The organism is Pseudomonas maioricensis (genome assembly GCF_022790535.1).
GTDB lineage: Bacteria > Pseudomonadota > Gammaproteobacteria > Pseudomonadales > Pseudomonadaceae > Aquipseudomonas > Aquipseudomonas maioricensis.
Genome location: NZ_LOHG01000007.1, coordinates 243792 through 301462 on the forward strand (window position 1 = coordinate 243792; position 57671 = coordinate 301462).

At 56.4% G+C, this 57671-nt stretch carries 52 protein-coding genes (1 of these 52 only partly in view); 51 read left to right on the forward strand and 1 reads right to left on the reverse strand.

The annotated features are described in order from the left end of the window. From AUC61_RS13540 to AUC61_RS13565, 6 genes are all read left to right on the forward strand, one after another. The coding region (locus tag AUC61_RS13540) for a hypothetical protein (RefSeq protein WP_243246766.1) at positions 1 to 237 on the forward strand (237 nt) is incomplete at its 5' end. Next, positions 234 to 641 carry a flagellar basal body rod protein FlgB gene (gene flgB / locus AUC61_RS13545; RefSeq protein ID WP_087273141.1) on the forward strand — a complete coding sequence of 136 codons (408 nt, stop codon included), beginning with the start codon at positions 234 to 236 and terminating at the stop codon, positions 639 to 641. The genes AUC61_RS13540 and flgB, both read left to right, overlap by 4 nt. Positions 642 to 644: 3 nt before the next feature. Further along, a complete protein-coding gene (gene flgC / locus AUC61_RS13550; protein ID WP_087273143.1) occupies positions 645 to 1085 on the forward strand; it encodes a flagellar basal body rod protein FlgC in 441 nt (146 codons plus the stop codon). Between the two features lie 15 nt (positions 1086 to 1100). Next, a complete protein-coding gene (locus AUC61_RS13555; RefSeq protein WP_243246768.1) occupies positions 1101 to 1781 on the forward strand; it encodes a flagellar hook assembly protein FlgD in 681 nt (226 codons plus the stop codon). A gap of 28 nt (positions 1782 to 1809) precedes the next feature. Further along, on the forward strand, positions 1810 to 3165 hold the full coding sequence (gene flgE, locus AUC61_RS13560; protein ID WP_243246769.1) for a flagellar hook protein FlgE: 1356 nt from the start codon (positions 1810 to 1812) through the stop codon (positions 3163 to 3165). A gap of 202 nt (positions 3166 to 3367) precedes the next feature. Next, entirely contained in the window at positions 3368 to 5116 is a 1749-nt protein-coding gene (locus AUC61_RS13565; RefSeq protein WP_243246770.1) for a flagellar hook-basal body complex protein, read from the forward strand. Here AUC61_RS13565 and AUC61_RS13570 read toward each other — a convergent pair whose 3' ends face one another. Beyond that, positions 5117 to 5308 carry a hypothetical protein gene (locus tag AUC61_RS13570; protein WP_243246832.1) on the reverse strand — a complete coding sequence of 64 codons (192 nt, stop codon included), beginning with the start codon at positions 5306 to 5308 and terminating at the stop codon, positions 5117 to 5119. A gap of 308 nt (positions 5309 to 5616) precedes the next feature. Between AUC61_RS13570 and AUC61_RS13575 the strand changes: the two genes are divergently transcribed. The 45 genes from AUC61_RS13575 to AUC61_RS13795 all read left to right on the forward strand — a co-directional run. Beyond that, positions 5617 to 6354 carry a flagellar basal body rod protein FlgF gene (locus tag AUC61_RS13575; protein WP_122665686.1) on the forward strand — a complete coding sequence of 246 codons (738 nt, stop codon included), beginning with the start codon at positions 5617 to 5619 and terminating at the stop codon, positions 6352 to 6354. A 47-nt stretch (positions 6355 to 6401) separates the two neighbouring features. After that, on the forward strand, positions 6402 to 7190 hold the full coding sequence (flgG, locus tag AUC61_RS13580; protein ID WP_243246771.1) for a flagellar basal-body rod protein FlgG: 789 nt from the start codon (positions 6402 to 6404) through the stop codon (positions 7188 to 7190). Positions 7191 to 7313: 123 nt separating this feature from the next. Next, positions 7314 to 7997 carry a flagellar basal body L-ring protein FlgH gene (gene flgH, locus AUC61_RS13585; RefSeq protein ID WP_238599626.1) on the forward strand — a complete coding sequence of 228 codons (684 nt, stop codon included), beginning with the start codon at positions 7314 to 7316 and terminating at the stop codon, positions 7995 to 7997. Between the two features lie 13 nt (positions 7998 to 8010). Beyond that, positions 8011 to 9120, forward strand: coding sequence for a flagellar basal body P-ring protein FlgI (locus AUC61_RS13590; RefSeq protein WP_122665683.1), 1110 nt, complete (start codon positions 8011 to 8013; stop codon positions 9118 to 9120). Positions 9121 to 9131: 11 nt separating this feature from the next. Next, positions 9132 to 10346, forward strand: a complete 1215-nt coding sequence (gene flgJ / locus AUC61_RS13595; RefSeq protein ID WP_243246772.1) for a flagellar assembly peptidoglycan hydrolase FlgJ — start codon at positions 9132 to 9134, stop codon at positions 10344 to 10346. Positions 10347 to 10356: 10 nt separating this feature from the next. Then, a complete protein-coding gene (gene flgK, locus AUC61_RS13600; RefSeq protein ID WP_243246773.1) occupies positions 10357 to 12426 on the forward strand; it encodes a flagellar hook-associated protein FlgK in 2070 nt (689 codons plus the stop codon). A 13-nt stretch (positions 12427 to 12439) separates the two neighbouring features. Beyond that, entirely contained in the window at positions 12440 to 14221 is a 1782-nt protein-coding gene (locus AUC61_RS13605; protein WP_243246774.1) for a flagellar hook-associated protein 3, read from the forward strand. Between the two features lie 91 nt (positions 14222 to 14312). Then, positions 14313 to 17891, forward strand: coding sequence for a glycosyltransferase (locus tag AUC61_RS13610; protein ID WP_243246776.1), 3579 nt, complete (start codon positions 14313 to 14315; stop codon positions 17889 to 17891). Positions 17892 to 17960: 69 nt separating this feature from the next. Continuing rightward, a complete protein-coding gene (locus AUC61_RS13615; RefSeq protein WP_243246779.1) occupies positions 17961 to 20852 on the forward strand; it encodes a glycosyltransferase family 2 protein in 2892 nt (963 codons plus the stop codon). 311 nt (positions 20853 to 21163) lie between these two features. Continuing rightward, complete coding sequence (locus AUC61_RS13620) at positions 21164 to 22090, forward strand: ketoacyl-ACP synthase III (protein WP_243246781.1); 927 nt, start codon at positions 21164 to 21166, stop codon at positions 22088 to 22090. Positions 22091 to 22485: 395 nt separating this feature from the next. Next, complete coding sequence (locus AUC61_RS13625; protein ID WP_243246782.1) at positions 22486 to 23334, forward strand: flagellin domain-containing protein; 849 nt, start codon at positions 22486 to 22488, stop codon at positions 23332 to 23334. A gap of 71 nt (positions 23335 to 23405) precedes the next feature. Further along, complete coding sequence (locus AUC61_RS13630; RefSeq protein WP_243246790.1) at positions 23406 to 23792, forward strand: flagellar protein FlaG; 387 nt, start codon at positions 23406 to 23408, stop codon at positions 23790 to 23792. An 81-nt stretch (positions 23793 to 23873) separates the two neighbouring features. Further along, complete coding sequence (gene fliD / locus AUC61_RS13635; RefSeq protein WP_243246792.1) at positions 23874 to 25316, forward strand: flagellar filament capping protein FliD; 1443 nt, start codon at positions 23874 to 23876, stop codon at positions 25314 to 25316. A gap of 117 nt (positions 25317 to 25433) precedes the next feature. Then, positions 25434 to 25829: a flagellar export chaperone FliS gene (gene fliS, locus AUC61_RS13640; RefSeq protein WP_243246793.1), complete on the forward strand. Its 396-nt coding sequence runs from the start codon at positions 25434 to 25436 to the stop codon at positions 25827 to 25829. 26 nt (positions 25830 to 25855) lie between these two features. Then, positions 25856 to 26155 (forward strand): flagellar protein FliT, encoded by a 300-nt coding sequence (gene fliT / locus AUC61_RS13645; protein ID WP_087273193.1) that lies wholly within the window; start codon positions 25856 to 25858, stop codon positions 26153 to 26155. Between the two features lie 162 nt (positions 26156 to 26317). Continuing rightward, the gene (gene fleQ / locus AUC61_RS13650; protein WP_122665672.1) at positions 26318 to 27796 is read left to right on the forward strand and encodes a transcriptional regulator FleQ; all 1479 of its coding nucleotides are present in this window, start codon (positions 26318 to 26320) and stop codon (positions 27794 to 27796) included. A gap of 125 nt (positions 27797 to 27921) precedes the next feature. Further along, entirely contained in the window at positions 27922 to 29139 is a 1218-nt protein-coding gene (locus AUC61_RS13655) for a sensor histidine kinase (protein WP_422765307.1), read from the forward strand. Then, entirely contained in the window at positions 29139 to 30566 is a 1428-nt protein-coding gene (locus AUC61_RS13660) for a sigma-54-dependent transcriptional regulator (RefSeq protein ID WP_243246796.1), read from the forward strand. Before AUC61_RS13655 ends, AUC61_RS13660 begins: the two co-directional genes overlap by 1 nt. 253 nt (positions 30567 to 30819) lie before the next feature. Then, positions 30820 to 31146, forward strand: coding sequence for a flagellar hook-basal body complex protein FliE (gene fliE, locus AUC61_RS13665; protein ID WP_027901002.1), 327 nt, complete (start codon positions 30820 to 30822; stop codon positions 31144 to 31146). A gap of 14 nt (positions 31147 to 31160) precedes the next feature. Further along, the gene (gene fliF / locus AUC61_RS13670) at positions 31161 to 32948 is read left to right on the forward strand and encodes a flagellar basal-body MS-ring/collar protein FliF (RefSeq protein ID WP_243246798.1); all 1788 of its coding nucleotides are present in this window, start codon (positions 31161 to 31163) and stop codon (positions 32946 to 32948) included. Next, the gene (fliG, locus tag AUC61_RS13675) at positions 32941 to 33957 is read left to right on the forward strand and encodes a flagellar motor switch protein FliG (RefSeq protein WP_087273204.1); all 1017 of its coding nucleotides are present in this window, start codon (positions 32941 to 32943) and stop codon (positions 33955 to 33957) included. Before fliF ends, fliG begins: the two co-directional genes overlap by 8 nt. A gap of 122 nt (positions 33958 to 34079) precedes the next feature. Continuing rightward, on the forward strand, positions 34080 to 34895 hold the full coding sequence (gene fliH / locus AUC61_RS13680) for a flagellar assembly protein FliH (protein ID WP_243246800.1): 816 nt from the start codon (positions 34080 to 34082) through the stop codon (positions 34893 to 34895). Beyond that, entirely contained in the window at positions 34885 to 36243 is a 1359-nt protein-coding gene (fliI, locus tag AUC61_RS13685; protein WP_243246801.1) for a flagellar protein export ATPase FliI, read from the forward strand. The genes fliH and fliI overlap by 11 nt, the downstream gene beginning before the upstream one ends. 6 nt (positions 36244 to 36249) lie before the next feature. Next, positions 36250 to 36699: a flagellar export protein FliJ gene (fliJ, locus tag AUC61_RS13690; RefSeq protein WP_122665666.1), complete on the forward strand. Its 450-nt coding sequence runs from the start codon at positions 36250 to 36252 to the stop codon at positions 36697 to 36699. A 129-nt stretch (positions 36700 to 36828) separates the two neighbouring features. After that, positions 36829 to 37131 (forward strand): STAS domain-containing protein, encoded by a 303-nt coding sequence (locus tag AUC61_RS13695; RefSeq protein ID WP_243246802.1) that lies wholly within the window; start codon positions 36829 to 36831, stop codon positions 37129 to 37131. A gap of 8 nt (positions 37132 to 37139) precedes the next feature. Then, a complete protein-coding gene (locus AUC61_RS13700; RefSeq protein WP_243246803.1) occupies positions 37140 to 38846 on the forward strand; it encodes an ATP-binding SpoIIE family protein phosphatase in 1707 nt (568 codons plus the stop codon). Positions 38847 to 38928: 82 nt separating this feature from the next. Further along, positions 38929 to 39243 (forward strand): Hpt domain-containing protein, encoded by a 315-nt coding sequence (locus AUC61_RS13705; protein WP_279291034.1) that lies wholly within the window; start codon positions 38929 to 38931, stop codon positions 39241 to 39243. Positions 39244 to 39326: 83 nt separating this feature from the next. After that, complete coding sequence (locus tag AUC61_RS13710; protein WP_243246805.1) at positions 39327 to 40724, forward strand: flagellar hook-length control protein FliK; 1398 nt, start codon at positions 39327 to 39329, stop codon at positions 40722 to 40724. 379 nt (positions 40725 to 41103) lie between these two features. Further along, positions 41104 to 41607, forward strand: a complete 504-nt coding sequence (gene fliL, locus AUC61_RS13715) for a flagellar basal body-associated protein FliL (RefSeq protein ID WP_243246806.1) — start codon at positions 41104 to 41106, stop codon at positions 41605 to 41607. 9 nt (positions 41608 to 41616) lie between these two features. Next, positions 41617 to 42585: a flagellar motor switch protein FliM gene (fliM, locus tag AUC61_RS13720; RefSeq protein ID WP_243246807.1), complete on the forward strand. Its 969-nt coding sequence runs from the start codon at positions 41617 to 41619 to the stop codon at positions 42583 to 42585. Between the two features lie 58 nt (positions 42586 to 42643). Beyond that, positions 42644 to 43111 carry a flagellar motor switch protein FliN gene (fliN, locus tag AUC61_RS13725; RefSeq protein ID WP_243246808.1) on the forward strand — a complete coding sequence of 156 codons (468 nt, stop codon included), beginning with the start codon at positions 42644 to 42646 and terminating at the stop codon, positions 43109 to 43111. Positions 43112 to 43146: 35 nt separating this feature from the next. After that, positions 43147 to 43563 carry a flagellar biosynthetic protein FliO gene (gene fliO, locus AUC61_RS13730; protein ID WP_279291035.1) on the forward strand — a complete coding sequence of 139 codons (417 nt, stop codon included), beginning with the start codon at positions 43147 to 43149 and terminating at the stop codon, positions 43561 to 43563. Further along, the gene (gene fliP, locus AUC61_RS13735; protein WP_122665659.1) at positions 43563 to 44309 is read left to right on the forward strand and encodes a flagellar type III secretion system pore protein FliP; all 747 of its coding nucleotides are present in this window, start codon (positions 43563 to 43565) and stop codon (positions 44307 to 44309) included. Before fliO ends, fliP begins: the two co-directional genes overlap by 1 nt. 25 nt (positions 44310 to 44334) lie before the next feature. Continuing rightward, positions 44335 to 44604, forward strand: coding sequence for a flagellar biosynthesis protein FliQ (fliQ, locus tag AUC61_RS13740; protein WP_243246809.1), 270 nt, complete (start codon positions 44335 to 44337; stop codon positions 44602 to 44604). Between the two features lie 4 nt (positions 44605 to 44608). After that, a complete protein-coding gene (fliR, locus tag AUC61_RS13745; RefSeq protein ID WP_243246810.1) occupies positions 44609 to 45394 on the forward strand; it encodes a flagellar biosynthetic protein FliR in 786 nt (261 codons plus the stop codon). Continuing rightward, positions 45395 to 46531, forward strand: coding sequence for a flagellar biosynthesis protein FlhB (gene flhB / locus AUC61_RS13750; protein ID WP_243246811.1), 1137 nt, complete (start codon positions 45395 to 45397; stop codon positions 46529 to 46531). It abuts the gene before it with no gap. Positions 46532 to 46944: 413 nt separating this feature from the next. After that, positions 46945 to 49074: a flagellar biosynthesis protein FlhA gene (gene flhA, locus AUC61_RS13755; protein WP_243246812.1), complete on the forward strand. Its 2130-nt coding sequence runs from the start codon at positions 46945 to 46947 to the stop codon at positions 49072 to 49074. Positions 49075 to 49085: 11 nt separating this feature from the next. Beyond that, positions 49086 to 50414, forward strand: coding sequence for a flagellar biosynthesis GTPase FlhF (flhF, locus tag AUC61_RS13760; protein ID WP_243246813.1), 1329 nt, complete (start codon positions 49086 to 49088; stop codon positions 50412 to 50414). 115 nt (positions 50415 to 50529) lie between these two features. Beyond that, complete coding sequence (fleN, locus tag AUC61_RS13765) at positions 50530 to 51363, forward strand: flagellar synthesis regulator FleN (RefSeq protein WP_087266807.1); 834 nt, start codon at positions 50530 to 50532, stop codon at positions 51361 to 51363. Then, positions 51360 to 52100, forward strand: a complete 741-nt coding sequence (gene fliA, locus AUC61_RS13770) for an RNA polymerase sigma factor FliA (protein WP_027898771.1) — start codon at positions 51360 to 51362, stop codon at positions 52098 to 52100. Before fleN ends, fliA begins: the two co-directional genes overlap by 4 nt. A gap of 291 nt (positions 52101 to 52391) precedes the next feature. Next, positions 52392 to 52766 (forward strand): chemotaxis response regulator CheY, encoded by a 375-nt coding sequence (locus AUC61_RS13775; protein WP_176469940.1) that lies wholly within the window; start codon positions 52392 to 52394, stop codon positions 52764 to 52766. A gap of 19 nt (positions 52767 to 52785) precedes the next feature. Beyond that, complete coding sequence (locus tag AUC61_RS13780; protein WP_243246814.1) at positions 52786 to 53574, forward strand: protein phosphatase CheZ; 789 nt, start codon at positions 52786 to 52788, stop codon at positions 53572 to 53574. A gap of 38 nt (positions 53575 to 53612) precedes the next feature. After that, the gene (locus tag AUC61_RS13785; protein ID WP_243246815.1) at positions 53613 to 55883 is read left to right on the forward strand and encodes a chemotaxis protein CheA; all 2271 of its coding nucleotides are present in this window, start codon (positions 53613 to 53615) and stop codon (positions 55881 to 55883) included. A 238-nt stretch (positions 55884 to 56121) separates the two neighbouring features. Continuing rightward, complete coding sequence (locus AUC61_RS13790) at positions 56122 to 57300, forward strand: protein-glutamate methylesterase/protein-glutamine glutaminase (RefSeq protein WP_243246816.1); 1179 nt, start codon at positions 56122 to 56124, stop codon at positions 57298 to 57300. Then, positions 57300 to 57671: the 5' portion of a flagellar motor protein gene (locus tag AUC61_RS13795; protein WP_243246817.1), read on the forward strand. It continues 369 nt past the right edge of the window; only the first 372 of its 741 coding nucleotides appear in the window; its start codon is at positions 57300 to 57302; its stop codon lies beyond the right edge, outside the window. The genes AUC61_RS13790 and AUC61_RS13795 overlap by 1 nt, the downstream gene beginning before the upstream one ends.

Sequence of the window (57671 nt, forward strand, 5' to 3'; positions counted from 1 at the left end):
CCGAGCTTGCTCGCGAAAAACGATGATGTGGTCTGTCTGAACGGAAACTGGCAACTTTACGGCGCTCACCTTGCCGCTTATGCCACTCCCAGCGGAAATGCCTTGCCGCTTTTCTGGCATTGCCACTGCCTCCTGACCCGGCAACCCCTTGAAACAGGGCGTTTCTCAGATTGGCACGCTGATTGCTATGTCTCTATCAAGAAAATCTGGTCAACCGGTAAAGGTTTCCCGAAATGAGCATCAGCTTCGATAAAGCGCTAGGTATTCACGAAAAGGCACTGAGCTTTCGCGCTCAGCGTGCCGAAGTGCTTGCCAATAACATCACCAACGCCGACACGCCTAACTACAAGGCTCGCGATCTGGACTTCTCGTCCGTGCTGGCCGCTGAGAGCGACAAGGCAAAAAACGGCAAGTTTGGCCTGAACATGACCAATAGCCGTCATATCGAAGCTGAAGGCCTGGGCAACACAGACGGTACCTTGATGTACCGCACACCGTCTGCGCCGTCGCTGGATCAGAACACCGTCGATGCTCAGGTTGAAGGCGCCAATTATGCGGAGAACTCCGTCGGTTTCCAGGCCAGCTTCACCCTGCTCAACAGTAAATTCAAAGGGCTGGTTGCAGCCCTTCGCGGAGAGTAATTCATGTCTCTAGCCAACGTCTTCAACATTGCCGGTAGCGGCATGAGTGCTCAGACCACTCGTTTGAATACCACCGCCAGTAACATCGCCAACGCCGAAACAGTGTCTTCGAGCATGGATCAGACCTATCGCGCCCGTCATCCGGTGTTCGCGACGGTTTTCCAGCAAAGCCAGCAGGGCGGCGGTTCGCTGTTTCAAGAGCAGGGCGAAGCCGGGCAGGGCGTACAGGTCAACGGCATCATCGAAGATGCTTCTAACCTTGAAGCACGCTACGAGCCCAATCACCCGTCTGCCGATGGCAATGGCTACGTGTACTACCCGAACGTGAACGTCGTTGAAGAAATGGCCGATATGATTTCTGCCAGTCGCTCGTTCCAGACCAACGCGGAAATCATGAATACCGCCAAATCAATGATGCAGAAGGTCCTGACCCTCGGTCAGTGATAAGGGGCGAATAACATGGCCGTTGAAAACGATGTATCAACGAATTTTATAAATGCGCTGCAAAACCCTGCCGCGTCTTCTTCGTCGAAGAATGACGCGCTGGGCAAAGATGCTTTCCTGCAGTTGCTGGTTACCCAGATGAAAAACCAGAACCCGCTGGAGCCGCAGGACAACGGTGAGTTCGTTGCTCAGCTGGCGCAATTCAGCAGCCTGGAAAGCATGCAGAACCTGACGTCGACAGTAGACAGCATTGCTGGCCTCTATCAATCGTCGCAAGCGCTGCAGGCCTCTTCGCTGGTCGGGCGCTCGGTCATCGTCAATGCCGGTTCGACCACCGTCGATACCACTAAAGGCATGACCGGTTCGGTTGTTGTGCCGTCGGCAAGTTCGGTGACAACTGTGAAGATTTATGACCCACAGTTGAACCTGGTCAAGACCATTGATATGGGCACCCAGTCTGCCGGTAACGCAAGTTTCACCTGGGACGGCACCAATGATGCCGGTGAAAAAGTGGCTGCAGGCAACTACAGCTTCGTGGCTAACGGTTCTCTGGAAGGCAAGTCGACTTCGTTGGCGACTTATCTACCTGCAACGGTCAATAGCGTAACGACCGGGGTTAACGGTGCAGAAATGGTACTTAATCTGGCCGGCGGCCAAAGTATCGGTCTGTCCCAAGTAAAAACTATCGGAATTTAGAGCCGACTCGACGGCGAAGGAGTGTTACATGTCATTCAATACCGGTCTTAGTGGGCTCTATGCGGCGAACAAAAGTCTCGACGTGGCGGGCAACAACATTGCCAACGTTGCGACCACGGGTTTCAAAGCTTCCCGTGTGGAGTTTGCCGACCAATACGCGCAATCCATTCGTGGTACTTCCGGCAACACCAACGTCGGCAGCGGCGTAAGAACAGCAGCGGTGTCCCAGCAGTTTACCCAGGGCACCCTGACCACCGGTACCGCGAACAGCCTTGACCTTGCGATCAACGGTAACGGCTTCTTCATGATCAGCAACAATGGCGAAAGTCTGTACACCCGTGCCGGTGCATTTCACACCGACAAGGAAGGCTATATCGTCAACAGCTCGGGCATGAACCTGCAGGGCTATAACGTCGATGCTGATGGCAACGTGGTAACCGGGATTGTGCAAAACCTGCGTGTCGATTCGTCGAACCTGGCGCCAAACCCGACTAACAACGTAACGATCACGTCGAACCTTAACTCCACCGCTGTTGCTCCTACGGTTTCACCGTTCGACCAGTCGAATGTCAAAACGTACAACAGCACGTTCAGTACTCCGATCTACGACTCTCAGGGTAATCAGCACTCTCTGGATCAGTATTTCGTGAAAACCGGTACTAACACTTGGGACATGTATACCCTGATTGACGGTCGTTCTATTGATAGTCCGGCGACGACGTCTCCTGACGTGGTGACGCCGAGCGTCAACACTCTGACCTTCGACTCATCCGGTAAGCTGGTCAGTACGACAGTCAAGTCGCCGGTTCCAGTTCCTCCAGCATTGGCCAACGTTGCTGTGAATGCTGACGGCACGATGCAGATCAATAACTGGAACCCAGCGCTCAACTCAGGTACGGCCACAGTGCCTAACTGGGTGGATAACGGTGCTGATCCTGCGGTAGGCGGCGTCCAGTTGGATATGTTGGCAACCACACAAACTGCTTCGGTTTCCGGTGCTATCGCCAAGAGCCAGAACGGCTACGCGACTGGCCAGATCAGCTCCATGAACGTCGACGCTACCGGCAACATGTTCGCCACCTACACCAACGGTCAGTCGAAGGTGATTGGTCAGGTTTCGCTGACCAACTTCGCCAACGTCCAGGGCTTGTCTCCTGCGGGCGGCACCAACTGGCGTGAAACCTTCTCTTCCGGTGTGCCTGTCACTGGCGCTCCTCAGTCGGGCACCCTGGGTGACATCACCGGGCAGGCGCTGGAAGACTCCAACGTTGACCTGACCATGGAGCTGGTTAACCTGATCAAGGCGCAGAGCAACTATCAGGCTAACGCCAAGACGATCTCCACCCAGAGCACCATCATGCAGACCACTATTCAGATGGCTTGATGAAAGTCGCTGTATTAGCTGCTCCAGAAAGCCCCTTTTCGAAGGGGCTTTTTTATGGGCGTTTGAATAATAAAATTCGGTCCTACAGTAAGTAGTAAATTCCGGATAGGTCACGCAATGACCTTGGAAATTTCCCACGCACGATGATGTGAGAATAAAACTTCCTCAATAAAAAACCGATCACGGTAAAAAGGGAGTTTTCATGTCGTTCAATGTTTCTATTGGTGGAATAAAAGCAGCAAATAAAAGACTCGAAGTGACGGGTAATAATATCGCCAACGTTGGCACGGTCGGATTCAAATCGTCACGAGCGCAGTTTTCTGCCTTGTATTCATCCTCGTATCTTGGGAGTGGGCAGAACTCGGTGGGTGATGGTGTGCGCCTGGCTTCCGTCAGGCAGAACTTCAATCAGGGCGAGAGCATAACCACTTCAGGGAGCCCGCTTGATATGCGGATCCAGGGCAACGGCTTTTTTGTGGTCAGTGATCGTGGCTCTCTTGCTTACACTCGTGCGGGCGCCTTCCTCAAGGATGCGCAGGATTATGTCGTCGATGATGAAGGAGGGCGTCTGCAGGGGTATGCCGCCAATGACAGCGGCGAAATCATGACAGGGGTGCGCACCGACCTGAAAATTGACACGTCGAATATCGCACCCAAAGCGACAACACGGGTTGCCGGAAATATCAACCTGGACGCCTCTCTGGCCTCAATGGCGCAGGTGCCGGTATTTGACCCGGGAAATCCCGCTACTTATACGCGCATGACCAGCCGGACGATCATGGATGAAGGCGCCGATCCATTGCCGCCTGCTGCGCATGAGCTCAAGCAATACTTCGTCAAGACTGAAGATAATCAGTGGTCAATGTACGTCTTGATTGATGGGCGTAACCCCTTGGATCCGGCCAGTGTCAGCCCGCAACAGGTGACGCTGGAAAAGGCTGCGGACGGCACGGTGCGCTTCTCGGGCAATAACCAGCACATCAGGAAAATATCCGATACCGAGTTTTCGTTACAGGGCTGGCGACCCGCAGAGCAGGTCGGCGCGGCCTGGGTAGCCAATGGTTTTGCCAATGGCGGGGCGGTGTCGTTGCCCCTGAGTGATGGTCCGGCGAGTGCGCTCAATGTTGGCGACGCAGTGATGCAAAGGCCGGTGCCGGTGTTCAAGGCAGCTGACGTGAAAACCTATAGCCGGGTGTTCGCCAGTGCGATCTTCGACAGTCAGGGAAAGCAGCACGAGCTGAAGCAGTACTTTGTCAAAGACGGGGCGAATAGTTGGCAGATGCATGTGCTGGTCAATGACCGCAACCCTTTGAACCCGGAATCAAAAGAGCCGTTGACGGCCAATGCGGTATTTAACGCTGACGGTTCGCTGAGGTCATTGACCGGCTCGCCGGGCTTGATGAATGGCGGCGCCAATAGCTTGCAGCTTGAGGGATGGGTACCCGCGATGGCTCGCGATCCCGGGACGAGTCGCGAACGCTGGATCTCCAATGGTGCGGCAACTGCCGATGGCGGCATTGCAATCGATTTGACCACTCTGCGTCAGCACAATGCGCCGAGCAGTCGTTCTTCACAGCAGGTTGATGGTCACTCGGCGGGGCAGTTGAACGCGTTGATCATTGGTCGCGACGGGATTCTGCGAGGCGGATTCAGTAACGGCCTGACCCGCAATATTGGTCAGGTGATGCTGGCCAATTTCGCCAATCTGCAAGGGTTGCAGCCTCAAAGTGATACGCGCTGGACCGAGACCGTTGCCTCGGGACCGGCAGATTTCGATGCGCCGGGCGCGGGTGGTCTGGGAGGGATTATCGGTGGGGCCCTAGAAGGATCCAATGTCACCCTGGCTGACGAGTTGATCGCGTTGATTCAAGCGCAAACAGCCTATCAGGCCAACTCGAAAGCGATTTCCACCGAAGTGACGTTGATGCAGACGTTGATTCAGTCGACCTGATCAGATCGAGCAATCTGACTTGATAAAGGAGCCGTTAAGTCGTTTCCAGCCCTTGCCGGGGCTGGTTTGCGCGCAGACGACACGGTCTGCGCCTTGCCATTTGTAATAGCGGGCGTTTTTGGCCTGGCTGGCGGGCGTAACCATCATCAGGGTTATGGCAATGATCAGGGCGTAACCTGCATGAGTGTTCATGTCAGTGTTCGGGTGCTCTATGGGTTGCGTTGAGGCAGAGCCTATCACTGAGTGAGTTTGATTCAGAGTCATTTTCTGGCGCGGGTTTGATCTTTGCGCAGTTTTTTTGGCGGCTCAAACCACTTCACTCTCGAAATGTGGCAATCCTCCGCCACATTCCGGTCATGGACTTCAGTCGGCGCCGCTGGCGTGTCCGTTTTTGCTGAACATTCAGTGCTTTGTATCGCGTCTTACAAGTTGGTCCGGATATTGCTATCTCCCTGTTAGAACAGCTACAGGCGGCAAGCGTCTGTCAGAGGAGGATGACTGTGGACAAGTTGCTTTACGTCGCGATGAGCGGTGCATCTGAAAACGCCGTTGCGCAAAAGGCTCATGCCAACAACCTGGCAAACGTATCGACCAATGGCTTCATGCGTGACCTTGAGCAGGCGCGTTCGATGCCGGTATTTGGCGAGGTTCAGCCTTCGCGTGCCTATGCCATGAGCGAACGTCCCGGTACTGACTTCAGTGGCGGCGCATTGATCGAAACCGGTCGCGAACTGGATATCGCGGTCAAGGGTGATGGCTGGATTGCTGTTCAGACCCCTGACGGTGGTGAGGCTTATACCCGTAGCGCAGGCATGAATATTGATGCCGTGGGTGTGCTTCGTGCTGGCAACGGTTTGCCGGTCATGGGCAACGGCGGTCCTATTGCCGTGCCGCCTCAGCAGCAAATTGAAATCGGCGCCGACGGCACCATCAGCGTTCGTTCGTTGGGTGAAAGCGCTCAGGTGATGGCCCAGGTAGACCGCATCAAGCTGGTCAGACCTGACGTGTCCACCATGGAAAAAGGCCCTGATGGCTTGATCCACCTCAAGAGCGGTGCCGCTGCTCCGGCAGATGCCAACGTTCAGGTCGAGTCGGGTTTCCTGCAGGCCAGCAACGTTAATGCCGTGGAAGAAATGACCGCCGTGCTGGCGCTGTCCCGCCAGTTTGAATTGCACGTCAAGATGATGAAAACCGCCGAGACCAATGACGAGTCCGCGACTCGCATCTTGCAAGGCTAACGATTGATAGCTTGCGTCGATGATCCGACGCTCGAGGAGATTCAAGAATGCTTCCAGCACTGTATGTAGCCAAAACCGGTCTCGCCGCTCAGGACATGAACCTGACGACCATTTCCAACAACCTGGCCAACGTGTCGACCACTGGCTTTAAAAGTGATCGCGCTGAATTCCAGGACCTGCTTTATCAGATCAAGCGCCAGCCGGGTGCTCAGTCGACCCAGGACAGCGAATTGCCGTCGGGTCTGCAACTGGGTACCGGTGTACGCATTGTCGGCACGCAGAAAAACTTCACTGCCGGTAGCCTGGAAACCACCGAAAACCCGCTCGACATCGCGGTCAACGGTCGTGGTTTCCTGCAGATCATGCAGCCGGACGGCACTATCGCTTACACCCGTGACGGTACTTTCCACCTGGACGGCAACGGCCAGATCGTGACCGCCAACGGTTACGCGCTGGAGCCTGCAATCGTGGTTCCACAAAACGCCCAGACCTTCACGGTCGGTCAGGACGGCACTGTGTCGATCACCCTGGCGGGTGCTGCTGCAACGCCACAGATCATCGGCAACATCCAGACTGCTGACTTCATCAACCCGGCCGGTTTGCAGGCTCAGGGCGGCAACCTCTTCCTGGAAACTGCCTCCAGCGGTGCACCGCAAGTCGGTACGCCTGGCTTGAACGGTCTGGGTACTACGTTGCAGAACACGCTGGAAGCTTCCAACGTCAGCACTGTTGAAGAGCTGGTGAACATGATCACCACTCAGCGCGCTTACGAGATGAACTCCAAGGTCATCTCCACCGCTGACCAGATGCTGCAGAACCTGACGCAGAATCTGTAACACCTTGATGTACCTGTTTGACCTGTTGCTGTACCCGCTCAATTCGATGAGGCGTCTGCCTGGCGCCTGCTACACCGCGAGGTTTTAAGTGTCATGAAACGGCTATCTGTTCTGCGGTTTTCAATGTTGGTGGTGCCATTCTGTGGAGTTGCTCTGCTGGCAGGCTGCGTTGCGCCCAATGCCAAACCTAATGACCCTTATTACGCGCCGGTGATGCCGCGTACACCGCTGCCTGCTGCGGCGAACAACGGTTCGATTTATCAGGCAGGTTTTGAGCAGAACATGTATGGCGACCGCAAGGCTTTCCGTGTGGGCGACATCATCACCATTACCCTGTCGGAGCGTATGGCGGCGAGCAAGGCAGCCAGTTCGGCCATCACCAAAGACAGCACCGCCAATATCGGTCTGACCTCGCTGTTTGGTTCCAGCCTGGTCACCAACAACCCGATTGGTCGTAACGATTTGAGCCTGAGCGCTGGCTACAACGGTGCGCGTTCCACTGAAGGCGACGGCAAGGCTGCGCAGAGCAACAGTCTGACCGGTTCGGTCACGGTCACTGTTGCCGACGTGATGCCTAACGGCATTCTCGCGGTGCGTGGCGAGAAGTGGATGACCCTGAACACCGGTGATGAACTGGTGCGTATTGCGGGTCTGGTTCGCGCTGATGACATCGCCACCGATAACACCGTTTCGTCCACTCGTGTGGCCGATGCGCGCATTACGTATTCAGGTACTGGTGCATTTGCCGATTCGAGCCAGCCAGGCTGGTTTGACCGGTTCTTCCTCAGCCCGTTGTTCCCTTTCTGATAGCGGGATAAACATGATCAATCTCAAGCAACTGCTCGCAGCCGCACTGCTGTTGTCCACCGCGTTCGGCGCTCATGCCGAGCGTCTGAAGGACATCGCCAGTATTTCCGGCGTACGGGCCAACCAGTTGATCGGTTATGGCCTGGTAGTCGGTCTCAATGGTACGGGTGACCAGACCACGCAGACCCCGTTCACCTTGCAGACCTTCAACAACATGCTGGCTCAGTTCGGCATCAAGGTGCCAGCCGGTTCTGGCACCGTGCAGTTGAAGAACGTTGCAGCGGTAGCGGTGTACGCAGACTTGCCTGCGTTCGCCAAGCCGGGGCAGACCGTCGACATCACTGTGTCGTCGATTGGTAACTCAAAAAGTTTGCGCGGCGGTGCGTTGTTGATGACCCCCATGAAAGGTGTCGACGGCAACGTCTATGCGATCGCTCAGGGCAACCTGGTCGTGGGCGGTTTTGATGCTGAAGGCCGAGATGGTTCGAAGATTACCGTCAACGTTCCGTCGTCCGGTCGTATCCCGGGCGGTGCCTCGGTAGAGCGGGCTGTACCAAGCGGTTTCAACCAGGGCAATACCCTGACGCTGAACCTGAACCGTTCGGACTTCACCACCGCCAAGCGCGTGGTGGACAAGATCAATGATCTGCTCGGGCCAGGTGTTGCCCAGGCGCTGGATGGTGGTTCGGTGCGTGTGACTGCGCCGTTGGATCCGGGTCAGCGTGTCGACTATCTGTCGGTGCTGGAAAACCTCGAAATCGATCCGGGTCAGACCTCTGCCAAAGTCATCATCAATTCGCGTACCGGTACCATCGTGATCGGTCAGAACGTCAAGGTTTCGCCTGCGGCTGTGACGCACGGCAGCCTGACAGTGACCATTACCGAAGACCCGATTGTCAGCCAGCCAGGCCCGCTGTCCGGTGGTCAGACGGCTGTGGTGCCGCGCTCCAAGCTGAATGCGCAACAAGAGCTGCACCCGATGTTCAAGTTCGGCCCTGGTACTACCCTGGACGAGATCGTCCGTGCGGTTAACCAGGTGGGCGCTGCGCCCGGCGACTTGATGGCAATCCTTGAAGCCTTGAAGCAGGCCGGCGCGTTGCAAGCCGACCTGATCGTGATCTGAGGACGTTGTCGATGGATATGCCCAAGGGCCCGATTTCTTCAGCAGTCGATTCAGGTGCCTACACCGACCTCAATCGCCTGAACTCGTTGAAAACCGGTGATGTGAACAGCGATGCCAACCTGAAAAAGGTTGCGCAGGAGTTCGAGTCGCTGTTCGTCAGTCAGATGCTCAAGGCAATGCGTTCTGCCAACGAAGTGCTGGCCAAGGACAACCCGATGAATACTGCCGCAACCCGGCAGTATCAGGACATGTATGACCAGCAGCTCTCGGTGACGTTATCCGGTCGTGGTAACGGTATCGGGCTGCAGGATGTACTGATGCGTCAGCTGTCCAAGACTCGCAACATGCACACCGCTGCAACCGCTGATGCGGCAAAGGGTGATGCTTCGACTGCTGCGAACGGTCTGGCTGCCAGCGTTCAGCAGCGGCCGTTGTGGGCAACCCGTTCGGCGGCGAGTGACAAGTCCGCCGTTGTCGCCGAAGGGCGCAACGATATGGCTGCACTCAATTCCCGGCGTCTGGCGTTGCCGAGTAAGCTCACTGATCGATTGCTGGCAGGCATCGTGCCGGCTGGCGCTACCGAGTTGTCGCCTGTTGCCCGCACTAATGTGGCGAGCAAAAGCAGTGGCAATGGCGACTGGACAATGGACCCGAATCTGGCTCCTGCCACACCGCAGTACGTGCGCAGCATGGCTCAGCCGCCACTGGCTCCGGCCAAGCGCGCGTTCGGTAACTCTGATGAGTTCATGGCGACCATGTTGCCATTGGCCAAGGACGCTGCCGCGCGCATTGGCGTGGATCCGGCGATATTGGTGGCGCAGGCTGCGCTGGAAACCGGCTGGGGTAAATCGATCATGCGTCAGCAGGACGGTAGCAGTAGCCACAACCTGTTTGGCATCAAGGCCACGGGTAGCTGGAACGGTGCGCAAGCCCGGGCAATTACCAGTGAGTTCCGTGACGGCAAGATGGTCAAGGAGACGGCGGACTTCCGTTCCTACGACTCCTTCGCAGACAGCTTCCATGACCTGGTAAGCCTGTTGCAGAACAACAATCGCTATAAAGAAGTGGTTAATTCTGCCGATAACCCGGAACAGTTTGTAAAAGAGTTGCAGAAGGCTGGATACGCTACGGATCCAGACTATGCCAGCAAGATTTCGCAGATTGCGAAACAGATGAAGAGTTACCAGAACTACGCCGCCGCTACGGGCTCTTCCACGACTTTATAAGGTTTTAATCATGTCGCTGCTTTCAATTGGGTTGTCCGGGATTAACGCGAGCAGTGCCGCGATCAATACCATCGGTAACAACACGGCTAACGTGGATACCGCGGGTTATTCGCGTCAGCAGGTGATGACCACTGCATCGGCACAGCGCAATATCGGTATCGGTGTTGGCTTCATTGGCACAGGCACAACCCTGTCCGATGTGCGCCGCATCTACAACAGCTACCTTGACGCCCAATTGCAGTCGAGTACCTCTCTCAGCGCCGACGCGGTTGCCTATTCCGGACAGGCCAGCAAGACCGACACCTTGCTGTCTGACAGCACGACCGGCGTGGCGGCGCAACTCTCGAAGTTCTTCACTGACCTGGCGGCCATTGGGACTAACCCTACCCAGTCTGCCGAGCGCTCGGCATTCCTGACCCAGGCCAATGCATTGTCTGCCCGATTCAATTCGGTGGCGGCGCAGTTGTCCTCGCAAAACGAGAACGTCAACGCACAGCTGGATACCTACACAAAGCAAGTCAACGAACTGACAACGACGATTGCCAGCCTGAACAAGCAGATCTCTCAGGCTTCTGCCGGCAATACATCGCCGAACAGCTTGCTCGACTCGCGCGGCGAAGCGGTTCGTCAGCTCAATGAGCTGGTGGGCGTGAAGGTTATCGAAACCAACGGCAATTTCGACGTTTATACCGGTACCGGTCAGTCGCTGGTCAGCGGCGGCACCTCGTACCAGATGAATGCAGTGCCAAGTAAAGACGATGCGCTGCAGTACAACCTACAGATCACCTACGGCCATACCTCCACGGACGTGACGTCGGCTTTGACCGGCGGCGCCATTGGCGGCCTGTTGCGTTATCGTTCGGAAGTGTTGACCCCGGCTACGAATGAGCTTGGGCGGGTGGCTATCGTGCTGGCCGACAAGATCAACAGCCAGCTCAGCCAGGGCATCGACAGCAAAGGTAATTTCGGTTCGGCACTGTTCAACAATATCAACAGTGCTGCCCTGATCAGTCAGCGAAGCATCGGCGCAACCACCAACAGTGCAGGCTCAGGCAACCTGGACGTGACTATCACGAGCTCCAGTGCGCTGACCGCCGACAATTACGAGGTCACTATTGGTTCCGATGGCGACAGTTATACCCTGCGCCGCTTACCTAATGGCGAGACGGTAGGTACCGGCGCGCTGAGTGATGATCCACCGAAAGAGTTTGAAGGCTTCAAGATGAGCCTTCACGACCCGCTGACCGCTACGGTTGCGGCGGGTGACACGTTCAAACTCTCGCCAACCGGTAACGGGGCTTCCGGCATCGCCGTGGCCTTGACCGATCCGAAAGACATCGCTTCAGCTGCTCCGCTGACGGCTACTGCGGGCGCTGGCAACACCGGCACCGGTGGTTTTACCCAGCCGACGATTACCAGCGCACCGGATATCTACACCACTACAAAACTGGCTGATTGGCAGGGTGCGATCAAAGACTCGACGCCAATGCGTCTGGTCATGGGCGCCGCTACCGGTGGTGTACAAACTTACTCCTTGCTGAGCGCCTCGGGCAGCCCGGTGCTGGACCAGAGCGGTAACGCCATCACTGGCACCATCGTTCAGGGTCAGACCAACACCATTAAACTCAACGTGGGTTACACGGACAACAGCACCACGCCGACCAGTCAAACGGCGTTGACGGTCGAAATGACCATCTCCGGCACCCCGCAAGCCAACGATACCTTCAGCATCGGCATGACCGGCGCTGGCTCTGCGGATAACCGCAATGTGACTGCGGCAGTTGCGTTGCAGACTGCCAAAACCGTGGGTGTTAACAACGGCGGAGCAGGTAGCAGCCTTTCCGGTGCATATGGCGACCTGGTGTCGACTGTCGGCACCCGTGCCAGCCAGGGTAAAAGCGACGTGACGGCGACCGCTGCCGTGTTGACTCAGGCCAAATCTGCACGCGACTCAGTGTCCGGCGTATCGCTGGATGAAGAAGCGGCCAACCTGATCAAGTATCAGCAGTACTACACCGCGTCTTCGCAGATCATCAAGGCGGCGCAATCCATTTTCAGCACGCTGCTCAACAGTCTTTAAGGAGTCGTAAATCATGCGTATTTCCACTACTCAGTTTTACGAGGTTTCGACCCAGAACTATCAGCGTAGCTACGCCAACGTGGTCAAGACTGGTGAGGAAGTCTCCAGCGGTATCAAGCTGAACACGGCGAGTGACGACCCTGTTGGTGCTGCACGCGTACTGCAACTGGCCCAGCAGAACTCGATGCTGACCCAGTACAAATCGAACATCAGCGTGATCAACAACAACATCGCCAACAGCGAGACGGCGCTGGACAGCATTATCTCCTCGATGCAGGCCGCCCGTGAATTGATCGTCAAAGCGGGTAACGGCTCGTACACCGATGCGGACCGGATCTCCACTGCCGGTGAACTCAAGCAGCTGCAGAGCCAGATTCTGGGGTTGATGAACACCCAGGATTCCAACGGTCAGTACATCTTTTCCGGCAGCAAGTCATCGACACCGCCGTACACGCTGAACTCCGATGGCACCTACAGCTACGTTGGCGACCAGACCACTATGGATCTGGCGGTGGGCGACGGCCTCAAATTACCGAGCAACGTTACCGGTTTCGAAGCCTTCGAGAAGTCTTTCGGCGCTGTGCGTACCTCATCGACGCTCACCAGCGGCCCCAACGACGGTAAAGTGGCGTTGTCCGGCGGGCTTTTGAAGTCCACCAATGCTTACAACGCAGCCTTCCAGGGTGGCGAGCCTTACTCGATCAGCTTTACCAGCGGTACTCAGTTCAAAATCACCGACAAAGCCGGTAATGACGTCACGTCCGAAGCCTCAACGGCCGGTGTCTTTGATTACAAAAAAAGTGACACTCAGTCGTTCACGTTCCGTGGCATCGAGCTGGGCTTTAACATCAATCTGTCGGAATCGGATAAAGCCTCACCTGCAGCGGCAACCGCTGCATTGACGGTACCTGTGCGTGCCTATTCGGTGGCTTCCACTCTGGATAGCATCACCACTTCGCGTAGCCCGGGTAACCCGTCGGCGACCACCATCAGCAATGCCGAGATTGGTTCGAGTGCAGCTGACAAGGCTGCCTATAACACGACGTTCCCGAGCAGTGGTGCAACGCTTCGTTACTCCGGCACCAATGGCTATGAGCTTTATGCCTCACCGTACGCGGTGGGCAATACTCCAGTGGCCACCGGAGTAGTGACGAGTACATCGGTGAGTGCCGGTGGCGCTAACTTCACCGTGCCGGGTACCCCGGCGGACGGCGATACATTCAATGATGCAGCCAATCCGGCGGTCACACTGCGGTATTCGTCTACCGACGGCTATGAACTGTATAACGCGCCGTACAACACCGGTGATACGCCTGTAGGTACCGGGACTATTACCGGGACGGTCGTGAAAGCGGCAGGTGTCGAGTTCACCATGGCTGGCAACAATGCGGTGGATGGCGACGTATATACCGTTCAAGCCGGTAATCACCAGACGCAGAACGTACTCAATACCTTGTCTGCGGCAATCAAGGCGATGACGACGCCGAGTAACGGGGACATCACCGTCGCGCAGGGCATCAATGCGGCGCTTACGGCTGCGCTGGGCAACATCACCAATAACATTGAGACCGCTTCGACGGCGCGATCCATTGGTGGTGCGAATCTGGTAGCGGCAGACGCTCAGGGGACGACCAACGAGTTGCTTCTGGGCAACAACGAGCTCGAGTCCGGTAAGATCGTCAACACCGACCTCGTGGAAGCCACCACCCGACTGACGCTGCAGCAGACTATGTTGCAGGCCTCGCAGACCGTCTTTACCCAGCTTTCCAAGTTGAATCTGTTCAGCCAGCTGTAAAAACGCTAGCGTACGAGCATTGGCCGTTTTTTTTCAGCGGTACGGGGAGCCAGTCGACTGGCTGGTTCCTCACCGCTCGTGAGTCCGCATTGTGAATTCAGCTCCCCTTGTCAGCATCGTCATTCCCGCCTTCAATCCGCGCTTTTTCCGGGCCGCGTTACAGAGTGCCCTCGATCAGACTTACGAACATCTTGAAATTGTCGTGTGCGATGACTGCATCACCGGCGAGATCAAAGCGATATACGACACGTTAGTACCTGATGCTGGGGGTATTTGCCGCTATGTAGCCAACCCTTATCGTCTGGGGCTTCAGCAAAACTTCCTGCGTTGCCTGGAAGAAGCCCAGGGCGAGTTCATCAAATTTCTGTGCGACGATGACTGGATATCGCCGACCTGTATCGCCATCCAGGCCTCAGTGCTGGGCAAGTATCCGGACGTTAATCTTGTCGTCGCCAAGCGCCATCTGGTGGATGTGCAGGAATACGTATTGCCCTTGCGAATGGGGAACGTAGGTCTCTCGCCTTACAGCGCTGTGTACCGGGGTGTGGACTTGCTTGCCATGTTCGAGAGGGCACCACGCAATTTGCTGGGTGGCTTCAGTGGCAGCCTGATGCGCCGCGCGGACGTTCTGGAATATTTGCCATCGCTAGCCCAAGAGGGCGAAGGGTTTGTCGCACTGCTGGACTTTACTCTGTTCATCTGCCTGCTTCGCCGCGGCAATCTGGTTGAACTGATCAGCATTGAAAGTACTGAACGTGTCCATCCTGATCGTTTCAGTAACAAGCCTGGCATTTACCAGAAGGCGACCCAGGAATGGGAATGGCTCAAGTTGATGCTGGCCGCCCGCACAGGCGAGAGCGCTCCGCAATCCGGATGGGTCCGTCATATTGCACTCGGTGATCGCGGACCTGAGGAGGAGTGGGACGAGTTCAACCTCTACGCGGTAATGGCGGATCGTCAGGGCGTATTGAACGGTCGGGTCGGCAGTGAAAGTGAAAGCTTCAGCCAGCTGTATGCCCAGTGGCTGGCCTGCAGGCAGTTCAATCCGCTACAGAAAAAACTCAATACGCGCCGTGCGGCTGCCTGGACCTGGCGTCCGCGGATCGTGACGGTGGTGCTGGATGTTCAGGGTGAACCCAACCTGCTTGACGTCACGTTGCAGAGTATCGCCGGCCAGGATTATGCCGCCGAGGCTGTGATACTGCTGAGTAATACGGCAAACACTGACAAGTATGATGCAGTGCGTTATCCGCTGGAGAGCAACTGGTCACGCCAGCTCAATGAAGTGCTGGCGCAACTGGACAATGCCGACTGGATTTATCTGTTGCGGGCCGGTGATGTACTCAGGTCTCCGGCGTTGATGATCCTGGCCGAACGTATTGTGCACATGCCGCACGTTAGCTGTGTATACAGCGATGAAGGCGCACTGGATGCAGACGACAAGTCGGTTGACTCAGTCTTCAAGCCTGACTTTAACCTCGACTTGCTACGTGGCTATCCTTATGTTGGCCGCGCCTTGGCATTTCAGCGCCAGTGCATCCTGGAAATGGGGGGGCTGAACCCGCAGTACGGTGAACTTGCACCCCACGATGCCATTTGGCGACTGGTCGAAAGTCAAGGCACGCAGGCGATCGAACACATTGCCGAACTGCAGGTCGAGTCGCACCTGTCTTACTCTCACTGGTTGTCCTTACCTGAAGTGGTTGAGCAAAGTGAGCCGATACTGTCGGCGCACTTGCAGCGTATTGGCGTGGAGCATGTGATTCATCATGGGCAATTGCCGCTGCTGAACCGGGTAGAGTATCTGCACCCCGAGCGTCCGCTGGTTTCGATCATTATTTCCGTCAAGGACCAGTTGGCTGCTCTTGAGCGTTGCGTCGACAGCCTGTTCAGCAAGACTGCGTATGTGAACTACGAGGTCCTGCTCGTTGATAAAGGCAGTGAAAGCGCCGAGACGCGTGATTGGCTGGCCGCAATGGGATCGTTGGGCAGTGACAAGTTGCGGGTGCTTGCCTACGAGGGCAGCACCAACGAAGCCGCGACCTTCAACTATGCCTCAGAGCAGGCACGGGGTGAGTATCTGGTCTCCCTCAGTCCGCATGTTGTCATGCATGATTCGGACTGGCTGGACAGCCTGCTCAATCATGCACAGCGTTCCGAGGTGGGTGTTGTTGGTGCCCGGATACTGAGTCTGGAAGGCACCGTGCTTCATGCAGGCACGGTGCTCGGCATGCAGGGGTTGGCGGGTAAACCTTTTACCAATGCATCGGTCACTGAGCCCGGCTACATGTACAGGCTGCAAATGGCGCAAAACTGGAGTGCCGTCAGCGGTAACTGCCTGATTGTTCGCAAGGATGTGTTTGATGCCATTGAAGGCATGGACGGAGCTGCTTTCAGTCAGGGGCTTCAAGACATTGACCTGTGCCTCAAGGCCGGACAAAGCGGTTACCTGGTGGTCTGGACGCCTGACGCCAGTGTCGTGTGGGTCGAGCCTGCTGCCGGTGCGCTTGCCATTGCTTTCCCGGAGCGGGTTGAAGATGAACAGCAGCGTTTTTACAAACGCTGGCTGCCCGCTATTGCCCGAGATCCTGCCTATAACCAGAACCTGAGTCTGGATGGCGGCGCAGGATTTGATCTTGAACCCGGACGAATTGCTGGCTGGGACCCGTTCTGCGGTCGACGCGAACCGTCGGTGCTGGCGCTGGCAATTAACCAGACCGCCGTTGGGCATTACCGTGTAACCCAGCCGTTTCTCGAGTTGCAGGCGGCAGGGCGCATTGTCGGGCGCACTGGCTTCGACGCACCGTCTATCGTCGAGTTACAGCGTCAATCACCAGACGTCGTGGTCTTTCAAGGCTGCTACTCGGAAGTCAGGCTTCCTAACGTCGTCAAGGTCAAAGCCCACTCTCAGGCAATGCGGATCTTTGAGCTGGATGATTACGTCGTCAAGGTCCCGGCCAAGAACGATCATGTGCGCTCGATGCCTCGTAACCTTGAGGCCAACTTGCGCCGTGGCATTGGCATGTGCGACAGGGTCGTTGTGTCGACCTATCCGCTGGCCCAGGCATTGGAAGGCATGCACAGCGATATCCGGGTCGTGCCCAATATGCTGGCCACTCACCTTTGGAGCAACTTGCACGGCAAGCGTCGCACGTCTACCAAGCCTCGTGTGGGTTGGGGAGGGGGCACCAGTCACCGAGGAGATCTGGAAATCATCGCCGAGGTGGTGCGTGAGTTGGCTGATGAGGTCGAGTGGGTGTTATTCGGTATGTGCCCCGACTCCCTCAAACCTTATATCCATGAATTCCACCCGGGGATCAGTCTGGATACCTATCCGGCGAAGCTGGCAAGCCTGAATCTGGATCTGGCGCTGGCGCCTCTGGAATTTCATATCTTCAATGACTGCAAAAGCAATCTGCGCTTGCTTGAGTATGGTGCTTGCGGTTACCCGGTGATCTGTACGGATACCGAAGCCTACCGAGGTCACTTGCCTTGCACGCGGGTTTACAGCAACAGTACGCAAGAGTGGTTGCAGGCCATCCGGATGCACTTGTCAGATCCGGACGCAAGCTATCGTATGGGCGATGAGTTGCGAGAGGCCGTGCTGCGCGACTTTATGTTACGCGGAGAGAATCTGCAGTATTGGGTCAACGGCTGGCTGCCGGACTGACCTTTAAGTAAACACGCCGCAGACCGCTGATAGAGCGTGTCGTGCCATGGAATCACAATAGGAAGCATTATGCAGAGCAATGTCGGGAAGCAGGCTAGTACCTCGATGAGAGAGCGTTTGACCGTGGTCCTTGTCGCTCACAAGCAGCCGGACTCATTGCGTCGCGCATTGAAATACTATGCTGATTTTTCATGCGCGATTCTGGTCGTCGATACTTCCCCTGAGTTGGACGCACAAGTCGCCCAATCGGGTGCGCAATACTTGCACAAGCCGCTGCTTGCTCATGCGGGAGCGAGCGCCAGGACAGCAGACATTCTGCCGAATGTGACGACTCCCTTGGTGGTGATGGCTGATGTCGACAGTTTCCTGTTCGCCGATGCTTTGAATGATGCTGTGCAGTTTCTAGATAGCCACGAGCAGTACGTCGCTTGCCAAGGTTATAGTCTGACGTACAGCGCCGATGTCAATCATGTGAATTACTTCCGTCGTGACCGCAAGGTGTGCGAGGACTATTCGGCAGAAAGTCCACATGAACGGGTCGCAACGTTCATGGCGCAGGGATTCCCGCTGCTCAACGCGGTTATACGCAACGCTACTTTGCAGGGCTGGTCAGCTTCCTTGCCAGCAGACACCGATGCGCACTGGCAGGAAATCGGCCAGATGCACTACTTGCTGGGTGTCGGGAAGGTGCGCATTCTGCCTGTTCCTTATGCACTGCATGCAGCGCGTGATCTCGAACAGGAAGTGTCGCGTGATCGGGATATTCGCAGTGCGCTGAAGTATGTCGATCCCAAGGCCAGGGCTGAGCGTGAAGGTTTTGCATCGACCCTGAGCGAAATATCAGGTGCGGTATTCACCCCGCAGCAGGTGCTGGACGGTTTTACAGCCCTTGCCGAATCACTTGAGACACAGAGTTATCTGGCCAGTGACAAGCTGGTTTGCTCCAGGTGGAACATAGGCGTCAATGAGCCTGAACCGCTTTTCGAGCCCCGTCAGTTTGTGGAGCTGCCATTTTACACCCCGTCATTTTTCAGCTTGCTCGAGCGGATCGAGTTTCTCATCCATTTGATGCCGGCCGGTCACGCTCATCTGGCTACTTTGGAAAGTGCACTGCTCAAGCAGGCGGAGCTCGCGCGTGTGCAGAGCAACCCGGATGCCGAGGCTCTCGAAAGTCGTCTTTGGCAGGCATATGAGCTCTATTCGTTCAATGCCGGTATTGTGCAGCGCCTTATTAGAGAACTGCGCTCCACCGAGACGCAGGCAGAGGAAGTCGAGCGACTTGTTGAGTGGTACGACCGCTTGCAGGCCGCGAGTGGTTCAGACAACGGCAAGCTGCTTGACGATATGCCATCGGGCCGATTGCTTAACTGGCTGGACTCCCGTGATCCTGCCCCGGCGGCGGTTAAAAAGCTGACTGCCGGCCTGGCTCGTAATCCGAAGGGGTCGCAGATCGGGATTCTGTTACTCGATCTGGAAGCTGATGTATTTAAACTGCAAGCGACCTTCGACAGTTTGATCAATGGTTTCAGCCGCTCCTTCAAGGTCATTATCTTTACCACCGCCAAGTCTCCGGCAGTGACCACCCCAGAAAATACGCTGCATTTCGTCAAAGTTAGCGAGAGTAACTACGTCGACAAGATGAATCAGAGTGTCAAGCAATCCAACTGTGACTGGTTCACCCTGGTACAGGCGGGTGAGGTCTTCACCAAGAACGGCTTGCTCCAGGCTTCGCTTGAGTTGGCAGACGCTGCAAACTGCCGCGCAGTCGCCATGGACGAGATTCACCGGGTTGAGGACGGTACGCTGACTCACGCATTCCGCCCGAGCTTCAACCTCGACCTATTACAAAGCTCGCCTGTGCTCATGGCTCGTCACTGGCTGATTAACCAGCAGGCCATGCTTGAGGCCGGTGGATATTCCCGTGAGCTCTCCGGCGCAATTGAACTTGACCTCCTGCTGCGTTTGATTGAGCAAGGCGGAATGAGCGGCCTGGCTCACCTGAGCGAGCCGTTGCTGATCTGTGACGCTCCCGAGCTGGAGGTCAATGAGGATGAACAAAAAGCACTGACCCGCCATCTGGCCAATCGCGGCTACAGGGCTGAAGTCAGCTCCGCGTTGTCCGGAACCTTCAAGATCGATTATCGCCATGCCGTTCGCCCGACCGTATCGATCCTGCTTGAAAGTCGCGATAACCTCCCTGAATTGCAGCGCTGCCTGCAGAGCATCCTGCAACGTACACGCTATCAGCGTTACGAAGTGCTGATCTGCGATAACAACAGCGGTGATGCCGGACTGTTGGCATGGCTCGATCAACAGGAGCAAAGCTCCAATCGAGTTCGTGTGTTCAAAAGCGATCAGCGTCTGAGCGCCGCTGTCTTGCGCAACAGTGTCAGCCAGGAAGCCAAAGGTGAGTACCTGGTTCTGATGGATGCCGAAAGCCAGATTGTTAACGTAGGCTGGATCGAATCGTTACTCAATCAGGCTCAACGCCCGGAAGTGGGTGTAGTAGGCGTCAGGTTAATTGATCCGGAGGGCACCGTTACTCAGGCGGGTCTGATTCTGGGGCTCAAGGGTGGCGTCGGTTCTGCTTTTGTCGGCGAGCCGAAAACCTCTCATGGTTACATGCAACGCCTGGTTGTAGAGCAGAACTATTCGGCGGTGTCGTCGGCGTGTCTGATGATTGGCAAAGAGCTTTACGATGCAGTCGGCGGGCTGGACGAAGGTCAGTTTGCCGATGAGTTAGGTGACGTCGACCTGTGCCTCAAGGCGGCTCAGGCAGGTTACTTGACGGTCTGGACCCCTCATGTGCAGGTCGTTCACTCCGGCGAAGTGCGCGCCAGCGAGTCGACTCTTGAGGCGTTGAAGGATAAGTGGCCTGGACCGTTCGCCCATGATGAGGCCTACAACTCCAATCTTGCCCTTGATGGCCCAGGTTTCACACTGGGTGCAATCCAGGCATAGGGCCGCGCCGGGATCGGGCGCTTGTCGTCTCAGATCCCCTGCAGTTCTGGCTCTGCATTCATTATTGTGGGATTTCAGGCAGGCCGTATGGCCTGCTTTTTCGTTAAGGCAAAAATTAGTCAAAACGTGCGGATCTGGTGACCTGCGGGTCATAAAGTGCATCTTCACTGTATTGTGTTGCAGGGAACGCCATGCGCCCGACTTGCTTAACGTGCCCATCGCCCTGAAAATGTCCCGCAAATCACCTCTTTCGGTAGCTCCCTGATTTTTGTGGGACGAATATTTACCTGTTTACTAATCGGGAAGCCATGATGATTGGCATAAAAAGCATAGCGAGTTACGTGCCCACAGCCGGTGTGGATAACTACGCTCAAGGTGCCAAGTTCGACAAGGATGAAGAATTTATCCTGGGTAAGATCGGCTCCACCTTTCTGCCGCGCAAAGACGCTGGCCAGGAAACGTCGGATCTCTGTGTCGAGGCGGTCAATAAACTGTTGGCCAATAACCCGCAATTGAGCCGTGAAAGCATTGATGTCTTGATCGTCGTGACTCAGAACGGTGATGAAGAAGGTTTGCCGCACACCGCTGCCATTGTCCAGGACAAGCTTGGCCTGTCGACCAATGTGGCAGCGTTCGATATCTCCCTGGGCTGCTCCGGGTATGTTTACGGTATCTATGCGATCAAAGGCTTCATGGAAGCCGCTGGCCTGAAAAATGGTTTGCTGGTGACTGCTGATCCGTATTCCAAGATCGTTAATCCCGAGGATCGAAACACCACCATGCTGTTCGGTGACGCCGCGACGGCCACCTGGATGGGCGAAGATGCCATCTGGCAACTGGGTAAGGCCAAGTTCGGCACCGACGGTTCCGGCGCGCCGCATTTGAAGGTCAGCGATGGTGTGTTCTTCATGAACGGTCGTCAGGTGTTCAACTTCGCGTTGCTTAAAGTCCCTGCGCATTTGCACGAGCTGCTGGCTGACTCCGGTCTGCAGCCTGATGACATCGACGCTTTCTGCATTCACCAAGGCAGTGCGGCAATCGTTGATGCGGTGGCGCGCCGGTTTGAAGACAAACCCGAGAAGTTTCTCAAGGATATGGTCGAGACCGGCAATACCGTGTCATCCAGTATCCCGCTGCTGCTCGAAAAGCATGTGCTGGATTCGACCTGGACCCGCGTTGCGCTGAGCGGGTTTGGTGTAGGCCTGTCCTGGGGTTCGGCCATTATCTATAAAGGCTGACTGGGATCTGTAGGAGGGGCGCGCGTCCACCGCGCTCCCTCGTTGATAGTGTTTAGCTTGTTGGCATACGCGCCATACCATCAGTACTCTCGCGGCTAAAGCCGCTCCTACGGATTACGCACTATCGTAGGTTTTCCCGAGCGGCGCTTCTGCTGCTTATTCCCATAAAGAGGGCGCTTGCTGGCAATTCGGCAGCGTTTTCCTGACGTCATTTTTCCGTTGGTTATCTGGTAAGCCCTTGTTTTACAGGGGGTGGCCGTCTGCTAGTAATTTTTTTCAAAAAAACGCTCAAGCAACTTGCTATTGCGACGATAACTATTACGAAGGTTCTCTAGGCACACCCGGCGCTTGCAGGGGCCGGAAGCCCGCAGTACTCATCCAACGAGGAATTCATCATGGCTTTAACAGTAAACACCAACGTTGCATCCCTGAACACTCAGAAGAACCTGGGTAAGGCAACTGACGCTCTCTCCGTTTCGATGACTCGTCTGTCCTCGGGCTTGAAAATCAACAGCGCTAAAGACGACGCTGCTGGCCTGCAAATCGCTACCCGTATGACTTCGCAAATCCGCGGTCAGACCATGGCGATCAAAAACGCCAACGACGGTATCTCGATCGCTCAGACCGCTGAAGGCGCTCTGCAAGAATCGACCAACATTCTGCAGCGTATGCGTGAACTGGCTGTTCAGTCCCGTAACGACAGCAACAGCTCGACTGACCGTGACGCTCTGAACAAAGAGTTCACTCAGATGAGTGAAGAACTGACCCGTATCGCCAACAGTACCAACCTGAACGGCAAGAACCTGATCGACGGTTCCGCCAGCACCATGACTTTCCAGGTTGGTTCCAACAGCGGTACTTCCAACCAGATCTCTCTGACCCTGACTGGCAGCTTCACTGCTGACAAACTGGGCGTTGGTTCGGCAATCAGCATCAGCGGCGCCACCAGCTCTGCTTCGGAAGCTGCATTCTCGGCCGCACTGGGTGCAATTGACTCGGCTCTGTCGATCATCAACGCCACTCGTGCTGACCTCGGTGCTGCACAAAACCGTCTGACCAGCACCATCTCCAACCTGCAGAACATCAACGAAAACGCCAGTGCTGCACTGGGTCGTGTACAAGATACCGACTTCGCTGCTGAAACTGCACAACTGACCAAGCAGCAGACTCTGCAACAAGCTTCCACTGCTATCCTGGCTCAGGCTAACCAACTGCCTTCCGCTGTACTGAAACTGCTTCAGTAATTTCGGAATGAGTTTTGGCGGGGGAGTGCGATTCGTGCTCTCTCGCTTTTTTACTTTCGGAGGTAATGGTCATGGATATGAGTGTAAAGCTGAACCTGTCTTATCCTGCCGCTCAACCGGCGACGCCAGCTGCTACTCCGGCTGCGGTCGTGGATAAGTCGGTAGAGAACTCTTCTGTCGCAAGTGTTGCTGCTTCGGCTGAAAGTAAAAATTCTCAGCAGGATATGTCTCAGAACGAAGAAAATGTAAAAGCTGCTGCGGAGGACATTCAAAAGTTCTTTCAGTCGGTCAAGCGTAATCTCGAGTTCTCGACTGATGAATCCTCTGGCCGGTTGGTAGTCAAAGTTATTGCCAGCGACTCGGGTCTGGTGATTCGGCAGATTCCCAATGAGGAAGTGTTGAAGTTGGCTGAAAGCTTGAGCGATGCGAGCAGTTTGTTGTTCAGAGCTGAAGTCTGAGTACTGGCACGAAACTTGTTGCGGGTTTTATGAAGCGGTAAAAGGTCAAAAGACCGGCAACACTCTTGAAGGGAGATGCACATGGCAAGTCCAATTTCCGCGAGTACGGGTCTGGGTTCCGGCCTGAATATCGGTGACATCGTCAAGGTCCTGGTTGATTCGGACAAAGCGGCGAAGCAGAACCAGATCACCACGCAAACCAGTAAGACGACTGCGTCCCTGTCTGCCGTGGCCAAGCTTCAGTCTGCCTTGACAGCTTTTCAAGACTCGATGAAGGCGCTCAACAGCACGACGACTCCGGCGTTTCTGGGGTTTGCGGCTACGTCTTCGACCGAAACCACGGCCAAGGCAACTGCCACCAATGCTGCGGTAAACGGTACGTACAATCTTGTTGTCAAGCAGTTGGCAACTGGCTCAAAGGTGGCATCTGCCGCAATCAGCCCGGCTCAGGCAAGTGCCATTCCGAGTGGTAAACTGACAATCACTCAAAATGGCATTGATTATGATGTCACCCTCAAGGGTGGCACGCTGGAAGAAACCCGTAACGCGATCAACACCTCGCTCCAGGGTAAAGGCATCAGCGCCAACATCATTAACGACGCAAACGGCGCGCGTCTGGTGTTTACGTCCACGACGACCGGTGCCGGTAACGACCTCAAGGTTGCGGGCGATGCCGCGTTCGGTACGCTGTTGGACATTGATGGCACCAAGACGATGAATGACACAGCGTCGGGTGGGGTTCCTGGCGCTGGGTCGATTTCTGGCTTCGCTCAGGATGCCAAATTCACCATCGACGGCCTGGAACTGACCAGCGCCAAGAACAAGGTCGAGGGCGCTGTCTCGGGTCTTACTCTTGAGCTGGTATCGGGTGGCAACGGTGTTGATGCATCAACCTTCAAGTCCTCAACCGTCACCGTTGCAACCAACACCGACGGTTTGAAAACTTCATTGCAGACCTTTGTCAACTCCTTCAACACGCTGGTCAATCTGGTGACTACGCTGACCAAAGGTTCGACGAACGCCAAAGGCGAATTTGTTGCTGCGGAACTGACGGGCGACTCGGCACCACGCAACATGCTTGCTGCAATCCGCAGTGAGATCGCGACGTCGACCAGCAGCAGCGGTCTGGGGTCTCTCGCGCAATTGGGTATTACCACGCAGGGTAACGGTACGCTGTTGTTGGATAACGTTAAATACACCGCTGCGATGAACGACAAGAAGTTGAGTGGGCAGGTTCAGAACCTGTTCACCGGCGATACCGGTTTGCTTGCTCGTGTCACCAAGGCAATCACCCCGTTCAGTCAAACGGGTGGGATCCTGGCGCAGAAGACGACTCAACTGAACAAAACCCAGGCGCAACTGACGGCCCAGCAGGATGCGCTGGATCGTCGTGTCGAGTCCCTGACTGCATCGTTGACCAAGAAATACAACGCCATGGACCTTGTGGTAGGGCAGTTAAAAGCTACCGCCTCCAGCATTACCTCGATCTTCGAGGCCATGAATGCTCAGAAGAACGCTTCGTAAGTAAAGTGTCTTGCCAAAACCCGACCGCCGTGTCGGGTTTTTGCTTTAGGCTAAAGTTTTTTGACTGGGCGTCGATAGCTTGGTTATGTGAATCCTGGAGTTGTTACGAGGTTATCTATGAATCCTATGTTAGCGTTGCGTCAGTACCAGAAGATTGGCTCTCAGGCTCAGACCTCTGAAGCCAGTCCTCATCGTCTCGTGCAAATGTTGATGCAGGGTGGCCTGGATCGCATGGCTCAAGCCAAGGGGGCAATGGCTCGCAAGGATCTGCCTAATAAAGGCATCTTTATCAGCAAGGCGATTGCCATTATTGGCGGCCTGCGCGAAGGCCTTGATCTGGACAAAGATCCGACTGACGCATTGCGTAATCAAGATAATCTTTATCACTTCATGATGAAGCGCTTGACTGAGGCGAACGTCAAGAATGACCCGAAAATACTGGATGAAGTCGCAGGCTTGCTGATTACGGTCAAGGAAGGCTGGGATGCAATTGCTGATCAACAAAATCAATAAGAAGCTGTTGTACTGAGGGTATTGACATGAGTGCTGCACTCAAGCGTATCGAAGAAACTCGCGAAGCGCTGGTTGGCGCCTTGGCTGAGCGCGATTGGGAAACCATCGGCAAACTGGATCTGGCCTGTCGTGCCTGTGTTGAGGATGTCATTAGTGAAGATACGCCTAATGAGCCGGAGTTGCGTAATAACCTGGAAGAGTTATTGACGGTGTATCGGCAGCTGATTGACACTGCAACGGGCGAACGTCAGGCAATTGTCGACGAAATGACGCAAATCACCCAAGCCAAAAATGCAGCAAAGGTTTACCATCTGTTTGATTCGTGACCGGTTGGTCAAAATAAGCTTTACGCCATAAATTTGACTGTTTACGGTATTTTGACTTAACTAGCGATGTTTACTATTTTCTGGTTCTCGGTATAAGCAGTGGCCGGGATACCAAGCTGCCCCATGTATGGGCATTGAGTTGACTAGGGAAGTTGCTATTGCATGTGGCGTGAAATCAAGATTCTCCTGATCGATGACGACAGCCAGCGCCGCCGTGATTTGGCGGTAATTCTGAATTTTCTTGGCGAAGAAAATCTCTCCTGCTCAAGCCAGGATTGGCAGCAGGTTGTCGGCTCTCTTACGTCCACTCGCGAAGTGCTTTGCGTGCTTGTCGGCACCGTTAGTGCGCCGGGCAGTCTTCAAGGACTGCTTAAGACCGTCGCAGCATGGGATGAGTTCCTTCCTGTTTTGCTTTTGGGAGAAAATTCTTCTTCCGCTGAGCTCCCTGAAGATTTGCGCCGCCGTGTGCTCTCCACGCTGGAAATGCCTCCTAGCTACAGCAAGCTACTGGATTCGCTGCACCGGGCTCAGGTTTACCGCGAAATGTATGACCAGGCGCGTGAGCGTGGTCGTCATCGCGAACCTAATCTGTTCCGTAGCCTGGTCGGTACCAGCCGCGCCATCCAGCATGTCCGGCAGATGATGCAGCAAGTTGCCGATACTGACGCCAGTGTGTTGATCCTGGGTGAGTCGGGGACGGGCAAGGAAGTGGTTGCGCGCAATCTGCACTATCACTCCAAGCGTCGTGATGCGCCGTTTGTACCGGTCAATTGCGGAGCGATACCGGCAGAGCTGCTCGAAAGCGAGCTGTTCGGTCACGAGAAGGGCGCCTTCACCGGGGCTATTACCAGCCGTGCCGGGCGTTTTGAGCTGGCCAATGGCGGTACGTTGTTTCTGGATGAAATCGGCGACATGCCTCTGCCTATGCAGGTCAAGTTGCTGCGGGTGCTTCAGGAGCGCACGTTTGAGCGCGTCGGCAGCAACAAGACGCAAAGCGTGGACGTACGGATTATCGCTGCCACACACAAAAATCTCGAAACTATGATCGAGATTGGCAGTTTCCGTGAAGACCTTTACTACCGCTTGAACGTCTTCCCGATCGAAATGGCTCCCTTGCGTGAGCGGGTTGAAGACATTCCGCTGCTGATGAATGAATTGATTTCGCGCATGGAGCACGAGAAGCGCGGTTCAATCCGTTTCAATTCTGCAGCCATCATGTCCCTGTGTCGTCACGGCTGGCCGGGTAACGTTCGTGAGCTGGCCAATCTGGTCGAGCGTATGGCGATCATGCATCCCTATGGTGTGATTGGTGTCGCTGAGCTGCCGAAGAAATTCCGTTACGTCGACGACGAAGACGAGCAGATGGTTGAAGGTATACGCAGCGATCTCGAAGAGCGTGTTGCAATCAACGGCCACACGCCTAACTTCGCCAATAGCGCTGTTCTGCCGCCAGAAGGTCTGGACCTGAAGGATTATCTGGGTGGGCTGGAACAAGGCTTGATTCAGCAGGCGCTGGATGATGCCAGCGGTATCGTGGCTCGCGCAGCAGAACGTCTGAGGATTCGTCGCACCACGCTGGTAGAGAAAATGCGTAAGTACGGCATGAGTCGCCGTGAGGGCGATGAACAGGCGGATGATTGACGCGTACATCGCCTGAATAAAGCCAAGCCCCTGAATTATCAGGGGCTTTTTTTTCGGCACGAGGATTGCTAAGTCTCCTGGAACATACCGTTTTTAATGACGGTTCGCCACGCGAGAGATTATCCATGTCCCAGGCCGCTCAGCAGATGTCTTCCGACCTTGCACTCCAAGTGCCGCCGTCCCTCGAGCTGGAAAGTCGTCAAGGGCTTGAACAGGCGTTCCAGCTGTTCAACCAGATGTCGTCGCAACTGACGGATTCCTACAGTTTGCTGGAAGCGCGGGTTACGGAGCTCAAAGGCGAGCTGGCGGTGGTCAGTGCTCAGCGTATGCAGGAGCTTGCAGAAAAGGAGCGATTGGCGTTCCGGCTGCAGAACCTGCTCGACCTGCTGCCTGGCGGCGTGATCGTGATCGACGCCATGGGCGTGGTGCGTGAAGCCAACCCTGCGGCGGTGGATCTGCTTGGACAACCCTTGGTAGGTGAACTCTGGCGGCATGTCATCAGCCGCTGTTTCGCGCCGCGTGAAGACGACGGTCATGAAATCTCCCTCAAGGATGGGCGTCGCCTGTCCATTTCCACGCGCTCACTGGATGCCGAGCCGGGTCAACTGGTTTTGCTCAATGACCTGACCGAAACCCGTCGTTTGCAGGGGCAACTGGCGCGCCATGAGCGCCTGTCGTCGTTGGGCCGAATGGTTGCTTCGTTGGCGCATCAGATCCGCACGCCACTGTCTGCCGCACTGATCTATGCCAGCCATTTGACGGAGCAGCAGTTGCCGGTGGAAACCCAGCAACGTTTTGCCGGGCGGCTCAAGGAGCGCCTGCACGAATTGGAGCATCAGGTTCGCGACATGCTGGTGTTTGCTCGTGGCGAGCTGCCGTTGACTGACCGTATCGCTCCGAATGAGTTGTTCCAGACGCTGCAGTCTGCGGCGCAAACGCATACTCAGGGCCTGTCGGTGCGTTGGCAGTGCGACAGTGTCGAGGGGCAGCTCTTGTGCAACCGCGACACGCTAGTCGGGGCGCTGCTCAATCTGGTGGAAAATGGCGTGCAGGCCAGTACCGGGCGTACTCGCCTGAAAATCCATGCGTACGCACGTGGTGATGTTTTGCGGATTTGCGTCAGTGATAACGGCAGTGGCATCGATGCTGCGGCTTTGGCTCGCATCGGCGAGCCTTTCTTTACCACCAAGACCACGGGCACTGGCCTTGGTCTGGCGGTGGTTACAGCGGTTACCCGTGCGCATCAGGGCGGTGTGCGGTATCAGTCCCGCGTGGGGCGTGGTACCTGTGCAATTGTCACACTGCCATTGGTCCCCGCTGGCACTGCTAAGGGAATCTGCTGATGGCTATCAAGGTATTGCTGGTCGAGGATGACCGCTCATTGCGAGAGGCGCTGGGCGATACCCTTGAGTTGGCGGGACATCTCTATCACGCCGTCGCCTGCGCTGAAGACGCGTTGCTGGCTGCTGCTGACGAGTCTTTCAGTCTGGTGATCAGCGACGTCAATATGCCCGGAATGGACGGTCATCAATTGCTGAGCCTGCTGCGGGAGCGTCATCCGCAGTTGCCGGTTCTCCTGATGACGGCTCACGGCGCGGTTGAGCGGGCGGTGGATGCCATGCGTCACGGTGCAGCCGATTATCTGGTCAAGCCGTTTGAGCCCAGGGTTTTACTGGCGCTGGTCGAGCGTCATGCGTTGGGTCGTTTGGGGCCAGCGGGAAATGACGGTCCTGTGGCGGTCGAGCCGGCCAGCGCGCAGTTGCTCAATCTGGCCAGTCGTGTGGCGAAAAGTGATTCGACTGTTCTGATTTCCGGTGAATCCGGGACGGGCAAGGAAGTGCTGGCGCGTTTTATCCATCAGCACTCGCCGCGCGCTGATAAGCCTTTCATCGCAATTAACTGCGCTGCGATTCCAGACAATATGCTGGAAGCCACCTTGTTCGGTCACGAGAAGGGTTCATTTACCGGCGCTATTGCGGCTCAGGCGGGCAAGTTCGAGCAGGCTGATGGCGGCACTATTCTGCTGGATGAAATTTCCGAAATGCCGTTGGGGCTGCAAGCCAAGCTGCTTCGCGTGCTGCAGGAGCGGGAAGTGGAGCGGGTCGGCGGTAAGAAGACCATCACTCTGGATATCCGGGTTGTAGCGACCACGAACCGCGATCTCGCCGGTGAAGTTGCAGCGGGTCGCTTCCGCGAGGATTTGTATTACCGTCTTTCGGTATTCCCGCTTGCGTGGCAGCCACTGCGTCAAAGGACCGCCGATATTCTGCCGCTTGCCGAGCGTCTGTTGGCCAAGCATGCCAATAAAATGAAACACGCTCCTGTCCGGCTGTCCGCGCAGGCACAAGCCTGCCTGGTGGGCTATGCCTGGCCGGGCAATGTTCGCGAGCTTGATAACGCCGTGCAGCGGGCTTTGATTTTGCAGCAGGGTGGCGTCATTCAGGCTGAAGATTTTTGCCTCACCGGGCCTGTTGTCTATGCGCCTGCGCCGGTGCCTGCAAGCCTCACTGTCAGTTCGCCGACGGCGGTCGTTTCGCCCGGCGCAGTGCCGGCTCCGCTGGAATTGGCGGGGTCTGATTCGGCCGGAGCGCTGGGCGATGACCTGCGCCGTCGAGAATTTCAGATGATCATTGATACGTTGCGCGCCGAACGTGGCCGTCGCAAAGAGGCTGCTGAGCGCCTGGGTATCAGCCCCCGTACCTTGCGCTACAAATTGGCGCAGATGCGTGATGCGGGGATGGATGTAGAAGGTTATTTGTTTGCGACCTGATGTTTTGCCGACCTTTGCCGATACTGTATCTCCAGACTGCGTGGATTTGTCGCAGATTAATAATTCAGTGACTTGGTTGGCCTCAACTGAGTCCCGTAAATACTGATTCAGAGCAAGGTTTGGCACAACTAACACATAGATTGATGTAGCTTGATGGCCAAATGCTGCTATGCAGCTGGCACTCTTGTTGCTTTGACATTAATGACCGCTGACTCGGTGTCAAAAATTTGCGGCCCTTATGAGAGAAACGTCCATGAGCCAAGGTGTTGAATTTAATCGCTTGATGTTGGACATGCGTTCCATGCAGATGGACGCCATGGCTGCGCCCAAGGCAGCAGCCACGCCGCAAATCGGCTCCAGCAGCTTTGCCGACATGCTTGGTCAGGCCGTTAACAAGGTCAATGACGTTCAGCAGGCTTCCAGTCAGCTGTCCAGCGCTTTCGAGATTGGCAAGAGCGGCGTCGACCTCACCGACGTGATGATCTCGTCGCAGAAAGCCAGTGTGTCTTTTCAGGCCTTGACCCAGGTTCGGAACAAACTGGTTCAGGCTTATCAAGACATCATGCAGATGCCGGTTTAAGGACGTATTGAGTCATGGCAGAAACACTCGCCGATAGCGTTCCGGCCAAGACAGGCGCTCCTTCAGGCAAGCCGTTGTTCGGTCTGGCCTTTCTGGAAAACCTTTCCGAGATGACCATGCTGCGTCAGGTTGGCCTTATGGTCGGCCTGGCTGCCAGTGTCGCCATCGGCTTTGCCGTGGTGCTCTGGTCACAGCAACCTGATTATCGTCCGCTCTACGGCAGCATGGCCGGGATGGACGCCAAGCAGGTCATGGACACGCTGACCAACGCCAATATTGCCTACACGGTAGAGCCTAATTCCGGTGCTTTGCTGGTGAAAGCTGATGACGTGCAGCGCGCCCGTATCCAGCTGGCGTCCGCTGGTATTGCGCAGACCGACGCCAACGTCGGCTTTGAAATTCTCGATAAGGATCAGGGGCTGGGTACCAGTCAGTTCATGGAAGCCACGCGCTATCGCCGTGGCCTTGAAGGTGAGCTGGCGCGGACTATTTCCTCGCTGAACAATATCAAGGGTGCCCGCGTGCACCTGGCGATCCCGAAAAGCTCGGTGTTCGTTCGTGATGACCGCAAGCCGACGGCTTCGATTCTGGTTGAGTTGTACCCGGGTCGCTCACTTGAGCCCGCTCAGGTCATGGCAATCGTCAATCTTGTGGCGACCAGTGTTCCTGAGTTGACCAAGTCGCAGGTCACTGTGGTCGATCAGAAGGGCAATCTGCTTTCTGATCAGGCGGAAAACTCCGAACTGACCATGGCGGGCAAGCAATTCGATTACGCGCGCCGCATGGAAGGCATGCTGACTCAGCGCGTACAGAATATCTTGCGTCCGGTACTGGGTACCGATCGTTACAAGGCCGAAGTCTCCGCCGATGTGGATTTCAGTGCTGTTGAATCCACCGCGGAAAGCTTCAACCCTGATCAGCCTGCGTTGCGCAGTGAGCAGTCGGTCAATGAGCAGCGCTCAAGCAGTTCGGGGCCTTCAGGTGTTCCGGGTGCGTTGAGCAACCAGCCGCCAGGGCCAGCAACTGCGCCGCAAACCGCTGGCGGTGGTGCAGCGGGTGCTGCTGCAGCCATTGCTCCTGGTCAGCCGCTGCTGGATGCCAATGGTCAGCAGATCATGGACCCGGCCACTGGTCAGCCAGCCTTGGCTCCATACCCGGCTGACAAGCGCGTGCAGTCGACCAAAAACTTTGAGCTGGACCGTTCCATCAGCCATACCAAGCAACAGCAGGGACGTTTGAATCGTCTGTCGGTTGCCGTGGTGGTTGATGATCAGGTCAAGATCAACCCGGCGAACGGCGAAACGACTCGTTCGCCATGGAGTGCAGAAGATCTTAATCGCTTCACACGCCTCGTGCAGAACGCCGTCGGTTTTGATGCCAGCCGTGGAGACAGTGTCAGCGTGGTCAACGTGCCGTTCTCGGCCGAGCAGGGCGAGCTGATTCCGGATATTCCGTTCTACTCGCAACAATGGTTCTGGGACATCGTCAAGCAGGCCATGGGTGTCATCTTCATTCTGGTTCTGGTGTTTGGTGTGCTGCGTCCGGTGTTGAACAACATCACCAATGGCAAGAGCAAAGAGCTCGCCGGTTTTGACGACGGTACGGGTGGTTTTGGTGGCATGGGTGGCGGTTCTGATGAGCTGTCCAATGACCGTGTCAGCCTGGGCGGCCCGCAAAGCATTCTGTTGCCTAGCCCGACCGAGGGTTATGACGCACAGCTGAATGCAATCAAGAGCTTGGTGGCTGAAGATCCGGGTCGTGTGGCCCAGGTTGTGAAAGAGTGGATTAACACTGATGAATGATCGAGCCGTCGTAGCCAAACTGAGCAAAGTCGAGAAAGCCGCCGTATTGCTGCTTTCCCTGGGTGAAACCGATGCTGCGCAGGTTCTGCGTCACATGGGGCCCAAGGAAGTTCAGCGCGTCGGCGTGGCGATGGCGCAGATGCGTAACGTGCATCGCGAGCAGGTCGAAGAGGTGATGACTGAGTTCGTCGAAATTGTCGGCGATCAGACTAGCCTGGGCGTCGGCTCGGATGGCTATATCCGCAAAATGCTGACTCAGGCATTGGGCGAGGACAAAGCGAACGGCTTGATCGACCGGATTCTGCTGGGTGGCAACACCAGCGGTCTGGACAGTCTGAAGTGGATGGAGCCACGTGCTGTGGCAGACGTCATCCGTTTCGAGCACCCGCAGATCCAGGCTATTGTGGTTGCTTACCTGGATGCTGACCAGGCGGGTGAAGTGCTCGGTCATTTCGACCATAAGGTGCGTCTGGATATTATTCTGCGCGTGTCTTCGCTCAATACCGTGCAGCCTGCCGCACTTAAAGAGTTGAACCAGATTCTCGAGAAGCAGTTCTCCGGTAACGCCAACACGTCGCGTACTACCCTGGGTGGTATCAAGCGTGCTGCAGATATCATGAACTTCCTCGACAGCTCCATCGAAGGCGCGCTCATGGATTCGATCCGCGAGGTCGACGAAGATCTGTCGACGCAGATCGAAGACCTCATGTTTGTCTTCAACAACTTGTCGGACGTGGACGACCGTGGCATCCAGGCGCTGTTGCGCGAGGTTTCTTCGGACGTACTGGTATTGGCCCTAAAGGGTTCCGACGAGGCGATCAAAGAGAAAATCTTCAAGAACATGTCCAAACGTGCCGCCGAACTGCTGCGCGACGATCTGGAAGCGAAGGGCCCGGTCCGCGTCAGCGACGTGGAAACCGCGCAGAAAGAGATCCTCACTATTGCTCGCCGTATGGCCGAAGCAGGGGAAATCGTTCTGGGTGGCAAGGGCGGCGAGGAAATGATCTAGTCTGTTGACGTTCCGTCGGAGAAACTGACCGGGGACGCGTTCCCCGGTGTCCACCGTCTGGCCTGGCAATGTCACCTGCCATGCGCCTGCGCTGAAACAATACAGACTCTAAGGCACTATCCATGTCCAGCTCCAACAAAGAACCGGTCAGCGAGCTTATCCGCGCCAAGGACGTCGGCGGTTTTGACGTCTGGTCGCTGCCCAGTTTCGATCCCTATCAAGAGCCTGAACCCGAGCCCGAACCGGTCGTTGAAGAGCCGGTTGATGCCATCGAAGAAGTCCCGCTGGAAGAAGTTCAGCCGCTGACCCTCGAAGAGTTGGAGAGCATCCGTCAGGAGGCTTACAACGAAGGTTTTGCCACGGGCGAAAAAGAAGGCTTTCACAGCACTCAACTCAAAGTGCGCCAGGAAGCCGACGTTGCGCTGAAGAGCAAGCTGGCGAGCCTTGACCTCTTGATGAGCCAGCTTTTTGACCCGATTGCCGAGCAGGACAAGCAGATCGAGCGCTCGGTCATTCATCTGGTCGAGCACATTGCCCGCAAGGTCATTCAGCGTGAGCTGACCACTGACTCGCGGCAGATCGGCAATGTATTGCGCGACGCACTGAAGCTTTTGCCTATGGGCGCAAGCAATGTGCGGATCTTCATCAACCCGCAGGACTTTGAAGTGGTTAAAGCCCTGCGTGAGCGTCATGAAGAAACGTGGCGCATTGTTGAAGATGAAACGCTGCAGGCCGGTGGTTGCCGGATCGAAACGGAACATAGCCGGATAGATGCGAGCATCGAAACTCGTCTTAGCCTGGCCATTGCCAAAATGTATGACCAGATGCACGAGCAGTCTCTGCATCCGGCGAGTCCGGACCTCAGCCTGGAACTGGAGGCCGAGCCGGTCGTGACTGGCGCTGTCAGCCCTGACGTCGAGAAATCCGATGCGCCTTGATCGCACCAGCTTCGGCAAGCGCCTCGGGTCTTATGCCGAAAACGTCGAGTTGCCCGCTCAGCCTGTCGTGGAAGGTCGCCTGCTGCGCATGGTCGGCCTGACGCTGGAAGCCGAGGGCTTACGGGCGGCGATGGGTAGCCGTTGCGTGGTGGTCAACGATGACAGTCACCACCCGGTTGAAGTTGAAGCCGAGGTGATGGGGTTTTCCGGCAGTAAAATCTTCTTGATGCCTGTAGGCAGTGTGGCCGGTCTTGCCCCGGGGGCCCGAGTGGTGCCTTTGGCAGATACCGGCCGTTTGCCGATGGGCATGAGCATGCTGGGGCGGGTGCTTGATGGAGCCGGTCGCGCCCTCGATGGCAAGGGCGCCATGAAGGCTGAAGACTGGGTGCCTATGGACGGGCCTACCATCAACCCATTGAAGCGCAACCCCATCAGTCAGCCTCTGGACGTGGGCATTCGCAGCATCAACGGATTGTTGACGGTGGGTCGTGGTCAGCGTCTCGGGCTGTTCGCCGGTACCGGCGTCGGTAAAAGCGTTCTGTTGGGCATGATGACGCGCTTCACCGAGGCAGACATCATTGTTGTCGGCCTGATCGGTGAGCGGGGTCGTGAGGTTAAGGAGTTCATCGAGCACAGCCTGGGTGAGGAAGGACTCAAGCGTTCGGTGGTGGTTGCGTCTCCTGCGGACGATGCGCCTTTGATGCGTTTGCGTGCTGCCATGTATTGCACGCGAATCGCCGAGTATTTCCGCGACAAGGGTAAAAACGTCCTGTTGCTGATGGATTCTCTGACGCGTTTTGCTCAGGCTCAACGGGAGATTGCCCTGGCGATTGGCGAGCCTCCTGCGACCAAAGGTTATCCGCCGTCGGTATTTGCCAAATTGCCCAAGCTGGTGGAACGCGCCGGTAATGCCGAGGCGGGTGGTGGCTCGATTACTGCGTTTTATACCGTGTTGTCCGAGGGTGATGACCAGCAGGACCCCATTGCGGACTCCGCGCGTGGCGTACTGGACGGTCACATTGTGTTGTCCCGCCGCCTTGCTGAAGAGGGGCACTATCCGGCGATCGACATCGAAGCCTCCATTAGCCGGGTCATGCCCGCAGTGGTCACCCCTGATCACATGAATCAGGCGCAGCATTTCAAACAGTTGTGGTCACGCTATCAACAAAGTCGCGATTTGATCAGTGTCGGCGCTTATGTGGCGGGCGGTGATCGGGAAACTGACCTGGCGATTCACTTGCAGCCCGTGCTTGTGCGCTATCTGCGCCAAGGGCTCAATGAAAATGAAAGCATGGAAAACAGCAGTGCGCAGTTGGCGGCAGTGTTCAGCCCGGCTGCGGGTGGTTGATAGACCATGGCCATAAGTCGCGCAGCGCGCCTGGCGCCCGTGGTGGATATGGCCGAGAACGCGGAGCGCAAGGCTGCCCAGAGTCTGGGGCACTTTCAAGGGCAGGTGCGCGTGGCGGAAGGCAAGCTCAACGACCTTGAGCAGTTTCGCCTCGACTATCAGCAGCAATGGATCGACAAAGGCGCCCATGGCGTCTCCGGGCAATGGCTGATGGGTTATCAGCGCTTCCTTACTCAGCTGGATACCGCTGTTGATCAGCAGCGCAGAAGCCTGGCCTGGCATCAGGACAACCTTGATAAGGCGCGCGGCACCTGGCAGCAGGCGTACGCCCGGGTCGAAGGCTTGCGCAAACTGGTCCAGCGCTATATCGACGAAGCACGACAGCTTGAGGACAAGCGCGAGCAAAAACTACTGGATGAGCTTTCGCAGCGGCTGCCAAGGCATGCGCCGTTTTAACCGCAGTGTTCGTTCGGATATATCGCAAATTATTAAACTGCAATGCAGCTCCCACAGAGAAAATTGCAGATATCACCAGCCAGTGCTAAACCTTGATTACGTGACGCACGCCTCACTCAGGAATTTTACATGCCGGTCACTTCTGAGCTTTCACCTGACGGTCAGCAACTGACCATTTTTATTTCCGGGCGCTTTGATTTTGCTTCCCATCAGGACTTCCGTGAAGCCTATGAACATCTGGGCAGCGAGCTGCGTTATGTCGTTGACCTGCGCGGTACCAACTACCTGGACAGTTCGGCACTGGGGATGCTTTTGCTATTGCGTGACCACGCCGGTGGCGAGCGCTCACGCATTCGTCTGGCCAACTGCAGTGCCGATGTCATCACCATCCTGACCATTTCCAATTTCTCGAAGCTGTTCCAGATAGGTTGAGTGAGACCTTGCCATCCTCCAGCGAATCCTTATGCATCCTGATCGCTGACGACAACGCCAGTGATCGCCTGCTGCTGTCCACTATTGTGGCTCGCCAGGGGCATCGAGTGCTGTGCGCCGCCAACGGTGCGGAGGCGGTCGCACTGTTTGAGGCTGATCGGCCGCAGATGATCCTGATGGACGCGATGATGCCGGTGATGGATGGCTTCGAAGCTGCCCGGCGCATCAAGGAACTGGCCGGTGAGGCCTTGGTACCGATCATTTTCCTCACGTCTCTGACGGAGGGGGCGGCGCTGGCTCGTTGCCTGGACGCCGGGGGCGACGACTTTATTGCGAAGCCTTACAACCAGACCGTCCTCAACGCCAAAATCAACGCCATGAATCGCCTGCGGTTGCTGCAGGAGACTGTCCTGCGGCAGCGCGATCTTATTTCGCGGCATCATGATTACCTGCTGAATGAGCAGCGAGTGGCCAAGGAGGTTTTCGATCAGGTCGCTCATTCGGGTTGCCTGGACGCGCCCAATATTCGCTATCTGCAGTCGCCTTACGCGTTGTTTAACGGTGACTTGCTCCTCGCTGCCTACACGCCAGCCGGGCATATGCATATGCTGCTAGGGGATTTCACCGGGCACGGTTTGCCCGCTGCGGTCGGTGCAATGCCGCTGGCAGAGGTGTTCTACGGTATGACGGCCAAGGGCTTCGGTCTGGCCGAAACCCTGCGTGAAATGAACGCCAAGCTTAAGCGCATCCTGCCAGTGGACATGTTCTGTTGCGCAACCCTGCTCTGCATCAACTTCCAGCAACAACAGTTTCAGGTCTGGAATGGCGGCCTGCCCGACGGTTATCTTCTGAGTGCTGCCACGGGTGAGCGTACCGCGCTGGTGTCCCGGCATCTGCCGCTTGGGGTGTTGGACTCGGCTTCGTTTGATGATGAGACTGAGGTGTATCCCTTCGCTCCGGGGGATCGGGTATTCCTGCTCTCTGACGGGGTTATCGACACCAGTGACAGCAAAGAACAACTGTTTGGTGTGCAGCGCTTGCATGAAGTATTTGCTGCCAATCGCGAACCCCGGTTGCTGATTTCGGAAATTCAGCAGGCGCTGGATGCCTTCGGTGGTCAGGCCCGCGATGACGTCAGCATGGTGGAAATCATCGCTGTAGAGCAGGCGGAAATGGGCGCACAAGCCGTGACCTACTCAGACAGCGGCACCTCTACGCCACTGGACTGGTCATCCACGTTCGAGTTCAGGGCTTCGACCCTCAGGCGTTTCAATCCTCTGCCTTACTTGTTGCAGTTGCTGCTCGAGGTGCATGGCCTGCGCAGTCAGAGCGGTGCGCTGTACAGTGTGCTCACTGAGCTTTATAGCAATGCGCTGGAGCACGGGGTTTTAGGCCTGGATTCAACGCTGAAAAGTAGTGCGTCAGGATTCGCCAGCTACTATCAGCAGCGGGCAGCGCGTCTGGCTGCTCTGGACAGTGGCTATATCCGTCTGCATTTCAACGTCACGCCAGAGGGAGAGGGTGGTCGTTTGAGTGTGCGGGTGGAGGACAGTGGTAAGGGTTTCAATGTTGATACAATTCTTGCGTTGCCGCCGGTGGTCGATGAGCTGTACGGTCGCGGTCTTGCGCTGGTGCGGGAGCTGAGTGAAACGGCCTCGTGGTCTACGGACGGACGGACCGCACGCGTCGAATTTTGCTGGGGAGCCAAGGCATAGCCCCCGGATTCTTGATCAGGGAGTGAACAAGGTGTCGGTAGTTCATCTGGATTACAGCGTATTGACTACGTTGCAGGAAGTCATGGAAGACGAGTATCCGACTCTCCTTGATGTGTTTATCAAAGACGCTGAGTACCGTATCTCCCGTTTGCGCCAGCTTATGGGGGCGCAGGCGTTCGACCTTCAGGAGCTGAGCATGATGGCTCACAGCTTCAAAGGCAGTAGCAGCAACATGGGCGCAATCCGCCTTGCCGACTTATGCCGGGAGCTTGAAGAGCGCAGCCGTCGCGACGACAGTGCCGGTCTTGACGAATTGCTGGCTGCACTTGATCACGAATACAGCACGGTGCGCCGGTTATTCGACGCCGAGCGCCAGTTTTTTATCGCGCACCCCTGATTCTGCTTCGTTGTTACTCCAGAGAGTATCTGGCCCATATCTTGCTATGTTCTCTGTAATCAGCTGTTTTTGCGGAGATCGACATGCCCCTCGCCACCAATGCTCTTCTTCAAACCACCCCTGTGGCGGCGTCGAAGACCAGTTCAGCCAATAACACAGTCAAGCCGGCCGACAGTGGCAAGGACGACAACTCCAGCTTCTCTGACGTATACGCCAAGCAGGCTCAGGCTAAATCCGCCGCGGGCAATGATGCCCCGGTCAAGGCCAAACCTGCTGCTGAAAAAGACAAGTCTGTGGCGGACAAGGGTGCTGCGGACAAGGACGACACTGCCGCTTCAGAGTCGACGACGGTTGCCGATAGCGGCAATGCATTGCCTGTCGAGCCGGTTGCCGCTGAAGACGACACTCAGTCGAGTGATGAACAAGTCGATCCGGCTCTCTTGCAGGCGTTGACGCCCGAGCCGGCCGTTGACCCTGCTCTGGATCCGGCCCTTGACCCTGCCTTGCAGGCATTGGCAAGCCAGGCCATCGCTCAGCCTGATGCCGATAAGTCAAAACTGGAAGTCGCGCCAGCCACCCCCGCTCAGGTGGCGCAGGTCACCGGCCCGGCCGAAGCGTCTTTTGACCCGAATGCTGATCCTCTCGACGATATGCCTGCGCTACAGTTTGCCCTTGAGAATGCCGCCGCCAAGGCGCAGCAGGCTCAGCAGTCGCATAATGCCAACGCAGTTGCTCAGCCGGGTAAGGGTGCAAAAACAGATAATGCCGCGGCTGATCCATCGCAGCTCGCCAATAACCTGGCAGCTCTGGATGACCAGCGCACCGTTTCCGATGACCCGAGTACCGAAAGTAGCGACAAGTCTTTTGAGGGTTTGCTCGATAGCGGCCTGAAGGATGTCAAAGACAGCGCGGGCGATACGCGTGTGGACAACTTTGCTGATCGCCTCGCTGCTTTGAGTCAGGCAGCGCAGCAGCCGCGTGCGGCGGCACCAGCAGTGCCGCTGATGAATCAGCCACTGGCGATGCATCAGAGTGGCTGGAGCGAAGGTGTCGTTGAGCGTGTCATGTATCTGTCGAGTCAGAACCTCAAGTCGGCAGATATCCAGTTGGAACCTGCCGAGTTGGGTCGTCTTGATATTCGTATCAACATGGCGCCGGATCAGCAGACTCAAGTGACCTTCATGAGTGCGCATATTGGTGTGCGAGAGGCACTGGAAAGCCAGATGTCGCGTCTGCGTGAGTCCTTTTCCCAGCAAGGCATGGGGCAAGTGGATGTGAACGTGTCTGACCAGTCTCGCAACCAGCAGAACCAGGCTCAGCAGCAAGAGCAGGCAAATAATGCTCGTGGTACTGGCAACGGTGGCTCGGGCGTCAATGGCGTCGATGGTTCGGTTGACGGTGGCGATGCAGATACTGGTGTAGCGATCAGCCAGCCAGCCCAGCGAGTCGTGGGTACCAGCGAGATCGATTACTACGCTTGATGGTTGGGGCTGTCGTTCAGCAAGCGCCTGAAAGCTCTCGTCGAACAAAGCGCAATCTTCCAGATTGAACGCTGTCTTGTAGGAGCTCACCGAGGTTACGAGGCCAGCGATGGCGTAGTGTCAGCCAAGCCGCTATCGCTGGCCTCGTAACTTCGGTGAGCTCCAGTCCAATGTTTGCTCCGCGACAGCGCTGAGTCATGGACATCGGGGTAGCTCCTGCAGCGCAACGAGTGCTGCAGAGTGCTGGAAATACATAAACCCTTGAAATATCCCGTCACTAAAACTCCCTTCCTGCTCATCCTCTCCCAACTCTGGCATAACACTTGCTCTCCCTCTGTCACGCATTAGCGAACCCCCCGAATAGTGACGGATTATTGGCATGGCGAAGAGCGACGAAGTTAAAGAACCTGGCTCGAAAGGCAAACTCAAGCTCATCATCGTTGCGGTAGTGGCTTTATTGCTGGCAGTTGGCCTTTCAGTAGGCGCGACATGGTTCTTCATGCACAGCTCCGAGCCTAAAGTGGATCCGGCAGCTGCTGCTGCGGCGGACCCCAATGCAAAACATCCTGCTGTCTTTGAAGCGATGACCCCGGCGTTCGTGGTCAACTTCAACTCCAATGGTCGTCAGCGCTACATGCAAGTCAGCATCACCATGCTGGCGCGCAATCAGCCCGACCTGGATGCATTGAAAGTACACATGCCAGTCATTCGCAATAATCTGGTGATGCTCTTTGCAGGTATTCCCTTCGACCAGCTAGCCTCACCGATAGGTCAGGAAATGCTGCGTCAGAAAGCGACGGCCAGTGTTCAGGAGGTCGCCCAGAAAGAACTGGGTAAAACCGTGATCGAGCAACTGCTTTTCACTAACTTCGTACTGCAGTAGGAACACGACATGGCCGTGCAAGACCTGCTGTCCCAGGATGAGATCGACGCGCTGTTGCACGGCGTGGACGACGGTCTGGTTGCAACCGAGAATGCTGCTGAGCCCGGCAGCATTAAAAGCTACGACCTGACCAGTCAGGACCGGATCGTGCGGGGTCGGATGCCGACCCTGGAAATGATCAACGAGCGATTCGCCCGTTATACACGTATCAGCATGTTCAACCTGTTGCGTCGTTCCGCTGACGTGGCGGTGGGCGGCGTGCAGGTGATGAAGTTTGGCGAGTACGTGCATTCGTTGTACGTTCCGACCAGTCTCAACCTGGTCAAGCTTAAACCGCTGCGGGGCACCGGGCTGTTTATCCTTGATGCCAAGCTGGTGTTCAAACTGGTGGATAACTTCTTTGGCGGTGACGGTCGTCACGCCAAGATTGAAGGGCGTGAATTCACGCCAACCGAGCTGCGTGTGGTGCGCATGGTGCTCGACCAGGCCTTCATCGATATGAAAGAGGCCTGGCAGGCGATCATGGAAGTGAACTTCGAGTACATCAACTCCGAAGTGAACCCGGCCATGGCCAACATCGTCGGCCCAAGCGAAGCGGTTGTCGTCTCGACTTTCCATATCGAGCTGGACGGTGGTGGCGGCGATCTGCACGTTACCTTGCCTTACTCGATGATCGAGCCTATTCGGGAAATGCTCGATGCGGGCTTTCAGTCCGATCTGGATGACCAGGACGAGCGCTGGATCAACGCACTCAAGCAGGATGTGCTTGATGTCGCGGTGCCTATGAGCGCGACGGTTGTCCGTCGGCAGTTGCTGTTGCGCGACATCCTGCACATGCAGCCGGGTGACATTATCCCGGTTGAGATGCCTGACGAGATGGTGATGCGTGCCAATGGCGTGCCTTCATTCAAGGTCAAGCTGGGATCGCATCAAGGCAATCTGGCGTTGCAGGTCATCGAGCCGATAGAGCGGCGTTGAGTTTTTCTACCGCCGAAAATTTTTGTGCAACTGAATCAATGTTCACCGAGGACAACCGATGGCTGATGAAAACGATATGACGTCTGCTGATGATCAGGCGCTGGCCGATGAGTGGGCTGCAGCACTGGAAGAAACAGGTGATGACGGTCAAAGCGATATCGATGCGTTGCTCGCTGCGGACGCCGGAAACTCGGCAGCTTCCAGCCGTATGGCCATGGAAGAGTTCGGTAGCGTGCCCAAGAGCAATGCTCAGGTAACTCTGGATGGTCCGAACCTCGACGTGATCCTGGATATCCCTGTATCCATTTCCATGGAAGTGGGCAGTACCGATATCAACATCCGCAACCTGCTGCAGCTTAACCAGGGTTCGGTGATCGAGCTGGATCGTCTGGCGGGTGAGCCGCTTGATGTGTTGGTCAATGGCACGTTGATCGCGCATGGCGAGGTGGTGGTGGTCAACGAGAAGTTCGGCATCCGCCTGACTGATGTGATCAGCCCAAGCGAACGTATCAAGAAGCTGCGCTAGTGAAGGTGATAAAAGCGGTCACTGTCTTGCTTGCCATGCCGCTGAGTGCTCTGGCAGCCGAGCCTGCAATGCAGGCTGCGGCTCCTCAGGCAAATGCTGCGTTGTCGTCCGGCATGGGCGGGCAAATCGTGCAGTTGCTGTTCGGGCTGCTATTGGTGGTCGGTCTCATTTTTGCTTTGGCCTGGCTGATGCGCCGGGTTCAGCGCGGCGTACCGGGCAATGCTCAGGTTATTGAATTGGTCGGTTCGCGGGCCATCGGCCCACGCGACCGTCTGATGCTCATTCAGGTGGGTAACGAGCAGATTCTGCTGGGTGTTACACCTGGGCGAATCACACCTTTGCATGTGCTTAGCCAGCCTGTGCAGGTGCCCGAGCGTCAGCCAGTGAATTCCGAGTTTGCACAGCGTTTGATGGACTTGATGGGCAACAAGGTTCAGAAGGATAAGAAGTAATGCTGCGCATTCTGTTGACGCTTGTGCTGGTGCTGGCAGCGCCTTTGGCGTTCGCCGCCGATCCGTTGTCGATCCCGGCGATTACCCTGTCCAACGGTGCGGACGGCCAGCAGGAGTATTCGGTCAGCCTGCAAATTCTTCTGATCATGACGGCGCTGAGCTTCATTCCAGCGTTCGTGATGCTGATGACCAGCTTTACCCGAATCATCATTGTTTTCTCGATTCTGCGTCAGGCCCTTGGTCTCCAGCAGACGCCGTCCAACCAGATCCTGACTGGCATGGCGCTGTTTCTGACCATGTTCATCATGGCGCCGGTGTTTGATCGGGTGAATCAGGACGCTTTGCAGCCGTATCTGGCTGAAACGCTGACGGCGCAGGATGCAGTGGCTCGCGCACAAGTGCCGATCAAGGATTTCATGCTGGCGCAAACCCGTACCAGCGATCTTGAGCTGTTCATGCGCCTGTCCAAGCGCACTGACATTGCCTCTCCGGATCAGGCGCCGCTGACGATTCTGGTCCCGGCTTTTGTTATTTCCGAGCTCAAGACTGCCTTTCAGATCGGTTTCATGATCTTCATTCCGTTCCTGGTCATCGACCTGGTGGTCGCCAGCGTATTGATGGCGATGGGTATGATGATGCTGTCGCCGCTGATCATTTCCTTGCCGTTCAAAATCATGCTGTTTGTGCTGGTGGATGGCTGGGCGTTGATCGTCGGTACCCTCGCGGGCAGTTTTGGTGGTGTATGACCCGTCTTGATCAGGAGTCTGTGCGATGACGCCAGAAGTAGCTGTCGACCTGTTCCGCGAGGCGTTGTGGTTGACCACTGTGCTGGTGGCAATTCTGGTTATTCCCAGCCTGCTGTGTGGTTTGCTGGTCGCAATGTTTCAAGCAGCCACCCAGATCAACGAACAGACGTTGAGCTTTCTGCCGCGTCTCATCGTGATGCTGATCACCTTGATTATCGCCGGTCCGTGGCTGCTCAAGGTGTTCATGGAATACATCATTGGGCTCTATACCAGCATCCCGACTGTGATCGGCTAACCCCATGGAACCGGTTCTGGCCCTGACCAATGGGCAGATTGGCACGTGGGTCGCGAGCTTCATGCTGCCGATGTTCCGTATCACAGCGCTTCTGATGACCATGCCGATCATCGGTACGACGCTGGTCCCAGGCCGTGTCCGTCTTTATTTTGCGCTGGCTATTACGGTGGTTGTGGCTCCGGTTCTGCCGCCCATGCCGGAGGTCAATGCGCTGGACCTCTCAGCCCTTTTGCTGATTGGTGAGCAGATCATCATTGGTGCGGGCCTGGGGCTTTGCCTTCAGTTGTTCTTTCATGCCTTCGTGGTTGCCGGGCAGATCATTTCGACGCAAATGGGTATGGGCTTCGCCTCTATGGTCGACCCTACCAACGGGGTCTCTTCTGCCGTGATCGGCCAGTTCTTTACAATGCTGGTTACGCTGGTGTTCCTTGGCATGAACGGTCATCTGGTGGTGATTGAAACCCTGATCGAGAGTTTCACCACCATGCCGGTGGGGAGCGGTTTGCAGGTGTCCAATTTCTGGGGGCTGGCCAACGGTCTGACCTGGGTCATGAGTGCCGGGCTCAGGCTGGTTCTGCCAGCGATCACTGCGCTGCTGGTGGTCAACATTGCCTTCGGAATCATGACCCGTGCCGCCCCGCAGTTGAATATCTTCTCTATCGGTTTCCCGCTGACGCTGGTTCTGGGCATGGTCATTCTATGGATTACCCTGGGCGATATTCTTAACCAGTACCAGCCATTGGCGGTGCAGGCGTTGCAGACCTTCCGCGATATGGTGAGGGCTCGCTAAATGGCCGAGAACGAGAATGGTCAGGACAAGACAGAAGACCCCACGGACAAAAAGCGCCAGGACTCCCGGAATGACGGCCAGATCGCGCGCTCCAAGGAGCTAAATACCCTGGTTGTGATGCTGGCGGGCGCTATTGGCTTGATTATGGAGGGAGGGAAGGTCGCAGAGGCGATGGCCTACATGATGACGTCGAACTTCACGATTACCCGTGAAGTGCTGATGGATCAGGGTTCCATGGGGCGCATGCTGCTCGCGACCGGCAAGCTTGCTTTGACAGTCATGACGCCATTTTTGTTAGTCATGCTGGCCGCGGCGATCATTGGGCCTATCTCATTGGGCGGTTGGTTGTTCACCACCAAGTCGCTTTTTCCCAAGTTCAGCCGCATGAATCCTTTGTCCGGCCTCAAGCGCATGTTTTCTCCTCATGCGCTGATCGAGCTGGTCAAGTCTTTCGCGAAATTCGTCATTGTGTTGATCGTTGCACTGGTCGTGCTCGACATGGAGAAAGATGCACTGATCTCCATTGCGCACGAGCCGCTGGAAAGGGCGATTATTCACAGCCTGCAGGTGGTGGGCTGGAGTGCTATCTGGATGTCCAGCGGGCTGTTTTTCATTGCTGCAGTGGATGTGCCATTCCAGTTGTGGGACGCACACAAGAAGCTGCTGATGACCAAGCAAGAGGTTCGCGACGAGCATAAAAATGCTGAGGGTAGTCCTGAGGTCAAGCAGCGGATTCGTCAGTTGCGTTTTGAAATGTCACAGCGGCGAATGATGGAAGCGATTCCGCAAGCTGATGTGATAATTACCAACCCGACCCACTTTGCCGTCGCGCTCAAATACGATCCTGAGCAGGGCGGGGCGCCGATGCTGGTCGCCAAGGGTACCGATTTCATAGCGTTGAAAATTCGTGAGATCGGCGCGCATCACCAGATCCTGATCCTTGAGTCGCCAGGCCTGGCGCGCTCGATCTACTACAGTACCGAGCTTGATCAGGAGATCCCGGGTGGTTTGTATCTGGCGGTCGCTCAGGTGCTGGCTTATGTCTATCAGATCCGTCAGTACCATGCAGGTCAGGGCAAGCGCCCGGACCCGCTGGGGGATATCACCATTCCGCCGGATCTGCAGCGGGATGCTTGATTGCTGCTGTGACTGCGCCGGCGTCATCGCGAGCAAGCTCACTCCTACAGGTCTGATTTGACTGTAGGAGTGAGCTTGCTCGCGATGACGTCAGTTCAGGCACGCAAGGCGATCTCCTTTCAAAAAATACTATCCTTCTGATTTGAAATGCGTTTTCTGCAGGCGCGACCATTCCGTCTTCGACGTCATGCTGTCATGCGGCAAGCATCTGACTGTGCAGGCGCGCACGAGCGACGCATGGCTGCGGCTGCTGAACGTCGATCGCCACCACACAACCACGCAGCCTCACACTTTCTTACAGACCCCGCCCTCTATTTCATCACCAATTCAACAGTTGGAAAGCTTCTTGCAATAGGTCATGTCAGGTCGCCATCGGCGTCAAAGTTTTGATTTAGCGTGCAGGTGAATAATCGGTGGATCGCTCTCAGTTAATTAGTAGCGCACGCAGTAATCTGGCAGGCCTGGGTCGCGGCCAGTTGGGCGTTCCGCTGCTGCTGTTGATCATGATGGCAATGATGATGTTGCCCATCCCGCCGTTCCTGCTGGACGTCCTCTTCACCTTCAATATTGCGCTGTCCATCGTGGTTCTGTTGGTCTGCGTCTATGCACTACGTCCACTGGATTTCTCCGTTTTCCCGACCATCCTGCTGGTCGCCACGCTGCTGCGACTGGCGCTCAACGTTGCGTCTACCCGCGTGGTGATGCTTCATGGTCAGGACGGTCATGCCGCTGCCGGTAAGGTGATTCAGGCCTTCGGTGAGGTGGTGATTGGTGGTAACTACGTTGTCGGTATCGTGGTTTTCGCCATTCTGATGATCATCAACTTCGTGGTAATCACCAAAGGTGCCGGGCGTATCTCCGAGGTAAGCGCGCGTTTTACCCTGGACGCGATGCCCGGTAAGCAAATGGCAATCGATGCCGATTTGAACGCCGGCCTGATCGATCAACCTGAAGCCAAGCGACGTCGTCTTGAAGTTGCCCAGGAGGCCGAGTTCTACGGTTCCATGGACGGTGCCAGCAAGTTCGTTCGTGGTGACGCCGTAGCCGGCCTGTTGATCCTGTTTATCAACCTCATTGGCGGCATGCTGGTCGGGATGCTTCAGCACGGTATGACTTTCGCCGACGCTGGCAGGGTTTATACGCTGTTGACTATTGGTGACGGTTTGGTGGCGCAACTGCCGTCACTGCTGCTGTCGACTGCGGCCGCAATCATGGTGACTCGTGCTTCCGGTTCGGAAGAAATGGGCAAGTTGATCAATCGTCAGATGTTCACTTCCTATAAAGCCCTGGCTGTAGCGGGGGCGATAATGGTGGTGATGGGTCTCGTACCGGGAATGCCGCATTTTCCTTTCATTGGTATGGGGCTTATTGCAGGCGGTATCGCTTATCTGCTCTGGAAGAAAGAAAGCCAGGTCAAGGTCATGGCGCTGGAGGAGGTCAAGCGTCAGCAAGAGATGTTGCCATCGCCAACCCGTGCTCAGGACTCAAAAGAGTTGGGTTGGGATGACGTGACGCCTATCGACATGATCGGTCTGGAAGTAGGCTATCGCCTGATTCCGCTGGTGGACCGCAATCAGGGTGGTCAGCTCCTGGCGCGAATCAAAGGCGTGCGTAAGAAGCTTTCCCAGGAGTTGGGCTTCCTGATGCCGACCGTCCATATTCGCGACAACCTGGACCTGGCGCCAAGTGCCTATCGTTTGACGCTAATGGGCGTCACGTTGGCAGAAGCAGAGATTTATCCGGACCGCGAACTGGCGATTAACCCTGGCCAGGTCTTCGGATCGCTCAATGGTATTACCGCCAAGGACCCGGCGTTTGGCCTGGAAGCCGTCTGGATCGAAATCAGTCAGCGCAGTCAGGCTCAGTCACTGGGCTACACCGTTGTTGACGCCAGTACGGTGGTCGCGACCCACCTTAACCAGATTCTCTACAAGCACTCGCACGAGCTGATTGGCCATGAAGAAGTACAGCAGTTGATGCAATTGCTGGCTAAAGGCTCGCCTAAGCTGGCTGAGGAGCTGGTACCGGGCATCCTTTCGTTGTCGGCGTTGCTCAAGGTATTGCAGGCGCTGCTGTCTGAACAGGTACCGGTTCGGGATATCCGGACGATTGCCGAGGCTATCGCCAACAACGCTCAACGGAGTCAAGATACCGCCGCATTGGTGGCTGCTGTCCGAGTCGGATTGAGCCGCGCAATCGTGCAAAGCATTGTAGGCATTGAGCCGGAGCTACCAGTTATCACGCTGGAGCCAAGGTTGGAACAGATATTGCTCAATAGTCTGCAGAAGGCTGGTCAGGGTCAGGAAGAAGGCGTTCTTCTTGAGCCGAGCATGGCAGAGAAGCTTCAGCGTTCGCTGATCGATGCCGCCCAGCGTCAGGAGATGCAAGGCTTGCCAGTGATTCTGCTGGTAGCCGGCCCGGTTCGGGCGATGCTGTCGCGGTTTGGACGGCTGGCTGTACCGAATATGCACGTGTTGGCGTATCAGGAAATTCCTGACAACAAGCAAGTAACCATCGTAGCGACTGTCGGGCCTAACGGCTGAGGTAGTGAGTCATGCAAGTTAAGCGATTTTTCGCCGCCGATATGCGTCAAGCCATGAAACTGGTTCGTGATGAGCTGGGCGCTGAAGCGGCCATCATCGGCAACCGGCGAATTGCCGGTGGCGTCGAGCTGACTGCTGCCCTGGATTACAAGCTGTCCGCGCTGGCGCCACGCGTCCCGAATATCGAGCTTGAGGACGAGTTGCGCAAAACCCAGTCGCGCATCGTCTCGGCTCAGGCAGAACTGAACAATCGTGGTGACAGCGACGGCGCGACCAATCGCCAGTTGTTTGCCGGTTTGCCATTGAGCGCCGCTGACACTCACATCGAGCCGACTCTGGAAGAGCCGCCGCGTCCCTTTGTGCAGCCACAGGCCGCACCGGCTGCGCCAGCAGGTAATCAGCGCGGTTACGACTCGATGCGTTTTGAATTGAACGGCCTGCGCGAGCTGCTGGAAGTCCAGCTTGGCTCCCTGGCATGGAATCAGTTGCAAGGCAGCCGTCCGGCACAGGCGAACCTCTGGCGCCGTCTGCAACGTGTCGGCTTGTCTGGCCCGCTGTCACGCGACCTGCTGGAAATGATCCCTGATATCGACGAGCCGCGTCAGGCCTGGCGTATGCTCCTGGCGCACCTGGCGCGCATGATTGAAGTGCCTGACGTGGAGCCGCTGGAAGAGGGTGGTGTGATCGCCATGGTCGGCCCTGCCGGCATGGGCAAGACCACGACGCTCGCCAAGCTGGCCGCGCGCTACGTACTCAAGTACGGCGCACAGAATATCGCTTTGGTCAGCATGGACAGTTTCCGTATTGGTGCTCAGGAGCAACTCAAGACATTGGGTCGCATCCTCAATGTGCCGGTGACTCATGTCGATCCTGGCCAGTCACTGGCGCAGGCGCTTGATCCGCTGCTGCGCAAGCGTGTCGTGTTGATCGATACCGCCGGCCTGCAAGCCAGTGATCCGGCGTTGCGCATGCAGCTGGAAAGTCTGGCAGGGCGCGGCATCAAGTCTCGTAATTATCTGGTACTGGCAACCACCAGCCAGAAACAGGTGCTCACTGCGGCCTATCACAGCTACAAGCGCTGTGGTCTGGCGGGATGCATCCTGACCAAGCTGGACGAAACTGCCAGCCTGGGTGAAGTGCTCAGCCTTGCGATCAGTCATGAGCTGCCAGTGGCCTATCTGACTGATGGCCCACGAATTCCTGATGATCTTCACCTGCCTCGCAGGCACCAACTGGTGTCGCGTGCGGTCAATGTGCAGATGCAAGAAGAGCCAAGCGAAGAGGCCATGGCGGACATGTTCGCCGACCTTTACCACAACCCCAACAAACGGGTCGGTTAAGTGAAGCGAACTATTGGACGTTACCTGCATCGATGGTCTGCCCGGCATGGCTCTTCACTGAGCGTGTCGCCCGCAATCTGGCTACGGTCTACGCAAGACAAGGTAAAGAAATAACATGGGCAGCATGCATCCCGTACAGGTGATCGCGGTGACCGGCGGCAAGGGTGGCGTCGGTAAGACTAACGTGTCAGTGAATCTTTCGCTGGCCTTGGCCGAGCTCGGCCGGCGCGTCATGCTGCTGGACGCCGACCTTGGCCTGGCGAATGTCGATGTCCTTCTTGGCCTGACGCCTAAACGCACCCTTGCTGATGTGATCGAGGGCCGTTGTGAGCTTCGCGACGTCTTGTTGCAAGGTCCGGGCGGGATTCGAATCGTGCCTGCCGCTTCCGGCACCCAGAGCATGGTTCATCTGAGCCCGGCGCAACATGCCGGTCTGATCCAGGCGTTCAGCGACATTGGCGATAATCTGGATGTGCTGGTGATTGACACTGCAGCCGGGATTGGCGAGTCAGTGGTCAGCTTCGTTCGCGCTGCTCAGGAAGTGTTGCTGGTGGTCTGTGACGAGCCTACTTCGATCACCGACGCCTACGCGCTGATCAAGCTGCTCAATCGCGACTACGGCATGAACCGTTTCCGGGTTCTGGCCAACATGGCCCAGAGTCCGCAGGAAGGTCGCAACCTGTTTGCCAAGCTGACCAAGGTGACCGACCGTTTTCTTGACGTTGCCCTGCAATATGTTGGCGCCGTGCCTTACGACGAATGTGTTCGCAAGGCCGTCCAGAAGCAACGTGCCGTATACGAAGCTTTTCCACGCTCTAAATGCTCCCTGGCGTTCAAGGCTATTGCGCAGAAGGTCGATACCTGGCCACTGCCTGCCAACCCTCGCGGGCATCTTGAGTTCTTCGTCGAGCGACTGGTTTACCAGACAAGCGCAGGGCCTGTTCAATGACCGCGAGCGGCTACCAGATGTACAGCAAAGCGTCCAGAAACTCGCAATATGAGTTGATCGAGCGGTATGCTCCGCTGGTCAAGCGCATTGCGTACCACTTGCTGGCGCGTCTGCCAGCCAGTGTTCAGGTCGAAGACCTGATTCAGGCGGGCATGATCGGCTTGCTGGAAGTGTCCACCAAGTACGATTGCACCAAGGGCGCGAGTTTCGAGACTTACGCCGGGATTCGTATTCGCGGTGCGATGCTCGACGAAGTGCGTAAAGGGGACTGGGCGCCACGCTCTGTTCACCGCAATACACGCATGGTCAGTGACGCAATTCGCTCAATTGAAGCTAAAACAGGTCGCGACGCTAAAGATCACGAAGTTGCGGCCGAACTCCAATTGAGTCTCGATGATTATTACGGGATTTTGAACGATACCTTGGGCAGTCGCCTCTTCAGTTTTGACGACCTGTTGCAGGACGGCGAACATGAAGGGCTGCATGAGGATGGCGCAAGCGGTTCGCTTGAGCCGTCGCGCGACCTGGAGGATGAACGCTTCCAGGCTGCGTTGGCAGATGCAATTGCCAACTTGCCGGAGCGTGAACGTCTGGTCTTGGCGCTGTACTATGACGAGGAACTGAACCTCAAGGAAATCGGTGAGGTCCTGGGGGTCAGTGAATCGCGAGTCAGCCAGTTACACAGCCAGTGCGCCGCTCGTTTGCGGGGGCGTTTGGGAGAGTGGCGAGCGCGTTGACAGGCGGTATGCGTCCTTGGTGATGGCGTGTCGCGTGTGAGCAGGCTGTGCAAAGCGTTACGTGGGACAGTGGACAAGGCTGGAGCCGTACAGGTATTTCGCTCCACGGACTGTAAAAGCAATAGCTTTAATGCAGCCCGTGGATTTGCTGTGCGGTTTCCATAGTTGTTGATATACCAAGCCCGTCGTCGTTTTCGTACAGCCGATGTGAGCTGTGCCTGTATTGATTGAACAGCGCGTTCAGGTGCTGAACGCGTCAAAGACTGCTTGGAGGTCGAATTGGACAAGAACATGAAAATCCTCATCGTTGATGACTTCTCAACGATGCGGCGGATCATTAAAAACCTGCTACGTGATCTGGGCTTCACCAACACGTCCGAAGCCGATGACGGGCTTACCGCGTTGCCGATGCTGGAAAGCGGTTCTTTTGACTTTCTGGTAACGGACTGGAACATGCCTGGCATGACCGGTATCGACCTGCTGCGTAAAGTGCGTGCCGATGAGCGCCTCAAGCACCTGCCGGTGTTGATGGTGACCGCAGAAGCCAAGCGCGACCAGATCATTGAAGCGGCTCAGGCCGGCGTCAATGGTTATGTCGTCAAGCCATTCACGGCTCAGGCGCTGAAAGAAAAGATCGACAAGATCTTCGAGCGCGTCAATAGCTGATGTATGCCGCGAGGGCTCTATGGAGAACAACGAAACGTCAATGGGCGAGTTTGAAGCGACCCTGAAGAAACACGCTAGCGAGCTGGTGACGAGCCTTGAAAAAGGCCGTTTCGGCGACGCGGTGCAATTGATCCACGAGCTTAACCAGGCTCGGGATCGCGGTCTCTATCAAGAGATCGGCAAGCTGACTCGCGAGCTGCATAGTGCGATCGTCAATTTTCAAATTGACCCGAACATGCCGCAAGCCGAAGAAGTGTCCCAGATCACGGATGCCACCGAACGCCTGTCGTATGTTGTCAGGCTTACGGAAAACGCAGCTAACCGCACCATGGATCTGGTCGAGGAAAGCACTCCACTGATCCACAGTCTGAACGATGAGGCCAAGGCCTTGAGTGCTGACTGGGGGCGCTTCATGCGCCGTGAAGTCGGCGCAGAAGAGTTTCGTGAGCTGGCGCGGCGTGTCGATGGTTTCTTGACGCGCAGCGAACAGGATACCCAGAAGGTTTCCTCCCACCTCAACGATATTCTGCTGGCTCAGGACTTCCAGGACCTTACCGGTCAAGTGATCAAGCGCGTCACGCAATTGGTCACTGAAGTGGAGAGCAATCTGCTCAAACTGGTGCTCATGGCCAGTCATGTCGACCGCTTTGCGGGCATCGAACATGACGACGAATCCATCCGCGCAGAAAAAGATCCACAAAAACATCTCAAACAGGGTGAAGGTCCGCAGATTCATGCCGATAAACGGGAAGACGTTGTGTCCGGACAGGACGATGTAGACGATCTGCTATCGAGCCTGGGCTTCTAAGTCTGGTCTGTTGACGGTTAATTTTAGGGAGCACCCCAATGAGCTTCGGCGCCGATGAAGAGATCCTTCAGGATTTTCTGGTAGAGGCCGGCGAAATTCTGGAGCAGTTGTCTGAACAATTGGTCGAGCTGGAAAGCCGACCGGATGACGCAGATCTGCTCAATGCAATTTTTCGCGGTTTTCACACTGTAAAAGGGGGCGCCGGCTTCCTCCAGCTCCATGAGCTGGTGGAGTGCTGCCACATCGCCGAGAACGTCTTCGACATCCTGCGTAAGGGTGAGCGTCGGGTTGATTCGGAATTGATGGACGTGGTCCTGGAAGCGCTGGATGCGGTCAACGCGATGTTCAGCCAGGTGCGCGAACGTAGCGAAGTGACTCCGGCTACACCGGAATTGCTCGCGGCATTGGCGCGGCTGGCTGAGCCAGCATCGGCTGACGAAGCTCCTGCGGCAGAAGCCGTGGAAGAAGTAGAAGAGGCACCTGTTGAAGCTGCCGCTGAAGCCGCTTCAGACGAGATCACTGATACCGAATTCGAGCACTTGCTTGATCAGCTCAATTCCGCGAAAGAGCAGCCAGCGGCTGCTGCCGCGCCGTCCACTGGCGTAGCGGCATCCGATGAGATCACCGATTCGGAATTCGAATCGCTGCTCGATCAGTTACACGGCAAAGGCCAGTTTGCTGCAGACAGTGCAGCGCCTGCTGCCGTCGCTCCAGTTGCCGCACCCGCTGGCAAAGCGGAAAGCGGCGACATCACCGACGATGAATTTGAAGCATTGCTCGATCAGTTGCATGGCAAGGGTTCGTTCGATCCTTCCGCCGCAGCGGCTCCTGCTCCTGCTGCGGCGGCACCTGCTGCCAGCGCACCGGCGGGGAAGGGCGATGAAATCACCGACAACGAATTTGAAGCGCTGCTCGACGAGCTGCACGGCAAAGGCAAGTTCGAGCCTGACGTAGCGGCGGTTGCTGCACCTGCTGCGGCCGTGTCGGCGCCTGCCAAGCCCGCAGCACCGGCGGCCAAGCCTGCTCCGGCTGCAGCGGCCAAACCGGCAGCCGCGCCAGCGCCCGCCAAGGCTGCTGCACCTGCTCCTGCGCCAGCCAAGCCCGCTGCGCCACCGGCCGAGAAGCCGGTCGCCTCGGAAGCGGAAACCACCGTACGGGTTGATACCGCGCGCCTGGACGAGATCATGAACATGGTCGGCGAACTGGTGCTGGTGCGTAACCGTCTGGTACGCCTGGGTCTCAACAGTGGCGATGAAGCCATGTCCAAGGCCGTTTCCAACCTTGATGTGGTGACAGCTGACTTGCAGACCGCGGTGATGAAGACCCGGATGCAGCCGATCAAGAAAGTGTTCGGTCGCTTCCCACGATTGGTACGTGACCTGGCTCGCCAGCTCAAGAAAGAGATCAACCTGGAACTGGTCGGTGAAGAGACCGATCTGGACAAGAACCTCGTAGAGGCGCTTGCCGATCCACTGGTCCACTTGGTGCGTAACGCGGTCGACCACGGTGTAGAAACCCCGGAAGAGCGTGAGGCATCAGGCAAGCCGCGTGGCGGACGGGTCATTCTCTCTGCCGAGCAGGAAGGCGACCACATCCTGTTGTCGATCTCTGACGACGGCAAGGGCATGGACCCGAATGTCTTGCGCGCCATTGCGGTCAAGCGTGGCGTGATGGACAAGGACGCTGCTGATCGCCTGAGCGACACCGACTGCTACAACCTGATTTTTGCGCCAGGTTTCTCGACCAAAACCGAGATCTCCGACGTGTCGGGCCGTGGTGTGGGCATGGACGTGGTGAAAACCAAGATTGCCCAGCTCAACGGTACGATCAACATTTACTCGACCAAGGGTCAGGGCTCGAAGATCGTCATCAAGGTGCCGTTGACCCTGGCAATCATGCCGACCCTGATGGTGATGCTGGGCAATCAGGCCTTCGCATTCCCGCTGGTCAACGTCAACGAGATCTTCCACCTGGACCTGTCGACTACCAACGTTGTTGATGGTCAGGAAGTGGTAATCGTCCGTGACAAGGCACTGCCGCTGTTCTACCTCAAGCGCTGGCTGGTCAGCTCGGCCGTCCACGAAGAGCAGCATGAAGGGCATGTGGTGATTCTTTCGGTGGGCACCCAGCGTATCGGCTTCGTGGTCGATCAGTTGGTGGGCCAGGAAGAGGTGGTCATCAAGCCGCTGGGTAAAATGTTGCAGGGGACACCTGGCATGTCTGGCGCCACCATCACCGGTGACGGTCGCATTGCCTTGATTCTCGATGTGCCGAGTATGCTCAAGCGGTACGCCGCACGGCGTATTTGATTCTGGTGTCACGGGCAGACAACTGTCCGTGACGCCTGGTCAGGCGGTGTCGAAAACGCTGCGAATGGATGCGAGGCAATAACAATGACGAGTCGCAGACGCAGTTGGCAAAAGAGTGTGTGCGTCCCGTGACCTTTTGAGGCCTGCTTCGATCGGTTTTTCTGTCGTTGGGTGAAGCTTGCTTCAACGGCGCGTCGCATAGCGCAGCAGTTTCCGTGCAGCCTGTAATGGAGTGTTTATGGTAGTCAAGGTATTGGTGGTGGATGACTCCGGTTTCTTCCGCCGCCGCGTCACGGAAATTCTTTCTTCAGACCCAAACATCAAGGTTGTCGGTACCGCGAGCAACGGCAAGGAAGCGATTGATCTGGTGCTGTCGCTCAAACCTGACGTGATTACCATGGACTACGAAATGCCCATGATGGACGGCATCACTGCTGTTCGCCAAATCATGCAGCGCAGTCCAACCCCGGTGCTGATGTTCTCCTCGCTGACCCACGAAGGTGCCCGCGTTACGCTGGATGCCCTGGACGCCGGTGCGGTGGATTTCCTGCCCAAGAATTTTGAAGACATTTCGCGTAACCCGCAGAAGGTCAAGCAACTGCTGTGCGAAAAGGTCCACAGCATCTCGCGCAGTAATCGCCGTGGCTTGAGTGGTTCGGCTCCGGTGGCAGCGCCTGCAGTCGCCCCGGTTTCATCTCCAGCTCATTCCCCGACTCATACATCAACCGCTGCCCCTGCCACCGGCAGAACGGCCAGCCCGGCTCCAGCGCGCCCGATAACTCCGCGTGCGGCACCTGCGCCCGCTCCGGCGGCAAGCGGTTCGCACCCGCCGTTGTCAGGTATACCCAAGCGCAAGGCTTACAAGCTGGTCGCTATCGGCACCTCGACGGGCGGCCCGGTAGCCTTGCAGCGGGTGCTGACTCAGCTGCCTGCCAATTTTCCTGCGCCTATCGTACTGATTCAGCACATGCCCGCAGCATTCACCAAGGCCTTCGCCGAGCGTTTGGACAAGCTGTGCAAGATCAGCGTCAAGGAAGCGGAGGATGGCGACATCCTGCGTCCAGGCCTCGCGCTGTTGGCCCCGGGTGGCAAGCAGATGATGATCGATGGTCGCGGTGCGGTGAAAATCCTGCCAGGCGATGAGCGTCTGAATTACAAGCCTTGCGTAGATATCACCTTTGGTTCGGCGGCCAAATCGTATGGCGACAAGGTGCTGGCGGTCGTGCTTACCGGCATGGGCGCGGATGGTCGTGAGGGCGCGCGTTTACTCAAGCAAGGTGGCAGTCACGTCTGGGCTCAGGATGAAGCAAGCTGCGTGATCTATGGCATGCCAATGGCGATTGTCAAAGCTGACCTGGCGGACGCGATCTACAGTCTGGACGATATCGGCCGGCACTTGGTGGAGGCGTGTGTCTGATGGATGTTTTGAGTCTGATCGGTCTCATCCTCGCGTTCATTGCAATTGTCGGCGGTAACTATCTGGAAGGTGGACATCTGTCCGCCTTGCTCAATGGTCCTGCGGCATTGATCGTCATTGGCGGTACCCTGGCAGCATCAATGCTGCAGTCGCCCATGAGCGCTTTCAAACGGGCTATTCAAATTGGTATCTGGATTCTGTTTCCGCCGCGCATTGATCTGGCGGGCGGCATCGACCGGGTGGTCAACTGGAGCATGACCGCACGCAAGGAAGGTTTGCTGGGGCTTGAGTCGGTTGCCGACGCCGAGCCTGATACCTACGCTCGCAAAGGCTTGCAACTGCTGGTGGATGGGGCTGAGCCACAAGCGATT

What these genes read in the sequence shown, in the direction of transcription:
- flgB (WP_087273141.1), top strand. Translation starts at nt 234, where the DNA reads ATGAGCATCAGCTTCGATAAAGCGCTAGGTATTCACGAAAAGGCACTG.
- flgC (WP_087273143.1), top strand. Translation starts at nt 645, where the DNA reads ATGTCTCTAGCCAACGTCTTCAACATTGCCGGTAGCGGCATGAGTGCT.
- AUC61_RS13555 (WP_243246768.1), top strand. Translation starts at nt 1,101, where the DNA reads ATGGCCGTTGAAAACGATGTATCAACGAATTTTATAAATGCGCTGCAA.
- flgE (WP_243246769.1), top strand. Translation starts at nt 1,810, where the DNA reads ATGTCATTCAATACCGGTCTTAGTGGGCTCTATGCGGCGAACAAAAGT.
- AUC61_RS13565 (WP_243246770.1), top strand. Translation starts at nt 3,368, where the DNA reads ATGTCGTTCAATGTTTCTATTGGTGGAATAAAAGCAGCAAATAAAAGA.
- AUC61_RS13570 (WP_243246832.1), bottom strand. Translation starts at nt 5,308, where the DNA reads ATGAACACTCATGCAGGTTACGCCCTGATCATTGCCATAACCCTGATG.
- flgG (WP_243246771.1), top strand. Translation starts at nt 6,402, where the DNA reads ATGCTTCCAGCACTGTATGTAGCCAAAACCGGTCTCGCCGCTCAGGAC.
- flgH (WP_238599626.1), top strand. Translation starts at nt 7,314, where the DNA reads ATGTTGGTGGTGCCATTCTGTGGAGTTGCTCTGCTGGCAGGCTGCGTT.
- AUC61_RS13590 (WP_122665683.1), top strand. Translation starts at nt 8,011, where the DNA reads ATGATCAATCTCAAGCAACTGCTCGCAGCCGCACTGCTGTTGTCCACC.
- flgJ (WP_243246772.1), top strand. Translation starts at nt 9,132, where the DNA reads ATGGATATGCCCAAGGGCCCGATTTCTTCAGCAGTCGATTCAGGTGCC.
- flgK (WP_243246773.1), top strand. Translation starts at nt 10,357, where the DNA reads ATGTCGCTGCTTTCAATTGGGTTGTCCGGGATTAACGCGAGCAGTGCC.
- AUC61_RS13605 (WP_243246774.1), top strand. Translation starts at nt 12,440, where the DNA reads ATGCGTATTTCCACTACTCAGTTTTACGAGGTTTCGACCCAGAACTAT.
- AUC61_RS13615 (WP_243246779.1), top strand. Translation starts at nt 17,961, where the DNA reads ATGCAGAGCAATGTCGGGAAGCAGGCTAGTACCTCGATGAGAGAGCGT.
- AUC61_RS13620 (WP_243246781.1), top strand. Translation starts at nt 21,164, where the DNA reads ATGATTGGCATAAAAAGCATAGCGAGTTACGTGCCCACAGCCGGTGTG.
- AUC61_RS13625 (WP_243246782.1), top strand. Translation starts at nt 22,486, where the DNA reads ATGGCTTTAACAGTAAACACCAACGTTGCATCCCTGAACACTCAGAAG.
- AUC61_RS13630 (WP_243246790.1), top strand. Translation starts at nt 23,406, where the DNA reads ATGGATATGAGTGTAAAGCTGAACCTGTCTTATCCTGCCGCTCAACCG.
- fliD (WP_243246792.1), top strand. Translation starts at nt 23,874, where the DNA reads ATGGCAAGTCCAATTTCCGCGAGTACGGGTCTGGGTTCCGGCCTGAAT.
- fliS (WP_243246793.1), top strand. Translation starts at nt 25,434, where the DNA reads ATGAATCCTATGTTAGCGTTGCGTCAGTACCAGAAGATTGGCTCTCAG.
- fliT (WP_087273193.1), top strand. Translation starts at nt 25,856, where the DNA reads ATGAGTGCTGCACTCAAGCGTATCGAAGAAACTCGCGAAGCGCTGGTT.
- fleQ (WP_122665672.1), top strand. Translation starts at nt 26,318, where the DNA reads ATGTGGCGTGAAATCAAGATTCTCCTGATCGATGACGACAGCCAGCGC.
- AUC61_RS13655 (WP_422765307.1), top strand. Translation starts at nt 27,922, where the DNA reads ATGTCCCAGGCCGCTCAGCAGATGTCTTCCGACCTTGCACTCCAAGTG.
- AUC61_RS13660 (WP_243246796.1), top strand. Translation starts at nt 29,139, where the DNA reads ATGGCTATCAAGGTATTGCTGGTCGAGGATGACCGCTCATTGCGAGAG.
- fliE (WP_027901002.1), top strand. Translation starts at nt 30,820, where the DNA reads ATGAGCCAAGGTGTTGAATTTAATCGCTTGATGTTGGACATGCGTTCC.
- fliF (WP_243246798.1), top strand. Translation starts at nt 31,161, where the DNA reads ATGGCAGAAACACTCGCCGATAGCGTTCCGGCCAAGACAGGCGCTCCT.
- fliG (WP_087273204.1), top strand. Translation starts at nt 32,941, where the DNA reads ATGAATGATCGAGCCGTCGTAGCCAAACTGAGCAAAGTCGAGAAAGCC.
- fliH (WP_243246800.1), top strand. Translation starts at nt 34,080, where the DNA reads ATGTCCAGCTCCAACAAAGAACCGGTCAGCGAGCTTATCCGCGCCAAG.
- fliI (WP_243246801.1), top strand. Translation starts at nt 34,885, where the DNA reads ATGCGCCTTGATCGCACCAGCTTCGGCAAGCGCCTCGGGTCTTATGCC.
- fliJ (WP_122665666.1), top strand. Translation starts at nt 36,250, where the DNA reads ATGGCCATAAGTCGCGCAGCGCGCCTGGCGCCCGTGGTGGATATGGCC.
- AUC61_RS13695 (WP_243246802.1), top strand. Translation starts at nt 36,829, where the DNA reads ATGCCGGTCACTTCTGAGCTTTCACCTGACGGTCAGCAACTGACCATT.
- AUC61_RS13705 (WP_279291034.1), top strand. Translation starts at nt 38,929, where the DNA reads ATGGAAGACGAGTATCCGACTCTCCTTGATGTGTTTATCAAAGACGCT.
- AUC61_RS13710 (WP_243246805.1), top strand. Translation starts at nt 39,327, where the DNA reads ATGCCCCTCGCCACCAATGCTCTTCTTCAAACCACCCCTGTGGCGGCG.
- fliL (WP_243246806.1), top strand. Translation starts at nt 41,104, where the DNA reads ATGGCGAAGAGCGACGAAGTTAAAGAACCTGGCTCGAAAGGCAAACTC.
- fliM (WP_243246807.1), top strand. Translation starts at nt 41,617, where the DNA reads ATGGCCGTGCAAGACCTGCTGTCCCAGGATGAGATCGACGCGCTGTTG.
- fliN (WP_243246808.1), top strand. Translation starts at nt 42,644, where the DNA reads ATGGCTGATGAAAACGATATGACGTCTGCTGATGATCAGGCGCTGGCC.
- fliO (WP_279291035.1), top strand. Translation starts at nt 43,147, where the DNA reads ATGCCGCTGAGTGCTCTGGCAGCCGAGCCTGCAATGCAGGCTGCGGCT.
- fliP (WP_122665659.1), top strand. Translation starts at nt 43,563, where the DNA reads ATGCTGCGCATTCTGTTGACGCTTGTGCTGGTGCTGGCAGCGCCTTTG.
- fliQ (WP_243246809.1), top strand. Translation starts at nt 44,335, where the DNA reads ATGACGCCAGAAGTAGCTGTCGACCTGTTCCGCGAGGCGTTGTGGTTG.
- fliR (WP_243246810.1), top strand. Translation starts at nt 44,609, where the DNA reads ATGGAACCGGTTCTGGCCCTGACCAATGGGCAGATTGGCACGTGGGTC.
- flhB (WP_243246811.1), top strand. Translation starts at nt 45,395, where the DNA reads ATGGCCGAGAACGAGAATGGTCAGGACAAGACAGAAGACCCCACGGAC.
- flhF (WP_243246813.1), top strand. Translation starts at nt 49,086, where the DNA reads ATGCAAGTTAAGCGATTTTTCGCCGCCGATATGCGTCAAGCCATGAAA.
- fleN (WP_087266807.1), top strand. Translation starts at nt 50,530, where the DNA reads ATGGGCAGCATGCATCCCGTACAGGTGATCGCGGTGACCGGCGGCAAG.
- fliA (WP_027898771.1), top strand. Translation starts at nt 51,360, where the DNA reads ATGACCGCGAGCGGCTACCAGATGTACAGCAAAGCGTCCAGAAACTCG.
- AUC61_RS13775 (WP_176469940.1), top strand. Translation starts at nt 52,392, where the DNA reads ATGAAAATCCTCATCGTTGATGACTTCTCAACGATGCGGCGGATCATT.
- AUC61_RS13780 (WP_243246814.1), top strand. Translation starts at nt 52,786, where the DNA reads ATGGAGAACAACGAAACGTCAATGGGCGAGTTTGAAGCGACCCTGAAG.
- AUC61_RS13785 (WP_243246815.1), top strand. Translation starts at nt 53,613, where the DNA reads ATGAGCTTCGGCGCCGATGAAGAGATCCTTCAGGATTTTCTGGTAGAG.
- AUC61_RS13790 (WP_243246816.1), top strand. Translation starts at nt 56,122, where the DNA reads ATGGTAGTCAAGGTATTGGTGGTGGATGACTCCGGTTTCTTCCGCCGC.